Genomic DNA, 56,719 nt, shown 5'->3' on the forward strand with positions numbered 1-56,719 from the left:
CGGGGCACAAGATCTACGGGCCGACCGGGATCGGCGTCGTGTACGGCAAGCGCGCGATTCTCGACGACATGCCGCCCTGGCAGGGCGGCGGCAACATGATCGCGGACGTGACGTTCGAGCGTACGGTGTTCCAGCCGCCGCCGAACCGCTTCGAGGCCGGCACCGGCAACATCGCGGATGCGGTGGGGTTGGGGGCGGCGCTCGATTACGTGAGCCGCGTCGGCATCGAGAACATCGCGCGCTACGAACACGATCTGCTTGCGTATGCAACCAGCGTGCTCGCGCCGGTGCCGGGCGTGCGGCTCGTCGGCACCGCGCGCGACAAGGCGAGCGTGCTGTCGTTCGTGCTGAAGGGCTATGAGACCGAGGAAGTCGGGCAGGCGCTGAACGAAGAGGGCATCGCGGTGCGCTCGGGGCATCACTGCGCGCAACCGATCCTGCGGCGGTTCGGGCTCGAAGCGACGGTGCGGCCGTCGCTGGCGTTCTACAACACGTGCGATGAAGTCGATGCGCTCGTGCGTGTGGTGAGGCGGCTGGCGACGCGGCGCTGAGTCGCACTGCGAGTGACAAGGCCGCTTGCGGGCGTCGTCGATGACGCGCCGCAAGCGGCCTTTTTTTATGGCGAGCGTCCGATGCGGTTCGACGCACACGGCCATGCTCCACCACGGAGACGATTTTTTGGCGACGTGACGCGGCTCGTGGTCCGCTATCTGCTGTAAAAGGCGATACCGCCGGCTTCAACGCCCGGTCAGCATCCTTCCGCCGAGCCCCATCAGCAGCAACCCGGCCGTCGTATCGAGCACGGCCTTGCGCCGAATCAGCAGCCGGCGCACGGACGGGTGCGACGCGAGCAGCGCCATCGTGCAATACCACGCGCCCGAGATCCCGATCGACAGCACGACGACCGCGAGATCGAGCCACGCCGACGCGTGCGCCGGCACCATCAACGCGAAGATACTGCCGTAGAACGCGACGGATTTCGGGTTCGTCATGCTGACCACGTAGCCCCTTTTAGCGGCGTTCCAGTCGGAGGACGCGGCCGGCGCGGACGCGGGCAACGGCTTGCGCGCGGTCAGCACCATTTTCAGGCCGAGCCAGATCAGGTACGCGGCGCCTGCCAGCCGCAGCGCGGTGTGCACCCAGGCGACGTGGGTGACGAGCAGGCTCAGCCCGGCAATCGCGATCGCTGCCCAGGTGCCGGAGGCAGCGGAGAGGCCCAGGCCGGTCATCACGCCGGCGCGGCGCGACACGACTGCGGTCGACGTGACGATCACGAAATTCGGGCCCGGGCTGGCGACGCTCAGCAGCAGGACGCCGGCGAGCGGCAGCAAGGTGGCGATGGCGGTCGACATGGCTTTGGGGAGGCGACGAGGCGGAATGAGCGTTCATCTTACCGCGGACGCCGCGCCGCGCCGGTATGCGGGTCGATCAATAAAAAACGCGTGACGACTTTCGTCGCCACGCGTTGCCTTACCTCGGAATCGCCGGGCATGCCGGCGAACCGGCACACCGCGACGCATCGTCAGAAATCGAACCCCGGCCCGCCCGCGCCCGGGCCGCCCGGCGACGCGGCGGGTGCCGCATCCTTCGGCGCTTCGAACACGGTTGCATCGGTCGTCAGCAGCAGCCCGGCCACCGACGCCGCGTTCTGCAGTGCCGTGCGCGTGACCTTGGTCGGATCGAGCACGCCCGATTCGACGAGGTCGCCGTATTCGCCGGTCTGCGCGTTGTAGCCGAAGTTGCCCGTGCCTTCCGCGACCTTCGCGACGACCACGCTCGATTCCTCGCCCGCGTTCGCAACGATCTGGCGCAGCGGTTCCTCGAGTGCGCGCAGCACGATCTTGACGCCCGCGTCCTGATCGGCATTCGCGCCCTTCAGCTCGCGGATCGCCTGCCGCACGCGGATCAGCGCGACGCCGCCGCCCGGCACGATGCCTTCCTCGACGGCCGCGCGCGTCGCGTGCAGCGCATCGTCGACGCGATCCTTCTTCTCCTTGACCTCGATCTCGGTCGCGCCGCCGACCTTGATCACCGCGACGCCGCCCGCGAGTTTCGCGACGCGTTCCTGCAGCTTTTCACGGTCGTAGTCGGACGTCGCTTCTTCGATCTGCACGCGAATCTGCTTCACGCGTGCCTCGATGTTCTTCGCGTCGCCGGCGCCGTCGATCACGGTCGTGTTTTCCTTGCCGACCTCGATGCGCTTCGCCTGGCCGAGTTCGGCGAGCGTCGCCTTCTCGAGCGTGAGGCCCGTTTCCTCGGCGACGACTTGCCCGCCGGTCAGGATCGCGATGTCCTCGAGCAGCGCCTTGCGGCGATCGCCGAAGCCAGGCGCCTTGACCGCGACCGTCTTCAGGATGCCGCGAATGTTGTTCACGACCAGCGTCGCGAGCGCTTCGCCTTCGACGTCTTCCGCGATGATCAGCAGCGGGCGGCCCGACTTCGCAACCTGTTCGAGCACCGGCAGCAGGTCGCGGATGTTCGACACCTTCTTGTCGTGCAGCAGGATGTACGGGTTCTCGAGCTCGGCGATCTGCTTGTCGGGATTGTTGATGAAGTACGGCGACAGATAGCCGCGATCGAACTGCAGGCCTTCGACGACGTCGAGCTCGTCGGCGAGCGACTTGCCGTCCTCGACGGTGATCACGCCTTCCTTGCCGACGCGGTCGATCGCTTCGGCGATGCGCTGGCCGATCGATTCCTCGCCGTTCGCGGAGATCGTCGCGACCTGCGCGATTTCCTTGCTGGTGGTGGTCGGCTTGCTGATCTGCTTCAGCGCGTCGACGGCCGCTGCGACCGCCTTGTCGATGCCGCGCTTCAGATCAAGGGGATTAAGCCCGGCCGCGACGTATTTCTGGCCTTCGCGCACGATCGCCTGCGCCAGCACGGTGGCCGTCGTCGTGCCGTCGCCGGCGGCGTCGCTGGTGCGCGATGCGACTTCCTTCACGAGCTGCGCGCCGATGTTCTGCAGCTTGTCCGCGAGTTCGATTTCCTTCGCGACCGACACGCCGTCCTTCGTGACGACCGGTGCGCCGAAGCTGCGTTCGAGCACGACGTTGCGGCCCTTCGGCCCGAGCGTGACCTTCACTGCATTCGCGAGAATGTTGACGCCTTCGGTCAGCTTCGCGCGGGCGATGTCGCTGAAAATGATTTCCTTCGCTGCCATGATTGCACTCCGTTATTGATTGACGACCGCGACGATGTCTTCCTCGCGCAGCACCAGGAATTCGGTGCCGTCCACCTTGACGGCCTGGCCCGCGTACTTGCCGAACAGCACGCGTTCGCCGACCTGCAGGTCGGGCACGATGCGCTGGCCGTCCGTGTCCTTGCGGCCGGGGCCGACGGCGATCACTTCGCCCTGGTCGGGTTTTTCAGCGGCGCTGTCGGGGATCACGATGCCCGAGGCGGTGGTGGTTTCCTGGTCGAGTCGCTTCACGATGACCCGGTCGTGCAAGGGGCGTAGGCTCATCTTTCCGTCCTGTTCTGTTGCGTCGAAATTGGCTGGCACTCTTCATCAGAGCGTGCTGACGAGTATAAAAACGCACGGCGGCGCGATCCAATAACGGATTCGGAAAAGCATGTGCGCGAATGCGCTATGGGCGGGGGAGCGAGGCGGGGCAGTTGAACGACGCAGGGAGCAGAAGGCGGCTTGAGCCGCCTTCTTTCGTTACGAGGCGACGCGAATCACGACCTTTCCGAAATGCTGCCCCGACTGGAGGTACGCATAGGCTTGCGGCGCTTCGTCGAAGCCGAACACGCGATCGACCACCGGCTTGATCCGTTTCGCGTCGACGAGCCGAGCGACGTCGTCGAGCATCGCGCGGCTGCCGACCATGAAGCCGTGCAATTGCCGGACGCCGCCGATCAGCGACAGCAGATCGAGCGTCGGGCCGCCGAAGCTGCTGAGGCCGCCGATGATCGACACGGTGCCGCCGATTTTCGTCGAGGCGATCGAGTGCGGCAGCGTGTCGCGTCCGCCGACTTCGACGACGAGATCCGCGCCCGTACCGCCGGTGAGGCGCAGCACGTCATGTTGCCATTCGGGGGTCGTGCGATAGTTGATCGTTGCGTCCGCACCCAGTGCGCGAGCGCGTTCGAGCTTGGCATCGCTCGACGAGGTCACGATCGTGCGCAGTCCGGCCGCATGGGCGAGTTGCAGCGCAATGATCGACACGCCGCCCGTGCCGAGCAGCACGACGGTCGCGCCCGGTCCCAGCCCGCCGTCGACGAACAGCGCATTCCACGCGGTGATGCCCGCGCACGACAGCGTCGCCGCTTCGGCGTAGTCGAGATGCGCGGGAATCGCGACCAGTGCGGCTTCGTCGGAGACGAAGCGTTCGGCGAGCACGCCGTCGAAATGCGAGCCGGGCGACCCCGAGACTTTCTGCTGCGTGGGCGGCCCGTCGATCCAGTGCGGGAAATACGTGTTGATCACGCGATCGCCCGGCTTGAACCGCGTGACGTCGCGGCCGGTTTCGACGACTTCTCCGGCACCGTCGGCGACCGGGATCAGCGCGTCGGTGCCGATGCCGAGATAGTCGCCGCGCGCGAACATCAGGTCGCGATAGTTCAGCGCAGCCGCGTGGATTTTCACGACGACGTCGGTCGGGCCGACCGGACGAAGCGTCGCGTCGATGCGCCGGAGCCCGGCAACGCCGTCGCCCGGTTTGACTTGCCATGCATGCATGTCGACTCCTTTTCCCAGGTAGAGCGGACTATCATAGTGTCGCGAGGCGGGACGCATTGGCGAGAATTCGGCCAATGATTGTCGCCGCAGTGGACACAACCCTGTCATCCCACCGGAGCGGAATTGCATGGATGAGCGGCTGAGAGGCGTCGCCGAATTCGTCGACGTCGTGGAAGCGGGCAGCTTCGCGGCGGCGGCGCTGCGCCTCGGCATGACGCGCTCGGCCGTCGCGAAAATCGTCGCGCGGCTCGAACAGCGTCTCGGCGCGCGGCTTCTGCGGCGCACGACGCGCCAGCTCGGGCTGACCGACGAAGGGCTCGTCTATTACGAGCAGTGCCGGCGGCTGCTGGCCGAACTCGGCGCGACGGAGGCCGCGCTCGACGCGGGCCGGCGCGAGCCGACCGGGCGCGTGCGAATCAGCGTGCCCGTGCTGTTCGGCCGGCAATGCGTGGCGCCCGTCGTGCGGCGCCTCGTCGAGCGCTATCCGCGGCTGGAAATCGACGTGTCGTTCAGCGATCGCGTCGCCGATCTCGTCAACGACGGCTTCGACATCGCCGTGCGGATCGGCGCGCTGGCCGACACCAGCGCACTGGTCGGCCGGAAGCTCGGCGTGCAGCGCATGGGCATCAGCGCATCGCCCGCGTACCTCGATCGTCATGGCCGGCCGTCGGGGCTCGACACACTCGCGTCGCACGTCGGTATCGCGTATTCGCGCGGCGGGCAGCCGACACCTTGGCGGATCATCGGCGCGGACGGCGCGGTGCACGACCATCGCCCGGCCGGCCGCCTGCGGTTCGACGACCTGCAGGCGATCGCCGACGCGGCCGCGGCCGGCGTGGGCCTCGCGTGGCTGCCGTGCTGGTTGATGGCGCCGTACGTGCGCGACGGCCGTCTCGCGCTCGTGATGGACAGCGAGAGCACATCGGGCGCCGAAGTGTTTGTCGTGCGGCCGACGTCGCGGCATGTGCCGTCGAAGGTGCGCGTCGTCATTGATGCATTCGTCGACGAGATTCCGCGCATGCTGGCCTCGGACGATGCTGACGGCGAGCGCGTGCCGCCGCGCGCCGTGCCCGCTCCGTAGCGACGGCGCAGGATCGGTCGACGCGGCGTATGATCACCGCACAATTCCTATTCGGGGGCACGCCGTGATGAGCCGGACACTGGAGATCGTGATCGTCACCGGCACCGTGACGACCGCCGTATCCCGCCTGATCCGTCGATGATGCGCCCGTTCGCATGCAGCGCAGACAATCATCCGGCCATCCAGGACGAGCGCACATGACGACGCGCGATCCGCCGATGGCGACATCGCAACCGCGCTGGCTGCGCGTCGCGCCCGCACTGTTCCTGCTGCTGTGGGCGAGCGGCTTCGTGTTCCTGAAGCTGGGCTTGCGCGACGCCGATCCGCTCACGTTTCTTGCGCTGCGCTATGCGTGCGTCGTCGCGCTGCTCGTCGGGCCGTTCCTGTGGCTGCGCCCCGCGTTGCCGCGCACGCGCGGCGAATGGCGCAATCTCGTCGTCGTCGGCTTGCTGTTGCAGGCCGGCTATTTCTCGTTCACGTATCTGAGCCTGAAGCTCGGCATGTCGGCCGGGGCCGTCGCGCTCGTCACGTCGCAGCAGCCGATTCTCGTCGGACTGCTCGCCCCAATGATCGCCGGCGAGCGGGTTGGCGCGCTGCGTTGGGTCGGGCTCGCACTCGGCGCGGCGGGCGCCGTGATCGTCATCCTCGCGCGCTCGTCGGTCGCGGTGTCGTCGTCGTGGGCGCTGGTGTTCGCATTGCTTGCGCTCGCATCGATCACCGGCAGCACGCTGTGGGAAAAGCGCTTCGGCACCGACGTTCATCCGGTCACCGCGAACCTCGTGCAGTACACCGTGGGCCTCGCCGTGACCGCGCCACTCGCGTTCGCACTCGAACCCATGCACGTGCACTGGACTGCGGGCCTGGCAGGTTCACTCGCGTATCTCGTGATCTGCAACTCGCTGATCGCGATTTCGCTGCTGCTCGCGATGGTGCGATACGGCGAGGCGTCGCGCGTGTCGGCGCTGTTCTTTCTGATTCCGCCGGCCACCGCGTTGATCGCGCTCATCGTGCTCTGCGAGACGATCGGTGCGCTCGCATGGCCGGGGATGGCGCTTGCGGCTGCCGGGCTGTATCTGGTGATGCGGTATTGAGCGAGCGGCACGGACCACGCCGAGCCGGTAACACAATGTGAAGGTTCTGACGTGTGGGTGTGCTTTTGTCCATTCGCGCGGAATGCGTCCGCCCGTTCGTGCGCACACGCGGCCTGTAGCGCTTCTCCGGCCTGTTCCAGGGAAACCCTGCGCGCTTTCAGTCCCGCCGGGTGCCGGTTTTGTTCTGCTTCATGAAAACCGGGTGCTTGTTGCATCGCGCTTCGAAAAGTAGATTCGCCCCGACGGTAACGCCGGGGTGTCGAATGACTTCAATTGCAATCGAGCTGGGTGCAGGAAAGCGTGCGACGCTCACGCGCGCGGGAAGTGCAACGTTGCTGGCCAGTCAACGCGCTGCGGTCGCCGAGTTGATGCTGCACTGGCCGACGTACGCGGGCCTGACAACGAACGCGATGACGTACTTACGGCAGTTGGGCCTGGACGCATTCCGTGGTGTACCGCTCGATGTGCTCAGATCCGCCATCGAGGACGGGCAGGTCGCCGTTGTGATCGAGCGTCAGGCGATAGGGCGTGGCACTGCTGGTGGTCGGCCATCGACGCCACCTTTCCCGCGGGCGCATCGGCTCCCCAGTGTCGCGCCGGTGGCATCGCTTCCGGTAGACAAGCCGCTCCCGGATTGGGCGCGGCCAAGTGATGTGTCGGCAGGGGAGTTGATAAGATACCTGGAGAGCGTCGTGAGGCGCGCCGGCAGTGGTGTTACTGGTCCGGCATCCGGGCGGGTGGATACGCCGCTCGGCGACGCCACGCCGTTCTCTCCAGGGGATTCGCCTTTGGGCAGCGATTCGTTGATTCTGGCTGCACGCCGCGTGAACGAAGGGTTGGAGGCGGCCTGCATGGAGAAATACGAAGCCGCTGTCGAATTGTGCAATCGGCTAGCAAAGGTCATGGGCGGCCTTGCCGGCCTGGCAATGTGCAAGCAGAACGCGTTCCTGAATTACCAGGAATGCAGAGGATTCTAAATGGCCAAGCATTCGCCTTATGCCGTCGTTGTGATTTACGACGAGGACCAGCAAAGCCTTATCGTAAAAGCAGCTGATCCGGACAAACTCGCGCCGCAATTGCAGGGCGTTCTCGAAATGCCGATCCTGTTGGACGAGTTCGACTATCGGATCGATGATGAGTTTGCGCGTCGTCTCGGTGCCGCCATGCTGAATCTCATCGCAGCCGGGCAGCCCTGCATCGAGAAATACATGAGTGTGACGCTTGAGCCTCTTCCGAGGCAGGGTGACGGTAGCCGCTGACGCGGGTAGATGAATGCGACATGAGTAAGCCGAGACGTGCAACCATCGTGTTTTACGATGAGGAAACCGAACAGATGACGATGTGCACTGTGTTTCGCAAGGACGTGCAGGCTGTCCTGGATCGCGAAATGAATGTGGGTGTCGGCGTCACGATTCCGCCGCATGCAGAACCGAACGACAGGTGCCCGATTACCGATGAGGACGCGCGGCGATTAGGCGGCATGGCACTGCTGATGCAGGCGGGTGTGCATCCGGAATTGCGCGATCGGCTCAAATTTGCGGAGGCAGGGGCCGTCGACTGGTCCCCGGTTCGGCGCCCGGACACGGACTGAAAAATGGCCACGTATTCGCCTTATGCCGTCGTGGTGATCCGCGGGGCTCGCCGGTTCGCTCGCACGGCCGGGGATGGCGCTTGCGGCTGCCGGGCAACATCTCACGATGCGGTACTCACTCGCCGGTATTTCTCACATATCGAGACTGCATCCCGATAATTGACGCGCATTTCGCGCGACTCCTAGACTGCTTCGCATGACGCCGCGCTTCACGCGGCGCGACGATGCCGCGATCATGCGCGGCATCCGCCCGTCCCGCGAGACGATCCAGGAGACAAGCCGATGAATGCTGCCGTCCCGCAGTTGCACGCCGCGACGATGCGGCGCCTGAACCTGCGCCTCATTCCGTTTCTGATGCTGCTGTACCTCGTCGCATACATCGACCGTTCGAACATCTCGGTCGCGGCGCTGCAGATGAATGCTGATCTCGGCCTCAGCGCACAGATGTATGGCCTCGGCGCGGGGCTGTTCTACGTCACGTACATCATCTTCGAAGTACCGAGCAATCTGTTCCTCGCGCGTGTCGGCGCACGCCGCTGGATCGCACGCATCATGATCACGTGGGGCATCGTCGCGGCCGGGATGAGCGCGGTGCATACGCCGGGCCAGCTCTATGCGATGCGCCTGCTGCTGGGCGCGGCCGAAGCGGGCTTCACGCCGGGCATCATCTATTACCTGTCCGCGTGGTATCCGCAGAGCGATCGCGCGCGGGCGATGTCGTTCTTCTATATCGGCGCGACGCTCGCGTCGGTGATCGGGTTGCCGCTGTCCGGCGCGCTGCTGAACCTGAACGGCGTGCTCGGCGTCGAGGGCTGGCGCTGGCTGTTCCTGCTCGAAGGCGTGCCCGCGCTGCTGCTGGGGATCGTCGTATGGCGGAAGCTGCCCGATACGCCCGCGCATGCACGCTGGCTGCCGGCCGACGAGCGCGCGTGGCTGGAAGCGACGCTGCGCGACGGCGCGCCGCGCGAGCACCTGTCGCACGGCGCGGCATTGCGGCGCGCGTTCGGCGACGGCAAGGTGTGGGCGCTGGCGGCGTTCTGGCTGTTGCAGGCCTTCGGCACGATCGGCCTCACGCTGTTCCTGCCGCTGCTGGTGAAGAGCCTGTCGGGGCAATCGAGCTTCGCGGTCGGCAGCCTGTCCGCACTGCCGTTCCTGTTCGCGTGCATCGCGATGTATCTGAACGGCCGGCATTCGGATCTCGGCGGCGAACGCGCGCTGCATCTCGGCGTGCCGATGCTGCTGGCCGGCGCGCTGCTGATCGGTGCGATCTATACGCCCATGCTGCCCGTTGCGTATGCATTGCTCGTATTCGCAGTCGGGTTCAACTGGGCCGCGACGCCGGTGTTCTGGGCCGTGACGACCGAATACGTGTCGGGCCTCACGGCCGCCGCGTCGATCGCGCTGATCAACGCGGTCGCGAACATCGCGGGGCTTGCGCTGCCGCCGGTGATGGGGCACATCAAGGACGTCACGCATTCGTACGATCTCGCGCTGCTGCTGGTCGCCGTGGCGCTGCTCGTCGGCGGCGTGCTCGGGTTGCGGATCGCGTCGCGGCGCGCGATGCCGATGGCCGCGCGGCGTGCGGGATGAGCGTGCGGGATGCGCGGGTGAGCACGGTCCGCCGTGCTCACCAGACGTCACGCATGCTTGGCCGTCTTCGCCATCGTTCGATGCAGCAGCACGAGCTCGATCAGTTCGACCTGATAGACGTAGCGCGACTGGACCACCTTCAACGCCATCGAGCCGACGGACAGCCCGAAGACCAATGCGATGCCCCATACGATGGCGGTATTCAGGAAATTTCCGGAAACGAATCCGCTTGTCAGCGTACTCTGCAACCACGGCAATCCGCCCGCGTCCTTGATGTTCGAGAGCGTCACGGCCAGCAGCGCATAGGCGGCCGTTCCGCCGCCGAAGAACGACACGGCGCGCGCATCGAGGCGCTTCACCTTGAGTTGCAGGACATGCCGCGCATATTCGAGAGTGCCGTCGTCGTAGCCGGCCAGCAGCAGTGCATGCTTCTCGTCGGTCTCCACCTCGCACATGATGGTGTTCAGCGTTTCCGATTTCCAGCGAAACATCTGGATGATGCCGGCGACGGGTTCGACGACGAGAGAGAGCAGGCTGAACAAGACAGTCAGTAGGTAGAACACGATGGCGACGTGCTGCTGCCAGGGTGCCGGGGCCGCCTTGTGCCAGAGCGCCAATGCGCCGAGCAGCACGAAACAGACACCGCCTCCCGCGAGCAGAATTCTTGCCGCTTTACGCGCCCGTTCCATCGACAGGCCTTTTGCGGGGCGGTAGGGTTCGCACTTCGACAGCACTTTCAGTACGTCCGTGATTTTTGACATCGGGTCTCCAGGGTGCATTGGGTGATCGGGATGCTTCCGCCCGCCGTGTGTGCGACGTGCGTTTCGAGCGCGATCCGGTTGCTCGCTTTCGTCGCGGCGTGCGACGGGATTATGCGTCGGGGATTCCGTCATTCATCTTGAAATTGGCGCGCTCCGGTGCGGATGGACGCCATCGGACCCGCGTGCATATTCCCGCACCCCGTTAGCATGTGACGAATCCGACTTTGGGCGCCGCGCGGGTGACGCTAAGATCGCCGATCCCGTAGATCGAGCGATCCACAACAATGACAAAGTCCGCTTCGCCCTTGCTTGCCTTCCGTTTCCGTGTAGTGTGCGCCGCGGTCGCCGGTGCGCTGTCGCTGGCATCGTGCGGCGGCGTCGACAGCGATCCTCCGCCGCAGGCCAGCGCGACGCCCGAGGCCAAACGCCCGAACATCCTGTACATCATGGCCGACGATCTCGGCTACTCCGACATCCATGCGTTCGGCGGCGAAATCAACACGCCGAACCTCGACGCGCTCGTCGCATCAGGCCGGATCCTGTCGAACCATCACACCGGCACCGTGTGCGCAATCACGCGCGCGATGCTGATTTCCGGCACCGATCACCATCTGGTCGGCGAAGGCACGATGGGCGTGCCGACCGACGAGCGACGCGGGCTGCCGGGCTACGAGGGCTACCTGAACGACCGCGCGCTATCGTTCGCACAACTGTTGAAGGACGCCGGCTATCACACGTATATCGCGGGCAAGTGGCATATCGGCTCCGGGATCGTCGGCAGCACGACGGGCAGCGGGCAGACGCCGGACCAATGGGGCTTCGAGCACAGCTACGTGCTGCTCGGCGGCGCGGCGACGAATCACTTCGCGCACGAGCCGGCCGGCTCGTCGAACTACACGGAAGACGGCCGCTACGTGCAGCCTGGCCAGCCCGGACAGCCGGGTGGCGCGGGCGGCAGCCCGGCCGTGTTCTATTCGACGGATTTCTACACGCAGAAGCTGATCTCGTACATCGATTCGAACAAGCAGGACGGCAAGCCGTTCTTCGCATACGCGGCCTACACGTCGCCGCACTGGCCGCTGCAGGTGCCGGACCCGTGGCTGCACAAATACGCGGGCGTGTACGACGCCGGCTACGACGCGATCCGCAACGCGCGGATCGCGCGGCAGAAGGCGCTCGGCCTGATTCCCGCCGACTTCAAGCCGTTCGACGGCCTGCCCGAAACGACGGCGGCATCGCCCGCGACGGCGAACGACGGTAGCGCGAGCGCGAAGTACATCAGCGCCGTGCATTCGGCCGCCGACGGCTACAGCGACTACGGCGCCGGCAAGGTCGACAAGCTGTGGTCGAGCCTGAGCCCGGCCGAGCGCAAGGCGCAGGCGCGCTACATGGAGATCTACGCGGGAATGGTCGAGAACCTCGACTACAACATCGGCCTGCTGATCCAGCATCTGAAGGACATCGGCGAATACGACAACACGTTCATCATGTTCCAGTCGGACAACGGCGCGGAAGGCTGGCCGATCGACTCGGGCGCGGATCCGACGGCGACCGACACCGCGAACGGACAGGAGCCGGTCTATTCCACGCTTGGCACCGACAACGGCAAGCAGAACGCGCAGCGGCTGCAATACGGGCTGCGCTGGGCCGAGGTGAGCGCGACGCCGTTCCGGCTCACGAAGGGCTATTCGGCCGAGGGCGGCGTGTCGACGCCGACGATCGTGCGGCTGCCGGGCCAGACGCAACCGTTGCCGACGCTGCGCGCGTTCACGCACGTGACCGACAACACGGCGACGTTCCTCGCGGTCGCGGGCGTCACGCCGCCGTCGCAGCCGGCGCCGCCGCTGGTGAACACGCTGACGGGCGTCGACCAGAACAAGGGCAAGGTGATCTACAACAACCGCTACGTGTATCCGGTGACGGGCCAGTCGCTGCTGCCGGTGCTCACCGGCTCGGCCAGCGGCGAAGTGCATACGACGCCGTTCGGCGACGAAGCGTATGGCCGCGCGTATCTGCGCAGCGCCGACGGCCGCTGGAAGGCATTGTGGACCGAGCCGCCGCTCGGCCCGCTCGATGGTCACTGGCAGCTTTACGACCTCGCGGCGGACCGTGGCGAGACGACCGACGTGTCGGCGCAGAACCCGTCGGTGGTCAGCACGCTCGTCGACCAGTGGAAGACCTACATGAGCAACGTCGGCGGCGTCGAGCCGCTGCGTCCGCGCGGCTACTACTGAGGACGACGCGATGCGGCTCCGGTTCTGGACGCTCGGCGCGGCGCTCGCGGCCACGTTGTTCGCCGCCGCGTTCGCGGCCGGTTATGCGAACCCGCAGCGCGCGCCGGGCGGCGCGTTCGACGATGCGAATCGCGGCCGCACGCTCGTGCCGCTCGGCTCGGAGCGGCAGTGCGAGCGCTATTCGGGTTTGCCGGCAACGTGGCGCGACGACCCGAAGGCGGGGATGGTGCACCTGAGCGGCGGCGCGTTCGTGTTCGGCAGTACGCACGGCTATGCGGACGAGCGTCCGGTCGGCGATGGCAAGACGCGTGTCGGCGGTTTCTGGATCGACCAGACCGACGTGACGATCGCGCAGTTCGCGGCATTCGTGCAGGCGACCGGCTACGTGACCGAGGCCGAGCAGCAGGGCGGCGCGGCGGTGTTTCACGTACCGACGCGCGACGAGCTGAATGCACGCGACCTGGCATGGTGGACGTGGGTGAAGGGCGCGTCGTGGCGCGCACCGCGCGGCCCCGGCAGCAACGTCGACGGGCTCGGCAACCTGCCCGTCACGCTCGTCACGCAGCGCGATGCGCTGGCCTACGCACGCTGGCTCGGCCGCGACCTGCCGACCGAGGCCGAATGGGAATACGCAGGCAAGGCCGGCCGCGACGACGCATCGCTCGACGCGGCGCCGCGCGATGCGAACGGCAAGCCGGCCGCGAACTACTGGCAGGGCGCGTTTCCGGTGCTCGACACGGCCGAGGACGGTCATGCGGGGCTGGCGCCGGTCGGCTGCTACGCGGCGAACGGCTTTCGCCTCTACGACATGATCGGCAATGCATGGGAATGGACGAAGGATGCGTACACGGGGCCGCACCAGTCGCATACGAACGGCGACACGGCAGCGGTCGCCCCGCCGACGCGCCGGCACGATACGCCGATGGTGATCAAGGGCGGGTCGTTCCTGTGCTCGCGAGACTACTGCGTGCGCTATCGCGCGTCGTCGCGCGAACAGCAGGAAGCCGATCTCGGCGCATCGCACATCGGGTTCCGCACGATTCTGAGGGATGCGTCATGAATCGCGGAGGGTGGGCCATTGCCGCAGGGTTGATCATTGCGTGCGGCGTCATGCGTCCGGCGTGGGCAGAATCCGCTGCGCCCGCGGTGCGCGTCGGCGTGACGCGCGGCGTGCATGCGGACATTCTCGACGAGGTGAAACGCGTCGCCGCCGCGCGCGGCCTGGCCGTCGACGTCATCGCATTCGACGATGCATCGCGCATCGACGCCGCGCTTGCGGGCGGCAGCATCGACGCGGCGAGCTTCGAGGATGCCCAGCGGCTGAGCGCCACGCGCGCGGCGAAAGGCTATGCGCTGACCGCCGTCGCGCCGACCGTCACGCTGCCGATGGCGCTCTATTCGCGCAAGCTGAAGAACCTGAACGAACTGCAGCCCGGCGCGACGGTCGCGCTTCCCGCCGATCCGCGCGGAATGGCCCGCGCGCTCGTGCTGCTGCAGAACGACACGCTGGTGACGCTGCGCGAAAAGGCGGGCTTGCATGCGACGCTGCGCGACGTGACCGGCAACCGGCTCGCGCTGAAATTCGATGCGCTGCGCCGCGACCGGCTCCATGCGGCGCTCGATTCGGCCGCGTTCGTCGCGATCGACAGTGACGATGCCACACGCATGGGCCTGCAGCCGGCGCGCGACAGCATCAACCTCGAGGACGCGCGCTCGCCGTATGCGAACGTGCTGACCGTGCGCGAGGCCGATCGCGCGAAGCCGTGGGTCGCACAACTCGTCGCCGCGTATCACTCGGACGACGTCGCGCATTTCATCCTGACGCGCTACCAGGACTCGGTGCGGCGGCCGTGGTAGACGACTACCGCCTCGCGTGCAATGCGTGCGGACGCTGCTGCAACAGCGCGCCGACGCTGTCGCTGCGCGAGCTGTTCCGGCATCGTCACCGTTTCGTCGGCGCGCTGACGGTCCATCGCGTGGCAAGACGGCGGGTCGGCGAACGATGGCACACGGGCGGACGCGAGCACGCGTTGGATGCGGATGACGTCGCCGCCTGCGATGCGCTCGCGAACCGGTTGTTCCATCGCACGCACGGCACGGGCGACGAATGGATCGCACTGACGCTGCAAGGCTACGACTATCCATCGCTCGGCCGGTGTCCCGCACTGGCCGACGACGGCCGCTGCAGCGTGCATGCGAGCAAGCCGTCGATCTGCGGCGCCGTGCCGCTCGATCCGATGCTGCCCGACCGGTTGCAGTCGCGCGTGCTCGCCGGGCGGCGCGACGAGACCGCGTGGCTCGGCGCGAACTGCATCGTCGGCGCGGATGGCGGCACGGCTTCGGTCGATACCGCGTCGGCGATACCGCTGGTCACGGCCGGGCAGGTCGCGGACCGCGCGGCGCTCGACACATTTCGCGACGCGCTCGCGTTCGAGCGCGCGGTGTGGTGCGACGCGGTGTTCGCATCGCTGATCGACGGCGGGCCGCACGTACGCGCGGCATTGTCGCGGCTGGCGCCCGGCGGCTACCTGACGATGTCGATCGTGCCGGTGCTGCTTGCGGTCGCATCCATCTCCGCGCCGTGCCGCACGCTGTGCGTCGACTTCATCGACGCGCAGCGTGCGTTGATCGACGCACGTATCGAAGCGGCACTCGCGCGCCGGCGTCTCGACGACCGGCCGGCGACACGTGAGCTGCGCGGCTTCGCGGAGGCGCTCGAGCGCGCGCGCCACGCGCTCGCTGCGATGCCGGCAAGCACGACATCCTCGACGACCACGCATGCCGCTGCCCCGCGCATCGACGCATGGCTCGCCGATCGACACGACTCCATCAAGTTCACCGCGTGACGACAGCGGCCCGTTACGCGTGCCTTACACTTGGCGCTCTTTCAATCGTCTCCGACGGAGCGCGCATGTACGCATCGACCTTCATTTTCCGCGCCGGGCAATACGACGACGAATTTCACCGGCTCGATCGGCAGATCGCCGACATGGCACGCGCGACGCCCGGCTATCTCGGCGAGGAGACGTGGGAGAACGCCGACGCAGGACTGATCCAGAACGTCTACTACTGGGAATCGGAGGCAGCGCTGCGGCAACTGATGCAGCATCCCGCGCATCTGGAAGCGAAGGCGAAGCAGGCGCGCTGGCTCGACGGCTATCGCGTGGTGATCTCGCAGGTGCTGCACGAGTACGGCGACGGCAAGCTCACGCAACCGCATGCGGGGCAACCTGCGCCACGCGGCACACCCGCGTGATGCTGTCCGATTCATTTCTTTCGAATTACATAACAATAACGAAAGATTCGCGCGGGTAACGGCCGGCATCGGCATGCTGGTTTACACCGCATCGTTCGCAATCAATTCTTCATCAAGCATGGCTAAGGTGGCGGGGCTTCATGTCGTCCGTCTGTTCACCAACAACATCCCCACTCGATGTCGTACGGAGCCTTGTCCATGCTGAAACCCGTCCTGTCCGCGAAGCGTCGCCGCGCGCTGCGCGATCGTACCGTTCCCGCCGTCGCGCTCACGCTGATTGCCGCAAGCATCGGCGCGCAAGCCGCCCAGAACGACAACGGCGACGCCAGCCGTTTCGTGCCGGGCTTCCTGGTGCTGAGCCGCAGCGTCTACGACAACGTGTCGAGCAACGTGCAGGCCGGCGCGGTCCTGCCGCCGAACTGCGCGAAGACGACCGGGGGCTGCGGCGCGGCCACCGGCGCGACGAACGACGGCACCTATCCGTACGTGTGGAACAACGATCGCTACGACGGCAGCTTCGGCATCACGTCGCGCATCTTCCTCGACCAGATCACGCCGGCGGGCGGTGTCGTGAGCACGCTCGAAGTGCCGAACAGCCTGAACAAGGGCTTCGCGCGCGGCCAGATGGTGACGAGCTTCAGCTCGAAGTCGGAACTCGGGCTGCACCTGTCCGCCGACGGCAACTACCTGACGTTCATGGGCTACGTTGCGCCGGTCAACGCGATCGACGTGTCGAACTCGAACACGCCGGCCGCCGTCGACACGACGAATCCGGACGGGCAGAACTTCTATCGCGCGATCGCACGCGTCGATCGTCACGGGCATTTCCGTTTCACCGAGACGAACGCGTACAGCGGCAACAACGGCCGCGCGGCGATCCTGAACAACAGCAACGGGCAGGACATCTATTACACGTCGGGCAACGCCGGCAACGGCGCGAACCCGCAGCCCGACAACGTGATCCTCGGCGCGGGCGCGCAGTTCATCGACGGCGCGAAGCAGCACGAAGCGCAGCAGACGCCGGGCGTGCCGACGCCGCTCGCGAGCTTCTCGGTCACGGAACTCGGCGCGAAGGCCGACAAGATCGGCAAGGACGACAACTTCCGCGGGATCACGGTGCACGACAACGTCGTGTACTACACGAAGGGCAGCGGCAGCAACGGCGTGAACACCGTCTACTTCGTCGACACGACCGGCGCGGCATGTCCGTCGGGCGTCGGCGTGCCGTCGCCGAAGGCCGCGCTGCCGAGCGCGCCGCTCGCGTACACCGCGGCGTCGCTGCAGACGACCGGCTTGCCGAACAACATGTGCGTGCTGGCGGGCTTCCCGTCGACGCCGAACAAGACCGCGACGACGCTGTCCTATCCGTTCGGGATGTGGTTCGCCGATGCGAACACGCTGTACGTCGCGGATGAAGGCGACGGCTATACGGGCGGCCAGGACCTGTACTCGCATGCGGCCGCGCAGACGGGCGCCGGCCTGCAGAAGTGGGTGTACGACGCGTCGGCGAAACAGTGGAAGCTCGCGTACACGCTGCAGAACGGGCTGAATCTCGGCACGCCGTATTCGGTCGCGGGTTACCCGGCCGGCAGCAACACGGCGACGGGGCTGCCGTGGGCGCCGGCAGCCGACGGCCTGCGCAACCTGACGGGCCGCGTCGAACCCGACGGCACGGTGACGATCTGGGCGGTCACGTCGACGATCAGCGGCAACGGCGACGTGGGCGCCGATCCGAACCAGCTGGTCGCGGTGCGCGACGTGCTGCGCAACACGAACGCGGCCACCGCCGCGCACGAGCAGTTCGCCGTGCTGCGGACTGCGAAGTTTGCGGAAGTGCTGCGCGGCATCGAGTTCGCGCCGGGTACGCAGACGGGCCGGTCGCACTGACGCAGTCGCTTCCCGGCTGACGCCGGGCCAGGGTGGGCGCGCTCGCGCCCGCCCGCTCATCGGCGGCGCGCGCCGCCGAACCGGGCATCAAAGCGCTTCGACCAGCAACCGGTTGCTCTTCTCGCAATACTCGTGACACGCGGCGCGCGCGGCGATCGACGCGCCGTGCACGAATTTCGGCGCATCGGCGCGGCGCGACATCGACACGACGATCGACGGCGGCGACGGTTGCAGAGGCAGCTCGACGACTTCGCCGCTGGCGATCAGCGCATCGACGAACAGCACCGGAATCGCGGCGACGCCGAAGCCGTCGCGCACCAGTTGCACGATCACCGAGATCGACGGCGAGCCGGTGATGCGCGTTTCCGACAGCGGCACGCCATGCGCGTGCGCGAGCGCGCGCACGATGTCCTCGAGCGCGCGGTGGGGCGCGGTGCCGCGCCCGTAGGTCAGGATCGGCTGGCGCAGCACCTGCCGCGCGAGGCCGGTGCGCGCGTTCGGCAGCAGCCCCGTGCGGGCGACCCAGCGCACCGGATAGTTCGCGAGCGCATCGCAGACGACCGACGCCTCGTCGCTGCCTTCCACACGAATGATCAAATCCAGCTCGCCGGCCATCAGCCGGCGCTGCAGCACGACGCTGACATCGACGGTCAGGTCGATTTCCAGTTGCGGATAGTCGGCGGCGAGGCGGCGCAGGTAGTGCGGCAGCCAGCTGTGCACGACCGTCTCGATCACGCCGAGCCGCAGCTTGCCGCGCAGCGCGCTTTCGCCGGCCGCGGCGGCCTGCAGCTCCTGGGTCGCCTCGACGACGGCCTTGGCGTAGCCGAGCAGGTACTCGCCGTTCGGCGTGAGCCGGAATTCGCGGCTGTCGCGATCGACGAGCACGGTGTGCAATTCGTCCTCGAGCGCCTTCAGGCGTTGCGAGATCGCGGCCGGCGTCGCGTGCAGCGCGGCGGCCGTCGTACGGAAGTTGCGCAGCTTCGCGAGCGTGACGAAAGTTTCGAGAAAACGCGTGTTCATGGCAGTGGAACGGATGGGCGACGCGCAGCTTCGCCGGTGAGGAAAAGTGAACGGGGCCGGGGAAAACCCGGAGATTCGTTAAGAAATTCTATACACGCGGCGCAAAAAAACTCGTTGGCGACAAAATTTTTTCTTTTCTATTCTTCGCCGTATCCACTGACGCAACACCGTCATCCCGACGCCCCCTGATCTGCCGACGACTACCATGACGCCCTCCGAATTCCGCCAGTCCGTGCGCAACGGCGCATTCCGCAACCCGACCGCCGGCCAGTGCGGCCCGTTCGCGCAAGCGAATCTCGCGATCCTGCCGAATGCGTACGCGCACGATTTCCTGCGCTTCTGTCAGGCGAATCCGAAAGCGTGCCCGCTGCTGGGCGTCGGCGAACCGGGCGCGTTCCGGCTCGACGTGCTCGGCGAGGATCTCGACATCCGCACCGACGTGCCGAGCTACAACGTATACCGCGACGGCCGGCTGACCGAGCGTGTCGAATCGCTCGAAGCGCTGTGGCGCGACGATTTCGTCGTGTTCGCGATCGGCTGTTCGTTCTCGTTCGAGGACATGCTGGCGCGCGAAGGCATCGGGCTGCGCCACATCGAGGAGGGCCGCAACGTGCCGATGTACCGCACGACGATCCCGAACCGTCGCGCGGGCGTCTTCGGCGGCCAGCTGGTCGTGTCGATGCGGCCGCTGCGCGGCGCCGACGCGATCCGCGCGGTGCAGATCACGAGCCGGTTCCCGGGCGTGCACGGCGCACCGATCCATATCGGTCATCCTGAAGCGCTCGGCATCGCCGATCTCGGCGCGCCCGATTTCGGCGATGCAGTGACGGTGCGCGACGGCGAGCTGCCGGTGTTCTGGGCGTGCGGCGTGACGCCGCAAACCGCGCTGATGGAAGCGAAGCTGCCGCTCGCGATCGCGCATACGCCCGGCTACATGCTGATGACCGACATCACGAACGCGTCGCTGGCCGTGTTCTGACCCGACCGACGCCGGCAGCCCGCGCGCGCCGGTCCGGCCCCGTCGCGGCAGCGTGCCGCGACCGCAGACGATCCGCCCGGCCGGAGGGTGGCGCGCATCCGTGGCCCGCGGGCCGCGAGCCCGGCACACGGGCATGCACGACACGACTCGAACCGATTTTGACCGCGCATATCGACAGGAGCATCACCATGGAAAGCAAGACCCTCGCGGCGCCCGCCGCCGACCCCGCGGGCCCCGCGCGCAACGGGATGTTCGGCTGGTACGCTGATGCGAAGCCGCGCGAGCGCAGCGCGTTCTGGAGTTGCAAGTTCGGCTACATGCTCGACGGGATGGACACGCAGATGCTGTCGTTCGTGATCCCGACGCTCGTCGCGACCTGGGGCATCTCGCTCGCGGACGCCGGCTTCATCGGCACGATGACGCTGCTCGCATCGGCGCTCGGCGGCTGGATCGCGGGCATTCTGTCCGACCGGATCGGCCGCGTGCGCACGCTGCAGCTGACCGTGCTGTGGTTCGCCGTATTCACGGCGCTGTGCGGGCTCGCGCAGAACTATCACCAGCTGCTCGCGGCGCGTGCGCTGATGGGCTTCGGCTTCGGCGGCGAATGGACGGCCGGCGCGGTGCTGATCGGCGAAGTGATCCGCGCGCGGGATCGCGGCAAGGCGGTCGGGCTGGTGCAGTCGGGCTGGGCGATCGGCTGGGGGCTGTCGGCGGTGCTGTACGCGGTGCTGTTCTCGACGTTGCCGGCCGAACAGGCGTGGCGGGCGCTGTTCCTCGTCGGCCTGGCGCCGGCGCTGCTGGTGGTCGTGATTCGTCGCTACGTGAAGGAGCCCGACGTCTACGAGAAGGAAAAGGCCGCGCAGGCGAAAGTGGCCGACGCACCGCGCCTCACCGAGATCTTCGCGCCGAAGCTGATCACGACGACGCTGCGCGCGGCGCTGCTGACGACCGGCGCGCAAGGCGGCTACTACGCGATCACGACGTGGCTGCCGACTTTCCTGAAGACCGAACGGCACCTGACCGTGATGGGCACCGGCGGGTATCTCGCGATGATCATCTTCGGCTCGTGGGTCGGCTATCTGGTGAGTGCGTACCTGACCGACCGCCTCGGCCGCAAGCCGAACTTCATCCTGTTCGCGCTCGGCTCGATGGTGATCGCGTTTGCATACACGTCGCTGAACCTGACCAACGCGTCGATGCTGTGGCTCGGCTTCCCGCTCGGGTTTTTCGCATCGGGCATCTTCTCGGGGATGGGCGCGTTCCTGACCGAACTGTTTCCGACCCGCGTGCGCGGCTCGGGCCAGGGCTTCTGCTACAACGTGGGCCGCGCGATCGGCGCACTGTTCCCGTTCCTGATCGGCGCGCTGTCGAAGCAGTACGGGCTCGGCATGAGCATCGGGATCTTCGCCGTCGCCGCCTACGGCGTGGTGATCGTCGCCGCGCTGACGCTGCCCGAGACGCGCGGCCGCGAACTCGACGCCGCCTGAGCGGGCGCCCGCCTCTTTTACCTCCCTTTTCACCGACGCCATCACGCGGCGCGCGACGCGCGCCGTGCGGCGGCGCTCGCCCTGCATTCAACGACACCTCGACTTCATCGCCATGACTGACCGACACGCTTTCCCCGTTTCCTCCGACGCCGCACGCTGGCAATTCTGGATCGACCGCGGCGGCACGTTCACCGACATCGTCGCGCGCCGGCCCGACGGCACGCTCGTCACGCACAAGCTGCTGTCGGACAACCCCGAGCAATATCGCGATGCGGCCGTGGCCGGCATCCGCCACCTGCTCGGCCTCGCCGACGGCGAACCGATCACGCCCGCGCACGTCGACATGGTGAAGATGGGCACGACGGTCGCGACCAACGCGCTGCTCGAACGCAAGGGCGAACGCACCGCGCTCGCGACGACGCGCGGCTTTCGCGACGTGCTGCGCATCGCGTACCAGAACCGGCCGCGCCTGTTCGATCTCGACATCGTGCTGCCCGACGCGCTGTACGAGACGGTCGTCGAGATCGACGAGCGGGTCGGCGCGCACGGCGACGTGGTCGTGCCGCTCGACGTGCAGGAGGCCGAAGCGGCGCTGCGCCGCGTGTTCGACTCCGGCGTGCAGGCGCTCGCGATCGTGCTGATCCACGGCTATCGCTACACCGCGCACGAACGGATGCTGGCGGCGCTCGCGCGCCGGATCGGCTTCACGCAGGTATCCGTGTCGCACGAGGTATCGCCGCTGATGAAGATGGTGTCGCGCGGCGACACGACCGTGGTCGACGCGTACCTGTCGCCGATCCTGCGCCGCTACGTCGAGCAGGTCGCGCACGAGATGCCCGGCGTGAACCTGCAGTTCATGCAGAGCAGCGGCGGCCTCACGCGCGCCGACGCGTTCCAGGGCAAGGACGCGATCCTGTCCGGCCCGGCCGGCGGCATCGTCGGGATGGTGCGAGCCGCGCGCGCGGCCGGCTTCGACCAGGTGATCGGCTTCGACATGGGCGGCACGTCGACCGACGTGTCGCACTACAACGGCGAGTTCGAGCGTGTGTTCGAGACGCAGGTGGCCGGCGTGCGGATGCGCGCGCCGATGATGAGCATCCACACGGTCGCGGCCGGCGGCGGCTCGGTGCTCGGCTTCGACGGCGCTCGGCTGCGCGTCGGGCCCGAATCGGCCGGCGCGAACCCGGGGCCGGCCGCGTACCGGCGCGGCGGCCCGCTGACGGTAACCGACTGCAACGTGATGCTCGGCAAGATCCAGCCCGATCATTTCCCGCGCGTGTTCGGCCCGCACGCGAACGAACCGCTCGACCGCGACGGCGTGGTCGCGAAGTTCGAGGCGCTTGCCGACGAGATCCACGCGGCGACCGGGCGGCGCGACACGCCCGAGGCGCTGGCCGAAGGGTTCCTGGAAATCGCGATCGGCAGCATGGCGAACGCGATCAAGAAGATCTCGGTGCAGCGCGGCCACGACGTGTCGCGCTACGTGCTGACGACCTTCGGCGGCGCGGGCGGCCAGCACGCGTGCGGCGTGGCCGACGCGCTCGGGATGACGCAGGTGTTCGCGCATCCGCTGGCGGGCGTGTTGTCCGCGTACGGGATGGGCCTTGCCGACCAGACGGCGATGCGCGAGCGCGCGGTGGAAGCGGTGCTGTCCGACGCGTCGCTGCCGGCGCTGAACGCGGCGCTCGACCGGCTGGCCGACGAGGCGGTCGGCGCACTGCTCGAACAGCACGTGCCGCCGGAGCGGATCGTGACCGAGCGGCGCGTGCACCTGCGCTACCAGGGCACCGATTCCGCGCTCGACGTGCCGGCCGGCAGCGTCGCCGCGATGCAGCAGGCGTTCGAAACCGCGTATCGGCAGCGCTACGCATTCCTGATGCCCGACACGCCGCTGGTAGCGGAACTGGCGTCGGTCGAGGCGATCGGCCGCTCCGACGCGCCAGTGGAAATCGCACCGCTCGCGCCCCGCGGCGAAGGCGATGCCGCCGCGCCGGCCGCCGAGTCAGCCGTGCGCTTCCATTCCGGCGGCCAGTGGCACGACGCGGCGCTGTACGTGCGCGACACGCTGCTCGCCGGCGACGCGATCGACGGGCCGGCGATCGTCGCCGAGCGGAACGGCACGACGGTGGTCGAGCCCGGCTGGCGCGCGCGGATGACCGCGCAGGGCAACCTCGTGCTCACGCGCACGACGCCGCTGCCGACGCGCCGCTCGCTCGGCACCGACGCCGATCCGGTGCGGCTCGAGATCTTCAACAACCTGTTCATGTCGATCGCCGAGCAGATGGGGCTGCGGCTGCAGAACACCGCGTACTCGGTGAACATCAAGGAGCGGCTCGATTTCTCGTGCGCGATCTTCGACGGCGACGGCAACCTGATCGCGAACGCGCCGCACATGCCCGTGCATCTGGGCTCGATGGGCGAGAGCATTCGCACGGTGATCGAGCGCAATCGCGGCCGCATGCGCGACGGCGACGTGTTCATGCTGAACGACCCGTATCACGGCGGCACGCACCTGCCGGACGTGACCGTCATCACGCCGGTGTTCGCGGACGGCGCCGACGCGCCGCTCTTCTACGTCGGCTCGCGCGGCCACCACGCGGACATCGGCGGCACGACGCCGGGCTCGATGCCGCCCGATTCGACGCACATCGACGAAGAGGGCGTGCTGATCGACAACTGGCAGCTCGTATCGGCCGGCGTGCTGCGCGACGCCGACACGCGCGCGCTGCTCGCATCGGGCCGCTACCCGGCGCGCAACGTCGAGCAGAACATGGCCGACCTGCGTGCGCAGATCGCCGCGAACCAGAAGGGCGTCGACGAATTGCGGCGGATGGTCGCGCAGTTCGGCCGCGACGTCGTGCTCGCGTTCATGGGTCACGTGCAGGACAACGCGGAAGAGGCGGTGCGCCGCGTGATCGGCGCGCTGCAGGACGGTGCCTACCGCTATCCGCTCGACAACGGCGCGGAGATTCGCGTCGCGATCCGCGTCGATCGCGCGGCGCGGCGTGCGGAGATTGATTTCACCGGCACGTCCGTGCAGCTCGACAACAACTTCAACGCGCCGAAGGCCGTCTGCATGGCCGCCGTGCTGTACGTGTTCCGCACGCTGGTCGGCGACGACATCCCGCTGAACGCCGGCTGCCTGAAGCCGCTGACGGTAATCGTGCCCGCGCGCTCGATGCTCAATCCCGAGTATCCGGCCGCGGTCGTGTCGGGCAATGTGGAGACGTCGTCGGCGATCACCAATGCGCTGTATGGCGCGCTCGGCTGCGTCGCATCGAGCCAGGGCACGATGAACAACTTCACGTTCGGCAACGATCAGTACCAGTACTACGAGACGATCGCCGGCGGCAGCGGCGCGGGCAACGGCTTCGCGGGCGTCGGCGCGGTGCAGACACACATGACGAACTCGCGGCTGACCGATCCGGAAGTGCTCGAATGGCGTTACCCGGTGCGGCTCGACTCGCACCGGCTGCGCGCGGGGTCGGGCGGCGGCGGCCGCTGGCGCGGCGGCGACGGCGCGGTGCGGCGGATCCGCTTCCTCGAACCGATGACCGCGTCGATCCTGTCGAACAACCGGATCCATGCGCCGTTCGGCGCGGCGGGCGGCGACGCGGGCGCGCTCGGCCGCAACACGATCGAGCGAGCGGACGGCACGGTCGACACGCTCGAGCACATCGGCCGCGCGCAGATGGCGGCGGGTGATGTGTTCGTGGTCGAAACGCCGGGGGGCGGCGGTTACGGCGTGGCCGACTGAGCCGGGCGATCCGCACGACCCGCGCGGGAGGGCGCGACGACACGCGCGTCCCCGGCCGCGGGCGATCGTACCGGTTCTATCCGCGCTGCCGCAGCGTCGGCGCGCGGGCGATATATTCGCGTGAAAAGATCGGTGCGCCATTACAACGGGTACGGGAATAAAAACGTGGATTCCCGCACAAATGGAAAGGAAAATGCCCGGTTTTGCGATTGCTGCAATGCGATCAGACCCCGTAGACACGCAATTGCCGCCTATCGGCCCGGCGATTCATTGCGTCGCACATCCTTGTCCAGCCTGGCTGCCGGCCGGTTCAGCGGGCCGCGTCCGGGCCCGCGGCGACGGCCTGCGCGGTATCGACGATCATAAAAAATCCCGGTTGCCAATCGAGTCCCGATTCCTTGACACCCTGTTCCAGATGTGAGTGCCAATCTTCACTGTCATTTGATAAGATGGGCCTCATCATTCGTTTGGAACACCTGCGCGTCGAGCGCGAACGCCGGGTCGCCTGAGTTGGAAACAAATACGGAACGAGGACCGCTGTCGCGGCCATCACGACTGCCTTGCCGGGTACGCGCGTTGCGCGGCCAGGAATCGGGGGCGGCCGTCTCGCCTCCGTCTACACTGTACGTTTTTTCTGGATCGGGGCGTGTCCATGGATGACGAAAACGATAGCGCGGTGCTCGAGGCGCATGTCGGTACGCGCAGCCCCTGCTGGCGTCTCGGCAGCGACAGCAATGCACTCGAGCTGGCCGCGGTTCGCGGCATGACCAATATCGCGATCGCGCTCACGGCCGAGCAGGCTGCGCGGGTTCGCGAGCTGACCGGCGTCACGTCGCACCTCGTGCTCGACATCGCGCTGTTCGGCAATGCGATCAGCCTCCATCTGGTCGGCCGGAAGGTCGATACGACAAACTGGGCCGGCACGGCCTCCGCCTATTCCGATACGCAGTCCGTCGCGAGCGATCTCGCGAACGGGCTCGCGTTCGCCGAGCAGGTCGTGTCCGAAGTGAATTCGCTCGTCGTGATTCTCGACCGCAACGGGATGGTGCAGCGCTTCAACCGCCTGTGCGAGGAAGTGACGGGCAAGCGCGAGGTCGACGTGGTCGGCCGCAGCGCGTTCGAATTGTTCATGAGCCCCGAGCAGGGCGAGCAGTCGCGCCACAACATCACCGGCTTCTTCGCGAGCAACCAGTCGTTCGCGGTCGAGCGTTACATCAACACGGTCAACGGGCCGCGCCTGTTCCAGTTCCGCAACAAGTTCGTGCAGAGCGGCAGCGGCGTCGACGAGCAGTTCCTGATCTGTTCGGGCATCGACATCACCGAGGAGCGCAACGCGCAGCAGCGGCTCAGCGAACTCGCGAACACCGACGTGCTGACCGGGCTGCCGAACCGGCATGCGATCAGCGAGCGCATCCACGCCGCGCTCGCGATAGATCGCACCGACATGCGCGGGCAGGTCGGCATCCTGTTCCTCGATCTCGACAACTTCAAGCGCGTCAACGATCACTACGGCCACATCACCGGCGACCGCCTGCTGCAGGACGTCTCCGCGATCATCAGCGGCTGCCTGCCGTCCGGCGCGACGCTCGCGCGGCTCGGCGGCGACGAATTCCTGGTGCTGTTCGAGCACGGCACGCGGCCGCTGCTCGAAGCAACGGCGCAGATCATCCTCGAGCGGCTGCGCACGCCGATTCACCTCGGGTTGATGGAGGTCTACACGAGCTGCTCGATCGGCATCGCGATGTATCCGCAGCACGGCGATTCGCTCGAGACGCTGATCCGCAGCGCCGACACCGCGATGTACGTCGCGAAGGAAGAGGGCAAGCACACGTATCGCGTGTTCTCGCAGGAGATGAACCAGAAGGTCGCGAAGTACATGTGGCTCGACACGAACCTGCGCAAGGCACTGGAAGACGAGCAGTTCGTGCTGCACTACCAGCCGGTCGTCGACATCGCGACCGGCGACGTGCACGGCGTCGAGGCGCTGATCCGCTGGCAGTCGCCCGATCGCGGGCTGGTCGCGCCGATCGAGTTCATCCGCTTCGCGGAGGAGTCGGGGCTGATCGCGCCGCTCGGGCGCTGGGTGATGCGCACCGCGGCCGCGCAGGCCGCTGCATGGAAGGCGAAGGGGCTCGGCGTGCGGATCGCGGTGAACGTGTCCGCGCGGCAGTTGCAGGACATGAACATCGTCCACCAGTTCGCGTCGATTCTCGACGGCTCGGGGCTGAAGCCGAGCCTGCTCGACATCGAGCTCACCGAAAGCAGCTTCATCGAGGACGAGGAATCGGCGCATCAGCTGATGAAGGAATTCCGCCAGCTCGGCGCGGAGGTCCATCTCGACGATTTCGGCACCGGCTATTCGTCGCTGTCGCAGTTGTCGCGCCTGCCGCTCGATTCGATCAAGCTCGATCGCACCTTCATCACCGGTATCGATCGCAATCCGCGCTCGCAGGCGCTGGTGCGCTCCGTCGTGTCGCTCGCGAAGGCGCTGAGCTTCTCGGTGGTCGCCGAAGGCGTCGAGACGCGCGAGGAAGCCGAATTCCTGAAGCAGATCCACGTCGATCACGCGCAGGGCTACTACTTCGCGCGGCCGATGCCGGCCCAGGCGTTCGAGGCGTGGCTCGCGGAGACGAGAAAGCTCAGGCTGATCGCCTGAGCGTCCGGTTGCGGCGCGCCGCCGGCGAGGCGGCGCGCTTCACGCGCGTTACACCGTGCGCAGCTTCGACACGCGCCGGTTCTGCAGCATCACCAGGCGTTCCATGTACGCGAGATCCTTCGGCTCGATCGTGAACGCCGCGTGAACCCATTCCTCGGTGATGTCCATCAGCTCGGAGCGCGTGAGCTGGAACACGCGCTCGCGCGCACGCAGCATCGCGCGAATGCCGTTCAGCTTCGGCTTCGTCACGTCGATGAAGGTACGCGTCGCGAGATACGCGTCGCCCGCTTCGAACGTCTGGTCGATCAGCCCCTGATCCTCGTACCACTCGGCCACATGCGCCTCGCCGGACGAGATCAGCGATTCCGCGACGCCACGGTTCGCCTTGCGCGACACCAGCGAATAGCCGCCCATGCCCGGGAACAGGTTGAACGCGATCTCGGGAAAGCCGAGCTTCACGCCCTTCTGCGCGAGTATGTAGTGGTGCGCGAGGGCGGCCTCGAAGCCGCCGCCCAGCGCGCTGCCCTCGACCATCGCGATCGAGATCGCCCCGGTGCCGAAGCCCGTGTAGATCTCGTACACGCCGTCGATGCACGAACGCGCGTAGGCCATCAGCTGATCGCGCCGGCCGCTGCGGATCGCGTCGACGAAGAAGCTCAGGTCGCCGCCGACGTTGAACAGCTCGGGAACGAGCGAGCCCGTCACCCAGAAGTCGAACTGCAGGCCGGAGTCGCGTGCGACGCGCGCGAGATGGATGATGTCGGTGACGAGTTGCTGGTTGAAGCACGGCCGCGGCTCCGATCGAAGCATCATCCACATGACATTGCGACCTTCTTCGTAGAACGCGGTCAGTTGCGTGAGTTCGCCTGCTTCATAAAACGGGCGGCACGCCGGATGGGATTGGAGTTGCATGGTATGTCCTCGTGATGTGGTTTTTCAAAGACCGCCGCGGCCGGTGTCGCGTGGGGCAACCCGCTCCCCGCATGGCGCCGGCCGCGAGGCATCGCCATTGTTGCGCGCGCACAAAACTCGAATTGCGGGGAATGACGCACGACCGGGACGCGGTTGCGCGTGGCATCCGGCGGGTTCGGCCTCGATCGGGGCGAATGGCGGAATCGGCCAGGCGGGCCGGCGGCGGGGTGTCGCGTCGCGCGAACGACGGCCGCAGCGCGACCCGGCGCGATCCGGGCGGGCGGTTTGGGGGCGGCGCGAGGGCGCCGGTACGGCGCACCGTTCGCTTACGCGTTGAAAGCGCCGCCGGGCCGTCGGCGGCCTCTTATGGAATGTGCGGACTGGCGCCGGGCACGCGGGTGGACTAGCTTGAGAGGATGACGCTGGTGCGCCCGGCGTTCCGGGAGGGGACCATGACCGCATTCCAGAAGATGTGGCAGTTGCTCGTCGGAAGGCCGCTGGACCCGCTCGATCCGCGCACGCGCCATGCGATCGCCGTGACGCCGTTGCTGGCGTGGGTCGGGCTCGGCGCCGACGGGCTGTCGTCGTCGTGCTACGGCCCGGAAGAGGCGTTCCTCGCGCTCGCGCACCACACGCCGCTCGCGCTGTTCCTGGCACTCGCCACCGCGGCGACGGTGTTCGTCATCGCGCTCGGCTACAACCAGGTGATCGAGCTGTTCCCGACCGGCGGCGGCGGCTATCGCGTCGCGACGTCGCTGCTCGGGCCGAAGCCGGGGCTCGTGTCGGGCGCGGCGCTGCTGGTCGATTACGTGCTGACGGTCGCGACGTCGCTCGCGAGCGGCGTCGACGCGTTCTACAGCCTGCTACCGGTCGGTGCGCAGGCGTTCAAGCTCACGACCGAGATCGTGCTGATCCTGTTGATGACAGGGCTCAATTTCCGCGGGATGCGCGAGTCGATCATGGTGATGCTGCCGATCTTCATCGGCTTCGTCGTGCTGCACTTCGGGCTGATCGTGTATGGCGTCGCCATACACGGCAGCAACCTGGCGATGATCGTGCCCGACGCCGTGCACGAGGCGCACGGGATGTCGCAATCGCTCGGCACGTTCGTGATGCTCGCGTTGCTGATGCGCGCGTTCTCGCTCGGCGGCGGCACGTACACGGGCCTCGAGGCCGTGTCGAACAACGTGAACATGCTCGCCGATCCGCGCGTGCCGAACGGCAAGGTGACGATGTGGTACATGTCGACGTCGCTCGCGTTCACGGCCGGCGGCATCATCCTGCTGTACATGCTGTGGCATGCGCGGCCCGTCGAAGGCGAGACGCTCAACGCGGTCGTGTTCGGCAGCGTGATCGACCATCTCGGGCTCGGGTCCGCATTCGCGCGGCATGCGCTGCTCGCGGCCGTGCTCGCGTTCGAGGCCGGGCTGCTGCTGGTCGGCGCGCAGACGGGCTTCCTCGACGGACCGGCCGTGCTGTCGAACATGGCATCGGATTCGTGGGTGCCGCGCCATTTCCGCGACCTGTCGACGCGCCTCGTGCGGCAGAACGGCATCATCGTCGTCGGCCTGTCGAGCCTGCTGATCCTGCTGTGGACGCACGGCAACGTCGACGTGCTCGTCGTGCTGTACAGCATCAACGTGTTCCTCACGTTCAGCATGTCGCTGCTCGGCCTGTGCACGTACTGGTGGCGCCATCGCAGCGAGCGCGGCTGGGCCAAGCACTTCTGCCTGTCGGCGCTCGGCCTGAGCGTGACGGCCACCGTGCTCGTGATCACGCTGATCGAGAAGTTCACGGCCGGCGGCTGGCTCACGGTGCTCGTGACGAGCGCGGTGATCGCGCTGTGCGTCATGATCAACCGGCACTACGCGTACACGCGCACGCAGCTCGCCAAGGAGGACGCATTGTTCTCGGGCACGCCGCCGGCAGTCGACGAGGCGAGCGCGCCGGGCCGGCCCGATCCGGAGCAGCCTACCGCCGTGCTGCTCGTCGGCAAGCATCGCGGCGCGAGCATGCACGCGCTGCTGTGGGTCAACCGGCTGTTTCCGGGGCACTTTCGCAACGTGATCTTTCTCGCGGTAGGGGAGGTCGATGCGAAGGCGTACGACGGACACGAGCATCTCGAACGGCTGCGTCACACGATCACCGAATCGCTCGACTACTACGTCGCGCACTGCCGCCGCAACGGCATTGCCGCCGATTACCGGATCGCGTTCGGCACGAATCCGGTCGTCGAGTTCATGAACCTCGCGTCGTCGACGCTCGATGCGTATCCGAACGCCGTATGCTTCGCGAGCAAGCTGATTTTCCGGCGCGTGAACTTCCTGACCGCGTGGCTGCACAACCAGACGCCGGTCGAATTGCAGGCGCGGCTGCATGTCGAAGGGCGGCAGATGGTGCTGCTGCCGATGAACGTCGGGTAGCGCCGCATCGGCCGCAACGCCCGGCGCCTGTTGGTAATTTCGCCACAGAAGCCGCGCCATTCCAGGGCCGTACGCTTGAATACATCACATTGTGATATAAAATAAAAGCAGGCCTTCGTGTCATCCGGCCTCTACGCCGTAAACGAACCCGGCCGCGCAATGCGCGCATCGTGCCGGGCGAACGTCCGGTTCAGAAGAACGGGGCGGCGGCCAGGCGCAGCAGGATGGCCGACGGCCTCGCCGCGACCGGCGGCTGGCGCCGCACGGTCTCGCGGCGACCACGACAAGGGGACATGACGATGATGGTTACGTTTCGGTCATCCGCCGCGCCGGATATCGTGATGTTGCGCGATCTGGCGCAGTACCTGCTGGGGCTCGTCGGGAAGGGACTCGACGTTCGCGGCGTGATTTCCACCGACGAATTGCCGGAGGCAATCGCCCGGCTCGAACAGGCGATCAGGGATGACGCGGCGCGGGAAAACGCATACGAGCATTCGACACGCGGGCTGCGCACCGAACTGGCGTCGCACGCCGGCGGGCTCGCGCAGCGCGCGTGGCCGTTGCTGGACATGATGCGTGCGGCCCATGCACAGGGCCGGCACGTGATGTGGGGTATGTAGGCGCGCATGGCGCGCGGCTGCCCCGACAACCGGACCTCCACTGGAAGGCCGACGGTTTCGCGTCGAACGACGCCGCACCGCCGGCCGATTTTTTTGCGTGGCGCGCTTACGGGTGATGGTGCGTATGCGAGCGCGGCGAGCGCCGCGCGGCCCGGTGCAGCAGCCTGTCGCGCGTGCGGTCGCGGCTGCGCCGTTCCGCGAAGAACAGCACCGCGAACACGAGGATCACGAGCAGCACGATGGTGGGGACGATACCGTTTTCCATGTCGCCTCCTGTAGCGTCGGGACGAGGGATGCCGCGCAACGTCAGCCCGCGGGCATGAAGGTGCCGGCGAGTTTCGTATCGATGAAGCGCTTGGCCAGCGCGATCGAGATCCTGACCGCATCCGAGTCGTTACGGAACACGTGGTGTTTCGGGTCGAGCAGGTGCGTCTCGTGACGGCCGCGGGCGTCGCACCAGTACACGACGGCGAGCGGCTGGTACAGCGCGCCGAGTTCGAGGCCTTCGCCGGCCACGGCGTCGACCAGCGCGCCCGCGCGGATCTCGCATTGGCGATAGGTCATGCAGAGCGGTGATTCCATGATGATCCCCTTCGCGGGCGCCGCGCGTTCCGACCCCGTGCCGTCAACGCGCACGTTGCGGCAGGACCGGGGCCGACGAACGATTGCCGTGCCGCATTCACGTGAGCAGCGGCATCGCTTCGATCAACGCGATCCCGATCAGTGCGCCGAGCGCCGCGCCGACCAGCTTCGGATGGCACCGTTCGAGGTGCAGCGCCGTCAAGAGCGCGCCGAACAGGATCACGCCCAGCAGCGCGAACGCAATCACGAGGTAGCCGATTTCGAAATCGTTGTTGATCAGCATGATGTCTCCTTCCCTGTGTCGGCGTGCCGGATTCGCCGGATCGCCCTTCGTTTCGGCGACGGTGCGCGCACGATTTGCCTGTCTGAATTATATATCACAACATGATATAAAAAGCGATCGCGCGGGGTACGCGCGACGAAGTGGCGACAACCTGCATGGATGGCGCGCGGCGCGATTGCCTGCATGCTCCGTTCATGGCGCTGCGGGCGGCCGCTGCGCGGCTTGACGCTCGCGGGTACGTCACCCACACTGGTTTGAGCGACGGGCGAGGGCGGCGCGAGCGCGGGTGTGGTCCGTGTCGATGCCTGCCCGTCGCGTCCGACCGAACACGAACGCGCGGAGAGCTTCGACGTGGTGCGTTTCCCGTTCCTCCGATTGACCGGCCGCGTGCCGGTGCGCGCTGTTGCGCTCGCCTGCGTCGTCGCTGCGGCTGTGCTGGCGTTTGCACGGCCCGCGTTCGCGGAGACGGACGACGCCGCGCCGGTGACGCTCGTGAGCGACGTCCACGTATTCGTGCTCCAGCGCGACGGATCGCTCGACGAACACGACGATTCGACACTGCGCGCGAACGATGCGAGCGGGATTGATGCGATCGCGCAGCGCTACGTGTGGTTCGACAAGAACCTGGAAAAGGTCGACCTGCTCGCGGCCGAGACGATCGATCTCGACGGCGTCGCGCATCCGGTCGGCGCCGACGGCATCCGCGACGTGCAGGAGCCGCGTTCGGCCGGCGCGCCGACGTTCCAGGACGGGTTGTTGCGCACCGTCGTGTTTCCCGGCGTCGAGGCGGGATCGAGCACGCGCATCGTGTTTCGCAAGACGCGCACGAAGCGCGTCAACGCCGGTTACTTTGGCTATTACGTCGAGCCGTCGCGCGAGCCGGTCGAGAGCCAGCGGTTGATCTTCGACCTGCCGGCCGACCTGCCGCTGCATGCGGACGCGCGCGGCTACGTCGCGCTGCCGCCCGTGACTGAAAACGGCCGCACGCGTTACGAGTTCGATTACCGGCACGGGCCGTACGACCGGATCGAGAGCGGCTCGGTCGGCTACCCGACCTACGGCGACCGGCTCGTGGTGTCCACGCTGCCCGACTACGCGGCGTTCGCCGCGCGCTACCGCGACGCAGCCGTCGACCCGGGCGCGAACGATCCGGCCGTCGTTCAACTCGCGCGTGCTCTCACCGCCGGCGCCGCCGATCCTCACGACAAGGCGCGCATCCTGTACGACTGGGTGCAGGCGAACGTGCGTTACGTCGCGCTTTTTCTCGGCGAAACGGCCGCCGCGCCGCATCGGGTGACGGACATCCTGCGCAACCGCTACGGCGACTGCAAGGATCACGTCGCGCTGTTCGGCGCATTGCTCGCGGCCGTCGGGATCCGCAGCGAACCGGTGCTGATCAATCTCGGCTCCGTCTATGCGCTGCCGTCGGTGCCCGGTTACGGCGGCGGCGCGATCAATCACGCGATCACGTGGCTGCCCGATCTCGGGCTCTACGCGGACACGACGACGGGCGGCATCGCGTTCGGCTACCTGCCGCCGATCGTGATGGATCGTCCGGCGCTGCTCGTCGATAGCGGTGTGCTGTCGCGTACGCCGGCCACGCAGCCGCGCCGCCGGGTCGCGCGGCTGGAGATCGATGCCGCACAGCCGGGTACCGCGCGTTTCCACGCGCTCATCGAGGACGACGGCTGGACGGCGGAACTCGAACGCACGCTGTTTCGCCGCGCGCCGCCCGAGCGCATCCGGCAGCTCGCGAACGAGCGTGTGCGGCAAAGCGGGCTGCGTGGCCGCGCGCAGATCGCGACGAGCGATCGCCGCGTGACGCAGGGGCCGTTCGACGTGACGATGACCGGCACGCTCGATCATCTGGTGTGGCCGGACGGCACCACGGCGGTGCCCGCGCTGTCGAGCCTGACGGGCGGGATCGCGACGCAGGTCGAAGGCTGGCTGACGGAGCCCGCGCGCACGCAACCGTGGGTGTGCATCGGCGGCGCGTTCGACGAGACCGGCCAGATCGCGCTGCCGGCCGACGTCGCGGTGACCGACCTGCCGGCCGATACGGTCGTGCACGACCGCTTCATCGACTTCACGTCGCATTACGTGTTCGACCCGGCCGCGCGCGTCGTGCAGATCACGCGCCGGATGAGCGCGGCGTTCGGCCGCCAGGTCTGCACGCCCGATGAGTTCACGGCGCTGCGTGCGTCGCTCGAACGCATCGAACGCGACACGCAGGCGCAGATCGTCGTGCGTGCGCAGCAGCGTTGAGCGCGGCGGACGCGGCGCGCGTCACGATCGACGCACAGGAGGGAAACATGACGACACGGGAATACGAGATCGCCGACCTGTCGAAGGAATTGCTGGGCCGGATCGTGCAGGGCATGGTGATGAACGGCGCGCCGGTGGATGCGCAACAGTGTGCGGCGCTTGCCGTGCAATGTGCGACGGCGCTGATGGACGAGCTCGACGCGCGCAGCGGGTGAGCCGGGCCGTCACGGCCGGCGGCGCGTGAGCGTGCGACCCGACGCGGCCGGCGCGCGCATCGGCATGCGTCGCGCGAGCCCCGTCACGCGTCGGCGTGCGTGTCGCTTTCCGCGCGCACCGCGCCCGGCGGCCGGCCGACCACGCGCTTGAATGCACGGCTGAACGCGGCGAGCGACCCGTAGCCGAGCCGGTATGCGACCGCCTCGATCGCTTCGCGGTCGCGTGCGATCCACTGCGCGGCGAGCCGCATCCGCAGTTCGGTCAGATAGCGCACCGGCGTCATCCCGGTGGCGGCAAGAAAGCGTTCGGCGAACACCGAGCGCGACACGCCGGCTTCGGCGGCCAGTTCCGCGACGCTCCAGTTCCGCCCCGGATCGCGATGCAGTGCGACGATCGCGCGGCCGAGCTTCGGTTCGCGCAGCGCCTGCACCCAGCCCGTCGCGTCGCCGCAGCCGCATTCGACCCAGCCGCGCACGATGAACGCGGCGACCACGTCCGCGAGCCGCGCCAGGATGCCCGCGAAGCCCGCCCGCGCGGAGCACGATTCGCGCTCCATCGCATCGAGCATCGGCCGGATTTCCGGGTAGCGCGCGAGCAGCGTGCCGACGTGCATGAACGCCGGCATCGTCCCGACGAGCGGCTGCATGCCGCCGAGATCGAGCTCCATGCACGCGCTGAAGATCAGCGCGTCGCCGGCGCCCGGCTCCGTCGTCGCGCACGACGTCGCGCCTACCGACGCGACCGTGTCGCAGATCTTCGCGACCTCGAACCCGCCGATCTCGCGGCACGCGGCGTCCGGATCGGACATCAGCGCATGCGTGAGGCCGTGCGGCAGCAGGATCGCATCGCCGGCCTCCAGCTGCACCGTCGTGCCGGCCGCGTCGCGCAGCAGTACCGGCCCGCGCCCGACGAAATGGAACTGCGCGCGGCCCGGCGCATGGCCGAAGCTCAGCCCGAACGGCCGCGGCACCTGGATCCGGCGGTACTGCACGCCGCTCAGGCGCATGCCGAGCAGCAGCTCGCTGACGAGGTCATGCGCGTCGGGTACATCGGGAAGCAGAGGCTCGGACATATCAGATTCGGACGTTCGATCAATAAGAGCGGATTGTATGTCATAGACCGTCCTGACGGGGTTCCTTACGATACGCCATCACTGGAACGCTTTTTTCATACGGAACCACGCATGAATCCCGGAATGTCCTCTACCGCCGCCACGGCGGCTTCCCGCGAACCGGCCTGGGGCGCGGTGTTCGCGATGACGCTCGGCGTGTTCGGCCTCGTCACCGCCGAATTCCTGCCCGCGAGCCTGCTCACGCCGATGGCCGACAGTCTCGGCGTGACCGAAGGCGTCGCCGGTCAGGCCGTGACGGCCACCGCGACCGTCGCGCTCGTCACGAGCCTGTTGATCTCCGCGCTGACGCGCACGATCGACCGGCGGCGCGTGCTGCTCGCTTTCTCGGTGCTGCTCGTCGCATCGAACCTCGCGGTCGCGTTCGCGCCCAACCTGACGACGTTGCTGGTCGGCCGCGTCGTGCTCGGCGTCGCGCTCGGCGGCTTCTGGACGATGGCGACGGCCACCGCGATGCGGCTCGTGCCGACCGCGATGGTGCCGCGCGCGCTGTCGATCATCTTCAGCGGCGTGGCGGTCGCGACGATCGCGTCCGCGCCGATGGGCAGTTACTTCGGGCACCTGATCGGCTGGCGCAACGTGTTCCTGATCGCGGCCGGAATCGGCGGCGTCGCGCTCGTGTCGCAGGTCATGACGCTGCCGTCGATGCCGCCGAGCGGCACGACGCGGCTGCGCACGCTCGTCGACGTGCTGCGCCGGCCGACCGTCGGCCTCGGGATGTTCGCGACGATCCTCGTGTTCACCGGGCATTTCGCGTTCTTCACGTATCTGCGGCCGTTCCTCGAACAGGTGGCGGGCGTCGGCGTGAACGGGCTGTCGGCGATCCTGCTCGGCTACGGCATCGCGAACTTCGTCGGCACGTCGCTCGCGGGCCGCGTGCTCGAACACCGGCTGCGGCCGATGCTGATCGGGATGCCCGCGCTGATGGTCGTGCTCGGCGTCGCGCTCGTCGCGCTGGGCCGCGCGCCGATGCTCGACGCGGTGCTCGTCGCGTTGTGGGGGATGGCGTTCGGCGGCGTGCCGGTCGCGTGGTCGACGTGGGTCACGCGCACCGTGCCCGACGAAGCCGAGAGCGCGGGCGGGCTGATCGTCGCGGCCATCCAGCTCGCGATCGCGACGGGCGCGGCGGTGGGCGGCGTCGTGTTCGACGCGAACGGTGCGGGCGGCGTGTTCCTGGGCGCGGCCGCGGTGCTGGCCGTCGCGGTGGCGACGATCGTGACCGGCGTGCCGAGGCGGGTCGGGGTGGCGGCGGCGCTGGCGGAGTGACCGATGCGTGAGCGCCGGCGGCGCGCTGCTCAGCGCGTCGGCGCGTGTGCGTCGAGCAACTGCCGGTGACGTGTTTCGGTGGCGTCGTCCGCGGGGAACATGCACTCCATCCGCAGTTCCTGCGCGGCGGCGCTTTGCGGCGTACCGACCGTCGTGATCAACGAGAAATAGCGCAGCACGACGCCTTCGTGCACGAAGCCGACCGGAACGACCGGCATCGACGGTGCGGCGGCCGGCGCCGGCGGCGTGTTCCAGTCGCGCGGGGCATGCGGACTGGCAAGCAGGTCGTCGAGCAGTCGCCGCGTATCGTCGTCGATCACGCGACCGACCGATTCGCGGTACACACGCTGCAGCAGGCTGCGCGACACGGTGTCCCAGTCGGCGACGAACGGCTGCATGCCGGACGGATCGAACATCAGGCGCAGCAGGTTGCGCGGGCCTTCGCGTGCGGCCATGTCGATGAAACAGCCGAAAAAGCGCGGCGCCGCGTCGTTGCTCATCAGCACGTTCCAGTGCCGGTCCATGACGATCGCGGGGAACGGGTCGTGCTGGCGGACGACCCGTTCGAGTGCGCGGATCACGCCATGCATTTCCGCCGCGTCCCACGGCGCGTCCGAATACACGGGCGCGTATCCGGCGGCGAGCAGCAGCGCGTTGCGCTCGCGCAGCGGCACGTCCAGCGTTTGCGCCAGCGTCAGCAGCGTGTCGCGTCCGGGCACGCTGCGTCCGCTTTCGATGAAGCTGATCTGGCGTTGCGAGATGCCGGCGTCGAGCGACAGGTCGAGCTGGCTCACGCCGCGCAGGTCGCGCCAGTAGCGCAACAGCCGGCCCAGTTCAGGCGGCGGCGCGTTCGGATCGCGGGTGCTCGCATTCATCGCGTTGTCCTGATCGTTCCGTGAGCGATGCCGACGACTATATCGAACTCACGCGGCGTCCGCATGCCACGCGAACGCCTCGAACGGCGCTTCGAGCGCCGGCCGCGCCACGCTGCCGACGTAGTTCGTGATCGTCGATGCGGCGACCACCGCGATCACTTCGAGCAACTGTTCGGCACTGAAGCCGGCGTCGAGGAAGCGCCGCCGGCCGGCTTCCGCCACGCGGCCACGGGTTTCGATCAGTGCGCGCGCCAGCGCCGACAGCGCGGCCAGCGCTGCGTCGTCGGGCAGGCCGCCGCGCCGGATCGCATCGACGTCGGCGGCGTGCACGCCCTGTTGCAAGGCGAGCGCGGTGTGGAAGGCGACCGGCCATTCGCTGGCGTTCGTGACCGCATTGGTAAGCAGCAGCGTCTGGATCTGCGGCTCCGTGAGGCTGCTCGCGTGCACGCGCTCGAACAGGCCGATGAACCCGTTGATCAGCACCGGCGAGGTGGCCATGGCCGCCGCGATGTTCGGGACCATGCCGAAGGTTGTGCGGAGTTGCTCGAGGACAGGCTTCGACTCGGCAGGGGCCGAGTCGATCGTATGAAGCGGATAGCGGGACATGACGCCTCCTGGGCGATGAGCGCCGCCGGCATGGCGGCGCGACACCTGAAGCGTAGGGACAGCCGCGCCGCACGCCAATTACATCGGATGTAATCGGTTGGGTTATGCGCGTTGCGTGACCACCGCCGCAAGCGCCTTCATCGCCTGCAGGTAAGGGTACGGCCCGTGACTGATGCGCGCGACGCCGTATCCGGCGAGTTCGGCCAGCGTCGGCGTTTCCGACACGCGCATGATGTTCACCGGCAGCGGCGATGCGGCCGTCAGCGCGCGAATCAGCGCCGGCGAACGCAGGCCCGGCACGAACAGGCCGTCGGCGCCGGCCGCCGCATAAGCGCGTGCGCGCGTCAGGACCGCGTCGAGCAGCCGTTCGTCGTGCGTGTCGGCCGCGGCCTTGAAGAACACGTCGGTGCGCGCGTTGATGAAGTAGCCGATCTCCGCTCGGTCGGCTGCCTGCCGGGCCGCCGCGAGACGTGCGGCGGCATCGTCGACCGTGCGCAGCTCGCCCGTCGCCGGGAAACTGTCCTCGAGATTGCAGCCGATCGCGCCGGCCTCGATGCTGCTGGCGATCGTGTCGGCGACCTCCTCCAGCCGCTCGCCATAGCCGCTTTCGAGATCGACGGTGACCGGCCGATCCGTCGCCTGGGTGATCCGCGCGAGCACTTCCATCATCAGCGCCTTCGGCATCTGCTCGCCGTCGCTGAAACCGTTGGCGGCCGCGACCGACCAGCTTCCGGTCGCCAGCGCGACGCCGCCCGCATCGGCGACGGTACGCGCGCTGCCGGCGTCCCACACGTTGAACAGCACCAGCGGCTCGCCTGCGCGGTGAAGCGAACGGAAATACGCGCCTTTCTCTTTGTTATTGCTGCTCATACTCGTCTCTCCTGGTGAAAACGGGATCGGCAGTCGTGCCGAACGATACGGTCACCGTATCGAGCGCCGCGAGGAAATCACGCGCATCGAACAGTTCGCCTAGGCTGCGGACGCCACCCGACGTCAGCGTCCTGCCTGTGAGCAGGCGAACCGTCGCCTCGACGATGATCGGTGCGCTGACCGCGTAGATGTCGCGTCCCGACGCGGTTGCGCGATGCGTGATGCCGTTCTGCACGACGACGGCGTCCATCGCGAATTGCTGCGCGGAGCGGCCGAGCGCGTCGACCGGTTGCGGCGCCGGCGTGCCGGCATCGCGGACGTCGCGCAGCGCGAGCGTCGCGAGCCAGGACTCGATCGTATCGACAGGCAGATGTCGCGCAAGTGTCATGACTTCGGAAAACGGCAGCAGCGTCACGTCGACGTCACCGAGCGGCGACGGGAACGGCCACCTGCGTTCGCGGGCGGCCGACGGCACCGCGGTCGGCTTGCCGCCCTTCAGGATGAGCCGGGTCGCATGATTGCGCTCGCCGGTCACGCGCGTGCCGCGGGTCGGATGCCAGCTGTCGAGGCCGGTCGCGATGTCGACGCGATCAATCGGCTGGTTCGGGTCGACCACGGCCGTGACGAGCAGGTCCGCCAGGCCGCCGTAGAACGCGGCGGCCGGCACGAGCGTCACGCCGGCGGCGCGCGTGTGCGCGTCGCGCTGTTCGGTCAGTGCCTGGATCGACGGCTGCTCGGCCGTCAGGTCGAGATACGGGATACCGGCCCGCCATGCCGCATCGGCGACCGGCAGCGCGGTATCCAGGTACGGCCCCGCGCAGTTGATCACGGCATGCGCGCCGCGCAGCGCGGCGTCGAGCGAGGCCGGATCGTCGACCGATGCGACGCGCCACGGCGCCGCGTCGTTGCCGTCTTGCGCCAGCCGCGCGGCATCGCGCCCGATGCGGATCGCGCCGAGGCCGCGCCGCGCCAGTTCCGCGAGCACGAATCGCCCGGTGTGACCCGTGGCGCCATACACTGCAACCGTCATTTGATCGTTCATGATCAACTCCGATACAGAACGGTCTGTTTTATAGTACAGACCTGTAGCGTCGTCAACCTCCAAGTGCTATCATCGGATGCACTTTCGCGGGACAGGCGGCCTGGACGGCCGGGCTTCAATGAAAAAGGGAACGAACACGAACGGGAGCGCGCCCGATACGCGCGAGCGCATTCTGCAAACGGCCAGCGAGCTGTTCTATCGGGAGGGCACGCGGGCGGTCGGGGTGGATCTGATCGTCGCGCAGGCGGGTGTCGCGAAGACGAGCCTGTATCGGCACTTCGCGACGAAGGACGACCTGATCGAGGCGTTCCTGCTGCGCGAGGACGCGGATTTCTGGGCGCACTGGGATGCGGTGGCGGCGCAGTACCGGCGCACGCCGCGCGAGGAGCTGGATGCGCAGCTTCAATGGATCGGCGAGCGCATCGCGCGCCCCGGTTATCGCGGTTGCCCGCAGATCAATATCGCCGCCGAGTATGCGGACGGCAATCATCCGGCTCGCAAGGTCGCCGTCGCGCACAAGCAGGAACTGCGGCGCCGCCTGACCGAGCTTGCGGACGCGATGCGGATCGACGAGCCGGAAACGTACGCGCTGCGGCTCGCGACCGTCATCGACGGCGCGCTCAGCAGCGGGCAGGCGCTGCACGCGCACGGGCCCGTGCGCTTCCTGCAGGAATTCGCGCAATTGCTGATGCCGAAGAAGGGCCGCAAGTGAGCGGTGCGCGCGTCAGTCTCGCGTAGCCGGATCCTCCGACAGCGCGCGCAACTGGCCGCGCAACCGGTCGACTTCTCCCGGCGCGAACGGCCGTTCGATGTCGGCATGCGTTTGCTGCCACACCGGAAACGCGTCGGCGAGCAGCTGCTGGCCGGCCGGCGTGAGTGCCAGCAGGCGGCTGCGCTTGTCGTCCGGATCCTGCGCGATCGTGACCAGCCCGCGCCGCTCGAGCGGCTTGAGCGCCGCGGTCAGCGTGGTGCGATCCATTGCGAGCAGCGACGCGACCGATTTCATCGCGGCCGGCTGCGGCCGGTTCAGCGACATCAAGAGCGAAAACTGGCCGTTGGTCAGATCCAGCGGGCGCAGCGCATCGTCGAAGATGCGCGCGAGATTGCGCGCCGCGCGCTGCGTGTGCAGGCACAGGCAGCAATCGCGCACCATCAGCGTCGTTTCGAAGGGAAGCTTTTCTTTGCGTGCCATGTTGCAATTGTGTTGATATCAACCTATCTTGTCAAGGGCGAGGCGCGGCGTCCTGCCGTGCCCGCCATCGGACGGAGGAAGCATGAGTGCTCAACAGCAGTTGTATCTCGCGGTATTCCTCGGCAGCAAGGAGAGCCCGCGCATGAAGGCCTGGATGGCGTTGCCCGAGCAGGAGCGGCGCACGCGCGAGCGGGAAGGCATCGCCGCCTGGCATGCGTGGGTTGAACGGCATCGCGACGCGGTCGTCGAGCTCGGCGGGCCGCTTGGCAAGACCAAGACCATCGGAGAGGGCGGCGTGAAGGACAGCGCCAACGCGATGGGCGGTTTCACCGTGGTGCGCGCCGCGTCGCACGAGGCGGCGGCCGCGCTGTTCGAAGGTCATCCGCATTTCACGCTGTTCCCGGGTGAGACGATCGACGTGATGCCGGTGCTTGCCGTGCCGGGCATGTGAACGGCGGCAGGCGCGGTGCGCGTCGTCGCGGTGATGGCGGTGAGGGTTGTCGCGATCGCGGTCGATGCGCCGGTGCCTGCATACGGACATTTCACCGACATTTTCGATGGAGACACTGCGATGAAGCTTTACGGATTCGCCGGCACGCGCTCGCAACGCGCGCTCTGGGGGCTCAAGGAGCTGGATGCGGATTTCGAGTTCGTATCGGTCAACCTGCTGGCGGGCGAGCACAAGCGCCCCGAATTCCTGCGTCTCAATCCGGCGGGCAAGGTGCCCGTGCTGGTGGATGGCGATCTCGTGATTCCGGAGTCCGCCGCGATCGTGCTGTATCTCGCGGACAAGTATCCGGAGAAGGCGCTGCTGCCCGTCGATCCGGCGCTGCGTGCGCAGGCATACCGGTGGGTCATGTTCGCGGTGACGGAGCTCGAGCAGCCGCTGTGGCGCATCACGCGGCATTCGTTCATCTATCCGCCCGAGAAGCGGCTGCCGGCCGATATCGCGCTTGCGCGCGAGGATTTCGCGACGATGGCCGCGATTCTCGACCGGCATCTGGAGGGGCGCGAATTCATCGTCGGCGATACGCTGACGGTGGCCGATTGCGTGACGGTGTATCTGATCGATTGGGCCAGCGAGTGCCATCTGATCGATGCGTTTCCGCAGTTGCGTGCGTATGTCGATCGGCTGTACGCGCGGCCGAAGGCGCCGCAGCGGATCGCGGATGCGCGCAAGGCGGCGTGAGGGGGGAAGTGGTGCGAAAGGGTGGTCGGTCATGTCGGTTGGCGTGATCGACCACGCAATCTCGCCGGCCTGCGGCTACGCTCCCCCGACAGGCCCACCCAGCGCACGACACAGCGCCGACAAGTCGCGAACGGTCAGATGCGGGGACGGGGCGCGATGCGCCGCCTGCTCCGCTTCCGGGCGTTCATCGCGCACCACCCAAGCCGCCTGCAACCCCGCATTCAACGCACCGACGATATCGAGGTGAAAGTCGTCGCCGACATGCAGCAGCTCCGCCGTAGGCACACCGAGCGCCGCGGCGGCCGCATGAAAGATCTCCGGCTCCGGCTTCGCGAACCCGAACGCCCGCGCGCTGAGCGTTTCACGAAAGAACTCGCCGCCGCCGGTCAGCCGCAAATCCGCATTGCCGTTGGTCACCGCGATCAGCGGAAACCGCGCGCTCAACCACGCGAGCGCCGGCAACGCATCGTCGAAGAACTCGACCTGGTTCCGCGCGGAATAGAACACGTCGTATGCGCGGTCGGTCAGCGTGACGTCTTCGTTCGCGCGTTCCAGCGCAAGCCGGATCGACCCGATTCGCATCGCACGATAGTCGCTGGCGAGATCCGGCCGCAGGCGCTCGTATTCGTCGCGCAACGCGCTCAGCGCGTGCGGCGTCGGCAGCACGCCCGCGGTGTTGGGCGCATGTTCGGTGAGCCACGCATGCAGCGACGCTTCGGCCCGCTGGACGGAGGGTCCGAACGGCCACAGCGTGTCGTCGAGATCGAGCGAGAGGGCGGAAACGTGGTTGAGGCGCATGGCGATGGAAGATACCACGCAACCGCCGCTCACCACGGCCACGGGATCGAGCGGCCCGTCCCGTTGTCGACGGCCTGCCGATACAGGAAACGCGCAACGGTCAGATCCTGAAGCGCGAGGCCCGTCATGTCGAAGACGGTGATGTCGCGCGCCGGGCGATCGAACGGTACGGCCCCGGCGAGCACGTCGCCGATCTCGGTGCGCGGCAGATCGGGCGCCCACTGGCACTCGCCGATGCTGCGCGCCTGCTCGTGATCGTCGACGACGATGCGCGCACGCTGCAAGACGCCGTCGGGCAGTTCGCGCTTGCCCGCGGTATCGGCGCCCACGCAGGTCAGGTGGGTGCCGGGCTGAACCGCGTCGGCGTCGAACAGCGGGCCGCCGCCCGGCGTCGCCGTGATGACCACGTCGCTGTCGGCCACAGCATCGTTGCGATCCCGCGCGACGCGGATGTCGCAGCGTGCGTGGAAGGCCGATTCGAACTCCGGATCCGTTTCGCCGCTGACGTTCACGTACTGCACCGTGCACCGTTGCGGCAGCAGCCGGATCGCATAGTCGAGCTGCACGCGTGCCTGCACGCCGGTGCCGAACACGCAGATTCGCGCGCTGTCGCGGCGAGCGAGCGCCCGCAGCCCGAGGCCGCCGGCCGCGCCGGTGCGGGCGGTGGTGATCGCATTGCCGTCCATGATGCAGAGCGGGCGGCCGGTGGCCGGATCGAACAGCGCGATGGTCGCCTGATGCGGCTCGCCGCCCCGGTTCCGGTTGGCGGGCCAGAACCCGGCCGCCTTGAAGCCGAGCAGATCCTGGCTCGCGACGTCGCCCGACTTGATGCCGAACACGCCGCCGGTGTGCAGCTTCTCGCGCACGACCGGGAACACGCGGCCGGCGCGCTGACTGTGCAGCACGAAGGCTTCGCGGACTGCGGCCAGCACCTGTTCGGCTTGCAGGGCCGGCTCGACGACATCCCGGTCGAGAAGAAGGAGTTGGGCGTCTGTCGGCATGATGGGCGAGCCTGTAGCGGTGCAATACGAATTGCGATTTTTATATTTTGTCCAGATGTGGACAAATAGTCAATATCGTGCGGACACACGCGCGGCGCGGGGTTTCTCGCTGAAAATCGGCGCATTACCGGCCGCGACGCTGCTTACCACCCGTAGAAGCGTGGCCAGGTCTCGACGGCCCCGTCGCCGCTGAGCGCGTGATATTCCGGGTGCTGTGCGCCGGTCGCGCATGCGTGGTTCGGCAGGATCCGCAAACGGGTCCCGATCGGGAAGCGCTGCGCGATGCCCGTGTCCGGCGTACCGATGCGGGACACGATGCCGTGCTCCTGATTGGCCGAGCTCATGACGTACTCGCCCAGCACGTCGCCGTCCTCGGTACACACCTGCCCGTAGCCGAAATCCCGCGCCTGCCGCTGCGTGCCGCGATCGCGGCTCATTGCCATCCAGCCCGCGTCGACGATCGCCCAGCCTTTCTCCTCCTGGTGTCCGATGACGGTGGTCAGCACCGACAGCGCGATGTCGGACAGCGCGCACACGCCGATGTTGTGCATCACGAGGTCGAACATCACGTACACGCCCGCGCGGACTTCCGTGACGCCGTCGAGGTTGTCCGCCGACAGCGCGGTCGGCGTCGATCCGATGCTCACGACCGGGCACGGCAATCCGGCCGCCCTGAGGCGCCCGGCGGCGCGCACGGTGCGGCTGCGCTCCTGTTCGGCGAGCGCGACCAGCGCTTCGCGCGTGTCGTATTCGTAGCTGGAGCCGGCATGCGCGAGCACGCCGCCGAGCGTCATGCCGCCGTCGACCAGCGCACGGCCGACGGCGATCAGCAGGTCGTCGTCGGGCGCGATCCCCGATCGGTGGCCGTCGACGTCGACTTCGATCCAGACGTCGAAGCGCTCGCCGTGCTCGCGTCCGAATTCGGCGATGGCATGTGCGGTCTGCAGGCTGTCGGCGACGATCTTCAGGTCGCAACCCTGTCGGCGAAGCGCGAGCGCCTGGCCGAGCTTCGCGGGAATCATGCCGACGGCGTAGACGATGTCGCGCACGCCGCCCGCGAAGAACTGTTCGGCTTCCTTCAGCGTCGACACCGTGATGCCTTGCGCACCGGCGGCGATTTGCGCGTCGACGACGTGCTGGCACTTGGTCGTCTTCACGTGCGGACGGAACCTGACGCCGAGCGCGTCCAGATGGGCCTGCATGCGCGCGATGTTGGCACGCATGCGACCGGCGTCGATCAATGCGGCGGGGGTGTTCGGGAGAGAGATGCCCATGATGGGTTGCCTTGAGGGTTGCCGATGCGAACACTGTAGGGCGTTTGGAGGGCCGTGCGTTTAATGGATGGCAAATCGACCATTAAGCGGGATTTAATCGACGGATGCGGCTCATGCGTTGCCGCGCCACGGTGGCGGATTGAGGAACTGCGTCGCGGCTTCGAGGAAAACCCGTTGCCGCGCGGAGCGGCCGGTGCGCGACGGCAGCAGTGCGGTCACGGGCGCGGGCGGCAGATGCCAGTCGGGCAGCAGCCTGACGAGCTTGCCGTTGGCGAGCAACGGCGCGACGTCCCACTCGGAGCGCTCGACGATGCCGAGCCCGGCCAATGCCCAGTCGGTGATGACGGTGCCGTCGTTCGACGACAGCGCGCCCGTCACGCGGATCACGGCAGATCGTCTGGATTCGCCTTTGCCATCGCCGGCCTGCGAGAAGCGCCAGCGCGGAATGTCCTCGTCGTTCTCGCGCAGGCACAGGCAGTCGTAGCGGGCGAGATCGGACGGGTGGTTCAGTTCCCGGATCCGGCGCGCGTAACCGGGGCTCGCACACAGTAAGCGCTCGTTGGGTGCGAGCGGATAGCCGATCCACGACGACGACTTCAGGCTGCCGACATGGACGACCACGTCGGCGCCCGATGCGCTGGTCAAGGGGCTCTCCGACAGATGCAGCGAGATTTCGAGCTTCGGGTGCGCGCGCTGCACGTCGCGCACGATCCGCGCGACGTACTTGCGTCCGAAGCCGAACGGCGCGACCACGCGCAGCGTGCCCTGCACGTCGCCGTGGTCGCCGGCGATACTGACCGGCAGTGCCTCGACGCGCTCGAGAATCACGACGGCCTCCTGGTACAGCCGCTGCCCTTCGTCGGTCAACGCGATCCCTTTCGACTGCCGCACGGCGAGCCTGACGTTCAACCGCGTCTCCATCCGCTGCAGGCGGATCGTGACCGCGGGCGGCGTGAGGTCGAGCAAGCGTGCGGCGGATGCCAGGGAGCGCGATGCGCCGATCGCGCGAATCAGTCGGAGGTCTTCGAGGTCGAGCATTGCATGTCTCTTAATGCCGGGTATGCCGACCATTAAACCTCACATCACGCGCCGAGCCCGAAAATCAACGACCGATGCGCGCCTACCCCGGCTGCCACTCCCGACGCCGATGCGAACGTCGCATTCGTCATCAGGCTCGACGCGTCGCCGGCCGCGAACACGCCGGGCACGCTCGTCTGCTTCCACGTATCGACGCGAATCGCCTGCCCGAGCGGCCCTTCGTCGAACGCGCAGCCGAGCTGTTGCGCGAGATCGCTCGCCAGCGCCGTTCGCGCACCGATGAACAACGCATCGACCGGAACGACTTGCCCGTCCGCGAGCCGCAACGCGTCGATGCGCGGCGCATCGCCGAGGATGGCGACGACGGGCGACCGTTCGATGCGCACGCCACGCGCATCGAGCAACGCGGCTTCCGCTTCGTTCGCTTCGACGACGCCCTGCGTGAACCACGTCGTCGGCCCCCAGTCCGGAATCAGGATCGCCTGATGCACGGACAGCGGATGCGTCGCCAGCACGCCGAGTTGCCGACCGGCCACCTCGTAGCCATGGCAATACGGACAATGCAGCACGCTGACGCCCCAGCGTTCCGCAAGCCCCGGCAACGCGGGCAGTTCGTCGCGAATGCCGGTTGCGAGGATCAGCCGGTCGGCGCTCGCGCGGCTGCCGTCGGCGAGCGTCACGTGAAAGCGGCCGCTCGCGTCGCGCTCGGCGGCGCGCGCTTCGCCCGCGATCCGCTGCACGGTCGGATAGGCCGCCAGTTGCGCGGCGGCGTGCGCGACGATCTCCGCAGGCGGCTTGCCGTCCTGCCCGAAAAAACCGTGCGCATGTTCGGCGAAGCGATTGCGCGGCCGTCCCGCGTCGATCACGAGCACGCGGCGTCGCGCCCGCGCCAGCTGCATCGCGGCCGACAGCCCGGCGAAGCTGCCGCCGACCACGATCACGTCATGATGGATCTGCATGTGTCCACTCCTTGCCTGATTCCTGGGTTCATACGAGCGAAAGACGTGCTTCGATGGCGGCCAACTCATGAAACACGAGAAGTTGCATGATAGGTCGGTGATATCATTCATGCAACTTCAGAAGTTTCGAGAGTGGGAGCCGCCCGTCCGTGAGAACCGATAGCCGTTTGTCGCGCATGCTGCATGCGCTGATCCACATGGACCAGGCCGATGGCCCGCTGACGTCGGACGCGATCGCGACGATGCTGTGCACGAACCCGGTCGTCGTGCGACGCCTGCTCGGCGGGCTGCGCGATTGCGGCTACGTGCAGTCGGAGAAAGGCCATGGCGGCGGCTGGGCGCTCAGCGTCGCGCTCGACGACATCACGCTGCTCGACGTTTATCGCGCGGTGGGCGAGCCGCCGGTGTTCTCCGACCTGGTGACCGAGGACACGCCCGAATGCCTCGTCGAACAGGCGGTCAACGCGCATCTGTCGGCGGCGCTGAAGGAGGCCGAGACGGCGCTGCTCGCGCGCTTCGGCGAAGTCACGCTCGGCATGCTGTCGCGCGAATTCGAAGCGAAGGCCGCGCGCCGTCGCAAGCCGCGCTGATGCGCCGCAACATCGCCTTCGGCCCGCGATAGCGTGTAGTCCGACGCAATCCGGCGCGGCGCGAAACGCAGGCGCCGCCGCGATCTGTCCCCCAACTTCTGCCCGGTTTGCCCGCCACAGGGCAAAATACGGGTTTTCCGCACCCGCGAGGGTGCGTCCGAATCACGCGCCGGGCGGCGGCGGTGCGCAATCGCACGCCGCCGCCGGGCGCCCAGGCAAGATGCTCGCCGTGTCGCGAGCCCACAGGAGTCCAGACCCCATGCCCGAATCGAACCTGTCCTTCTTCGGCCGGCTATCGCTGGCCGTCGGCACATTCTTCTCCGTGATCGGCAACCGCGAATTCGCGGCCGGCGTGCTGCGCGTGCGCGACGGCGCCCCGGCGCCGGTTGCTCCGGCCCCGGTTGCGCCGGCTCCCGCCGCGGCCCCGGCGCCTGCGCCCGTGAAGGCGCCGGCGCCCGAGCTGCGCGAAGCGAGCCCGCAAGCGGCCCTGCAACTGCTCGGCCTGCTGCAGCGCGACGCCCGCTTCATCGACTTCGTCGAGGAAGACATCGCCGGCTACGGCGACGCCGACATCGGCGCCGCCGCCCGCCTCGTGCACGACGGCTGCCGCGCCGCGCTGCGCGAACACTTCACGATCGTGCCGGTGCGCGACGAAGCCGAAGGTAGCCGCGTGACGCTGCCGGCCGGCTTCGACGCGACGGCCGTGCGCGTGACGGGCAACGTGGTCGGCGCAGCACCCTTCACGGGCACGGTCAGCCATCGCGGCTGGCGTGTGGCCGACGTGCGCCTGCCGAAGCTGACGGGCAGCCACGACGCAGCGGTCATCGCACCGGCGGAGGTGGAACTGTGAGCGATCCGCGCTATTCGATCGGTATCGACCTCGGGACGACCCACTGCGCGCTGTCGTACGTCGACAGCGCCGCGAGCGACGGCGAAAAGATCACGCAGCAGGTGCTGCCGATCGCGCAACTGACCGCGCCCGGCGCGCTGGAGTCGCGCGACCTGCTGCCGTCGTTCCTCTATCTTCCGCATGAAAGCGAGCTGACGCAGGGCGACCTGACGCTGCCGTGGACGGCCTCGCGCGGCTTCGCGGTCGGCGAGATGGCGCGCACCCGCGGCGCGGGCACGCCGATCCGCCTCGTGTCGAGCGCGAAAAGCTGGCTGGGCCACGCGGGCGTCGACCGCCGCGCGGCGATTCTGCCGAGCGATGCGCCGCCCGAAGTGTCGCGCGTGTCGCCGCTGGAAAGCTCGATCCGCTACCTGACGCACCTGCGCGAAGCGTGGGACCACACGCATCCCGATGCGCCGTTCGCCGATCAGGACGTGACGGTCACGATCCCCGCATCGTTCGACCCGGCCGCGCGCGAACTGACGGCGGAAGCCGCCCGTGCCGCCGGCTACTCGCGGATGACGCTGCTCGAGGAGCCGCAAGCGGCGCTCTACAGCTGGATCCAGAAGAGCGAAGGCGGCTGGCGCAAGCAGGTGCAGGTCGGCGATCTGATCCTGTGCGTCGATGTCGGCGGCGGCACGACCGACCTGTCGCTGATCGCGGTGGTCGAGCGCGACGGCAATCTCGAACTGCATCGCGTGGCGGTCGGCGAGCACATCCTGCTCGGCGGCGACAACATGGATCTCGCGCTCGCGCACGTGGTCGCGCGCAAGCTCGCGCAGCAGGGCACGCAGGCCGACCCGTGGCAACTGCGCGCACTGACCTACGCATGCCGTGCGGCGAAGGAAACGCTGCTGTCCGATCCGACCGCCGACGCGGTGCCGCTCGTCGTGCCGAGCCGCGGCTCGAAGCTGATCGGCGGCTCGATCCGCACGGAACTGACGCGCGCGGAACTCACGCAGACGATCCTCGAAGGCTTCTTCCCGCAAGTCGACGCGGCGGCGCGCCCGGTGAGCCGCGCGCGTGTCGGCCTCACGCAGCTCGGCCTGCCGTATGCGCAGGACGCGGGCATCACGCGCCATCTCGCGGCGTTCCTCGGCCGTCAGGTCGCGGCGCTGGACGCGCTCGAAGGCGTGCAGCGCACGCTGCCGCAAGGCGCGACCTTCCTGCACCCGACCGCGGTGCTGTTCAACGGCGGTGTGTTCAAGTCGACGCTGCTCACGCAGCGCGTGCTCGATACGCTCAACAGCTGGCTCGCCGCCGAAGGTGCGCCGCCCGCGCGCCTGCTCGAAGGCGCGGATCTCGATCTCGCGGTCGCGCGCGGCGCGGCCTACTACGGCTTCGTGAAGCGCGGCCGTGGCGTGCGCATTCGCGGCGGCACGGCGCGGGCGTACTACGTCGCGATCGAATCTGCGATGCCGGCGGTGCCGGGGCTCGAGCCGCCGGTGCAGGCGCTGTGCGTCGCGCCGTTCGGGATGGAGGAAGGCTCGGATGCGGCGTTGCCGCCGCAGGAGTTCGGCCTCGTCGTCGGCGAACCGGTGCAGTTCCGCTTCTTCGGCTCGTCGGTGCGACGCCAGGATCAGGTCGGCACGCTGCTCGACTACTGGTCGCCGGAGGAACTGCAGGAGCTCGAGGAAATCCAGGCGACGCTGCCCGCCGAAGGGCGCACGGTCGGCGAGGTCGTGCCGGTGAAGCTGCATGCGCGCGTGACCGAAGCCGGCACGCTCGAACTCGAGGCGATCCCGAGCGGCACGGACGAGCGCTGGAAGGTCGAGTTCGACGTGCGCGGCGCCGCCTGAGCACGATGAAGCGCTATACGGTCGGCATCGACCTCGGCACGAGCAACACGGTCGTCGCATACGTCGAGGCCGGCTCCGACGCGATCCGCGTGTTCGACGTCGAGCAGTTGGTCGGCCCCGGCGCGGTGGCGGCGCAGCCGCTGCTGCCGTCGGTACGTTATCACCCGGCGGCGGGCGAACTGCCGCCGGACGCGCTGCGCCTGCCGTGGGCGGCCGATCCGAAGGCCGGCACGAAGGCGGGCGCCGCCGAGGCGCCGCCGGCCGTGATCGGCCGCTATGCGCGCACGCTCGGCGCGCAGGTGCCGGGCCGGCTCGTGACCAGCGCGAAGAGCTGGTTGTCGCACGCATCGGTCGACCGGCTCGCGGCGATTCTGCCGTGGGGTGCGGCCGACGGCGTCGACAAGGTGTCGCCGGTCGATGCGAGCGCGAGCTATCTCGCGCACGTGCGTGCCGCCTGGGACGCACGCTTTCCCGATGCGCCGCTCGCGAAGCAGGACGTGATCCTCACGGTGCCTGCGTCGTTCGACGACGGCGCGCGTGCGTTGACGGTCGAGGCCGCCAGGCGCGCGAAACTGCCGGCGCTGCGGCTTCTGGAAGAGCCGCAGGCCGCGTTCTACGACTGGTTGTACGGCCAGCGCGCAACGTTGCGCGACACGTTCGCCGCGGCGCGGCGCGTGCTGATCTGCGACGTCGGCGGCGGTACGACCGACCTCACGCTCGTCGACGTCGCGCCGGGCGACGATGGCGCGCCGACTTTCACGCGCGTCGGCGTCGGCAATCACCTGATGCTCGGCGGCGACAACATGGACCTCGCGCTCGCGCGCCTGGTCGAGACGCGGCTGACCGAGCCCGGCGCGCGGCTGTCGGCCGCGAGCCTGTCGCAGCTCGTCGAACGCTGCCGCGCGGCGAAGGAGCGGTTGCTCGGCGACGACGCGCCCGCGTCCGTCACCGTGACGCTGCTCGGCGCGGGCAGCAAGCTTGTCGGCGGTGCGCGCTCGGCCGAGCTCACGCGGCAGGAAGTCGAGCAGATCGTCGTCGACGGTTTCTTTCCGCAGGTCGAGGCCGGCGAGCTGCCGCGCCGCGCGCGGGCCGCGATCGTCGAATTCGGCTTGCCGTATGCGAGCGATGCGGCCGTCACGCGGCACGTCGCCGCGTTCCTGAACCGTCATGCGGAAGGCCCGCTGCCCGACACGCTGCTGCTCAACGGCGGCGTGTTCCGCGCGGGCGCGCTCGCCGGCCGTCTCGCGCAGACGCTCGGCGCGTGGCGCGGCGCGCCGCTCGACGTGCTGCACAACGCGCATCCGGACGTCGCGGTCGCCCGCGGCGCGGTGGCCTACGGGCTCGCGCGGGCAGGGCACGCGCCGCGCATCGGCGGCGGCTCGGCGCGCAGCTATTTCCTGGTTCTCGACGATGGCGCCGGCGACACGGCCGCGCGCGGCGTCTGCCTGCTGCCGCGCGGTTCGGAAGAAGGCCGCGAGATCCGGCTCGAGGATCGCACGTTCGCGCTGCAGCTCGGGCAGCCGGTGCGTTTCCACCTCGTGTCGACGGTCGCCGATACCGTGTACCAGCCCGGCGATCTCGTTGACCTGGACGGCGGCGATTTCGTGCGGCTGCCGCCGATCGCGACGGTCGTCGACCGCCAGGCCGGCAGCGACGCGCGCGAAACGCCGGTGAAACTCACCGCGTCGCTGACCGAGGTCGGCACGCTTGAAATGCACTGCATCGCGACCGACGATGCGTCACGCCGCTGGCGGCTCGAATTCCAGTTGCGCGGCGATGCGCCCGCGCAGGGCGACGACGCCGCGCTCGCGCGCCATCCGCGTGTCGACCACGCGATCGAGTTGATCGATCGTTCGTTCGGCGGCAAGGCCGCGGACGTTACGCCGAAGGACACGCGACGGTTGCGCGCGCAACTTGAGCAGGTGCTCGGCCCGCGCGACGAGTGGGACGTCGCGCTCGCGCGCGAACTGTTCGACGCATTGCTCGCGCGTGCGCGTCGGCGCCGGCGTTCGGCCGATCACGAACGCGCGTGGCTGAATCTCGCCGGCTATTGCCTGCGTCCGGGTTTCGGTCATCCGCTCGACGCGTGGCGCATCGAGCAGCTCTGGCCGCTGTTCGACGACGGGATCCAGTACGTGAACGACGCGCAGGTGTGGTCCGAATGGTGGACGCTGTGGCGGCGCGCGGCCGGTGGCCTCGACGACGATGCGCAGACGCAGGTGCGCGATGCGATCGCGTTCCTCGAACCGTCCGACGACAAGCGCCGCAAGCTGCCGTTCGATCCGGCGAAGGTCGGCCCCGCCGACATGACGCGCTTGTCGGCGTCGCTCGAACGGCTGCCGGTCGAGCGCAAGGTGGAACTGGCCGAGCGGTTGATCGGGCAATTGCAGAAGCCGGCCGAGCGCACGCTGTGCGCATGGGCGCTCGGGCGGATCGGTGCGCGCCGGCCGTTCTACGGCAGCGCGCACAGTGTCGTGCCGGCCGACGTGGCGAACCGCTGGCTCGACGCGCTGTTCGCGCTCGACTGGAAACAGGTCGAACCCGCGGCGTTCGCGGCGGCGCAAATCGCGCGCATGACCGGCGACCGCGAACGCGATTTGCCGGACGATACGCGTGAAGCGGTGATCAGGCGTTTGTCGGCGGCCAATGCATCGGCGACGTGGATCGACATGGTGCGCGAAGCGATCGCGTTCGACGAAGCCGACACGGCGCGCGTGTTCGGCGAAACGCTGCCGGCCGGGCTGAAGCTGTTGGCCGGTTGAATGAAGAACGGATGCATTGATCCCGTTCGGCGATCGATGCATCCGGTTGTGTCGGACAGTCCGCTGCAATGGCGGACCGGTGTTCTCTCAGGCGGCCGCTACCGCTTCGCGCGGCTGCGCCACCGATTCGCTTTCCTTCACGTCATGCAGCGACGTGCGCCGCGCGAGATGAATGCCCGCGAGCATGCAGCGCACCGAGCCGCCGGCCAGCTCGATCGTCGGCACGTCGAGCGGCAGCAGCCGCGCCGAGCGCTCGATCGTCGCGCGTTGCTCGCCGGTCAGGCAGTCGAATGCGCGCCGCGACAGCGCGAGCACGCGCCCGTCCTTGCCCGACAGTTCCAGCGTATTGCCCGCGAAATTCGCGATTTGCGCGTAGTCGAGCGCGATCACCGTGCGGCCCGTTTCGGTCAGGCGTTGGGCGATTTCGTCGCGGCGTCGGCGATCGGCGATCAGGTCGAGGCCCACCATCGCGAACTCGGTCGCGACGCTCATCATCACGTTCGTGTGATAGATCGGCCGCCCGTTCGCGTCGGCCGTGTCGAAGCAGATCGGCTCGAAGTTGAAGTTCGTGCAGAAGCGTTCGAGCGCGACCGGATCGGCGCGGCGCGAGCGCGCGGTGTAGGCGATGCGTGCGACGTGATCGAGCACCATCGCGCCGGTGCCTTCGAGAAACACGTCGTCGTATTCGAGCCCCGAGTAGTCGATCACGTCCTGCACGCGGTAGTCGGCCTTCAGCATTTCGATCACGTCGGCGCGCCGCTCGCGGCGACGGTTCGGGCTGGCCATCGGAAACAGCGCGACGTGCCCGCCCGGATGCGTGGAGAACCAGTTGTTCGGGAACACGGAGTCGGGCGTGTCGCGCTCGCCGTGGTCGTCGAACACGTGCACGCGCACGCCGGCGTCGGCGAGCGTTTGCGCGGCGGCCGTGACTTCGTCGCGCGCGGCGTCGGATACCGACGTCGTGTCGCGTGCGCCGCCGGCGGCCGTGCGCTGGAACGCGTTGTCGGCGGCGGTCTGCGGGTTCGGCAGGAAGCGGTGCGGCCGGATCATCACGACGGCGGCCGGCGCCTGGATCGATACGAGATTCATGAACGGTAGTGGCAAGAGGCGAGAGGCGAGAGGCGAGAAACGGGGCGGCGCGCACGCCGCCCGTGACGGTCAGCGCGCGAAGGCGGCGACGGCTTCGGCGACGAACGTCGCGTGACCCTGGGCGATCGCGTCCGGATCGTCGATCAGCGCGAACAGGTTCTTCGGATCGACGGCCGGCGGAATCAGCGCGATCTCGATGCCGGCGTTGTGCTGCTGCGCGAGCGCGTACAGGTAGCGCAGCGCCGAATAGTCTTCGAGCGCGAAGCCGACCGAGTCGAACACGGTGACTTCGTCGGCGCGTTCGCGGCCGCTCGTCTCGCCTTGCAGCACGCGCCACAGTTCGGTGACGGGGAAGTCGGCCGGCATCTGCTGGATCTCGCCCTCGATGCGCGACTGCGGCTCGAATTCGACGAACACGCGGCCCGCGTGCAGCACGCCCGCGTCGAGTTCGGTCTTGCCAGGGCAATCGCCGCCGACCGCGTTCAGGTGCATGCCGGGCTCGATCATGTCGGCCGTGACGATCGTCGCGTAGGCCTTGTCGGCGGTGACGGTCGTGACGATGTCGGCGCCGCGCACGGCATCGGCGGTCGATGCGGCGCGCACGACGCGCAGGGCCGGATACGCGGCGAGGTTCTTCACGAGCTTGTCGGTGGCGAGCGGATCGACGTCGAACACGCGGATCTCTTCGATGCCGAGCAGCGTGTGGAACGCGATCGCCTGGAATTCGCTTTGCGCGCCGTTGCCGATCAGCGCCATCGTGCGCGAGTCGGGGCGGGCGAGCGCCTGCGCGGCGAGCACGGAGGTGGCGGCGGTGCGCAGCGCGGTGGTCAGCGTGAGTTCGGCGAGCAGCAGCGGGTAGCCGGTGTCGACTTCGGCGAGTGCGCCGAACGCCATCACGGTGTGCATGCCGCGCGCGGCGTTCACGGGGTGGCCGTTCACGTACTTGAATGCGAACAGCGAGTCGTTCGCGACGGGC

At 68.1% G+C, this 56,719-nt stretch carries 52 protein-coding genes (2 of these 52 only partly in view); 29 read left to right on the plus strand and 23 right to left on the minus strand.

Features of this window, described 5'->3' with window-relative positions:
- A protein-coding gene (locus BX604_RS31845) for a family 2A encapsulin nanocompartment cargo protein cysteine desulfurase (RefSeq protein ID WP_098554763.1) crosses the window boundary here: on the plus strand, positions 1-551 show its final stretch. 1,462 nt of this gene lie to the left of the window's left edge; only the last 551 of its 2,013 coding nucleotides appear in the window; the start codon falls outside the window, past its left edge; the stop codon is at positions 549-551.
- Positions 552-737: 186 nt separating this feature from the next.
- On the opposite strand, the gene BX604_RS31850 is transcribed toward BX604_RS31845, so the two are convergent.
- From BX604_RS31850 to BX604_RS31865, 4 genes are all read right to left on the minus strand, one after another.
- Positions 738-1,352, minus strand: a complete 615-nt coding sequence (locus tag BX604_RS31850) for a LysE family translocator (protein WP_098554764.1) — start codon at positions 1,350-1,352, stop codon at positions 738-740.
- Between the two features lie 170 nt (positions 1,353-1,522).
- The gene (groL, locus tag BX604_RS31855; RefSeq protein ID WP_098554765.1) at positions 1,523-3,163 is read right to left on the minus strand and encodes a chaperonin GroEL; all 1,641 of its coding nucleotides are present in this window, start codon (positions 3,161-3,163) and stop codon (positions 1,523-1,525) included.
- A 12-nt stretch (positions 3,164-3,175) separates the two neighbouring features.
- On the minus strand, positions 3,176-3,466 hold the full coding sequence (gene groES / locus BX604_RS31860) for a co-chaperone GroES (protein ID WP_098554766.1): 291 nt from the start codon (positions 3,464-3,466) through the stop codon (positions 3,176-3,178).
- Between the two features lie 198 nt (positions 3,467-3,664).
- Positions 3,665-4,684 carry a zinc-dependent alcohol dehydrogenase family protein gene (locus BX604_RS31865; RefSeq protein ID WP_098554767.1) on the minus strand — a complete coding sequence of 340 codons (1,020 nt, stop codon included), beginning with the start codon at positions 4,682-4,684 and terminating at the stop codon, positions 3,665-3,667.
- A 127-nt stretch (positions 4,685-4,811) separates the two neighbouring features.
- Here BX604_RS31865 and BX604_RS31870 point away from each other — a divergent pair, with 127 nt between their 5' ends.
- The 6 genes from BX604_RS31870 (at position 4,812) to BX604_RS31895 (ending at position 10,037) form a co-directional block, all read left to right on the plus strand.
- Complete coding sequence (locus BX604_RS31870; RefSeq protein ID WP_098554768.1) at positions 4,812-5,765, plus strand: LysR family transcriptional regulator; 954 nt, start codon at positions 4,812-4,814, stop codon at positions 5,763-5,765.
- 197 nt (positions 5,766-5,962) lie between these two features.
- A complete protein-coding gene (locus tag BX604_RS31875) occupies positions 5,963-6,856 on the plus strand; it encodes a DMT family transporter (protein WP_098554769.1) in 894 nt (297 codons plus the stop codon).
- Between the two features lie 263 nt (positions 6,857-7,119).
- Positions 7,120-7,833 (plus strand): hypothetical protein, encoded by a 714-nt coding sequence (locus tag BX604_RS31880; protein WP_098554770.1) that lies wholly within the window; start codon positions 7,120-7,122, stop codon positions 7,831-7,833.
- Entirely contained in the window at positions 7,834-8,115 is a 282-nt protein-coding gene (locus BX604_RS31885; RefSeq protein WP_098554771.1) for a hypothetical protein, read from the plus strand.
- 20 nt (positions 8,116-8,135) lie between these two features.
- Positions 8,136-8,447, plus strand: coding sequence for a hypothetical protein (locus BX604_RS31890; protein ID WP_098554772.1), 312 nt, complete (start codon positions 8,136-8,138; stop codon positions 8,445-8,447).
- A 282-nt stretch (positions 8,448-8,729) separates the two neighbouring features.
- Positions 8,730-10,037, plus strand: coding sequence for an MFS transporter (locus BX604_RS31895; RefSeq protein ID WP_098554773.1), 1,308 nt, complete (start codon positions 8,730-8,732; stop codon positions 10,035-10,037).
- A gap of 47 nt (positions 10,038-10,084) precedes the next feature.
- On the opposite strand, the gene BX604_RS31900 is transcribed toward BX604_RS31895, so the two are convergent.
- Entirely contained in the window at positions 10,085-10,798 is a 714-nt protein-coding gene (locus BX604_RS31900) for a hypothetical protein (protein WP_143748160.1), read from the minus strand.
- 284 nt (positions 10,799-11,082) lie between these two features.
- On the opposite strand from BX604_RS31900, the gene BX604_RS31905 reads away from it, so the two are divergent.
- The 6 genes from BX604_RS31905 to BX604_RS31930 all read left to right on the plus strand — a co-directional run bounded on the left by BX604_RS31905 (position 11,083) and on the right by BX604_RS31930 (position 18,175).
- Entirely contained in the window at positions 11,083-13,032 is a 1,950-nt protein-coding gene (locus BX604_RS31905) for an arylsulfatase (protein ID WP_098554775.1), read from the plus strand.
- Between the two features lie 10 nt (positions 13,033-13,042).
- Positions 13,043-14,092 carry a formylglycine-generating enzyme family protein gene (locus tag BX604_RS31910; protein ID WP_098554776.1) on the plus strand — a complete coding sequence of 350 codons (1,050 nt, stop codon included), beginning with the start codon at positions 13,043-13,045 and terminating at the stop codon, positions 14,090-14,092.
- Positions 14,093-14,142: 50 nt separating this feature from the next.
- Positions 14,143-14,889: a MetQ/NlpA family lipoprotein gene (locus BX604_RS31915; RefSeq protein ID WP_257146493.1), complete on the plus strand. Its 747-nt coding sequence runs from the start codon at positions 14,143-14,145 to the stop codon at positions 14,887-14,889.
- Positions 14,883-15,878 (plus strand): YkgJ family cysteine cluster protein, encoded by a 996-nt coding sequence (locus BX604_RS31920; RefSeq protein ID WP_098554778.1) that lies wholly within the window; start codon positions 14,883-14,885, stop codon positions 15,876-15,878. The genes BX604_RS31915 and BX604_RS31920 overlap by 7 nt, the downstream gene beginning before the upstream one ends.
- Positions 15,879-15,943: 65 nt before the next feature.
- Positions 15,944-16,288, plus strand: coding sequence for an antibiotic biosynthesis monooxygenase family protein (locus tag BX604_RS31925; RefSeq protein WP_098554779.1), 345 nt, complete (start codon positions 15,944-15,946; stop codon positions 16,286-16,288).
- 198 nt (positions 16,289-16,486) lie between these two features.
- Positions 16,487-18,175 carry a hypothetical protein gene (locus BX604_RS31930; RefSeq protein WP_098554780.1) on the plus strand — a complete coding sequence of 563 codons (1,689 nt, stop codon included), beginning with the start codon at positions 16,487-16,489 and terminating at the stop codon, positions 18,173-18,175.
- Positions 18,176-18,262: 87 nt separating this feature from the next.
- Here BX604_RS31930 and BX604_RS31935 read toward each other — a convergent pair whose 3' ends face one another.
- Positions 18,263-19,195 (minus strand): LysR family transcriptional regulator, encoded by a 933-nt coding sequence (locus tag BX604_RS31935; RefSeq protein WP_098554781.1) that lies wholly within the window; start codon positions 19,193-19,195, stop codon positions 18,263-18,265.
- A gap of 205 nt (positions 19,196-19,400) precedes the next feature.
- Here BX604_RS31935 and BX604_RS31940 point away from each other — a divergent pair, with 205 nt between their 5' ends.
- From BX604_RS31940 to pdeR, 4 genes are all read left to right on the plus strand, one after another.
- A complete protein-coding gene (locus BX604_RS31940) occupies positions 19,401-20,174 on the plus strand; it encodes a putative hydro-lyase (RefSeq protein ID WP_098554782.1) in 774 nt (257 codons plus the stop codon).
- 188 nt (positions 20,175-20,362) lie between these two features.
- On the plus strand, positions 20,363-21,661 hold the full coding sequence (locus BX604_RS31945; RefSeq protein ID WP_098554783.1) for an MFS transporter: 1,299 nt from the start codon (positions 20,363-20,365) through the stop codon (positions 21,659-21,661).
- A gap of 112 nt (positions 21,662-21,773) precedes the next feature.
- A complete protein-coding gene (locus tag BX604_RS31950) occupies positions 21,774-25,418 on the plus strand; it encodes a hydantoinase B/oxoprolinase family protein (protein ID WP_098554784.1) in 3,645 nt (1,214 codons plus the stop codon).
- Positions 25,419-26,070: 652 nt separating this feature from the next.
- On the plus strand, positions 26,071-28,074 hold the full coding sequence (pdeR, locus tag BX604_RS31955) for a cyclic di-GMP phosphodiesterase (RefSeq protein WP_098554785.1): 2,004 nt from the start codon (positions 26,071-26,073) through the stop codon (positions 28,072-28,074).
- A gap of 48 nt (positions 28,075-28,122) precedes the next feature.
- Here the strand turns inward: pdeR and BX604_RS31960 are convergent, their stop codons facing one another.
- Positions 28,123-28,986 carry a crotonase/enoyl-CoA hydratase family protein gene (locus BX604_RS31960; protein ID WP_098554786.1) on the minus strand — a complete coding sequence of 288 codons (864 nt, stop codon included), beginning with the start codon at positions 28,984-28,986 and terminating at the stop codon, positions 28,123-28,125.
- A 452-nt stretch (positions 28,987-29,438) separates the two neighbouring features.
- On the opposite strand from BX604_RS31960, the gene BX604_RS31965 reads away from it, so the two are divergent.
- Complete coding sequence (locus tag BX604_RS31965) at positions 29,439-31,409, plus strand: APC family permease (protein ID WP_098554787.1); 1,971 nt, start codon at positions 29,439-29,441, stop codon at positions 31,407-31,409.
- A 299-nt stretch (positions 31,410-31,708) separates the two neighbouring features.
- On the plus strand, positions 31,709-32,029 hold the full coding sequence (locus BX604_RS31970; RefSeq protein WP_098555197.1) for a DUF1840 domain-containing protein: 321 nt from the start codon (positions 31,709-31,711) through the stop codon (positions 32,027-32,029).
- Between the two features lie 106 nt (positions 32,030-32,135).
- Here BX604_RS31970 and BX604_RS39215 read toward each other — a convergent pair whose 3' ends face one another.
- From BX604_RS39215 to BX604_RS31980, 3 genes are all read right to left on the minus strand, one after another.
- On the minus strand, positions 32,136-32,294 hold the full coding sequence (locus BX604_RS39215) for a hypothetical protein (protein WP_175800696.1): 159 nt from the start codon (positions 32,292-32,294) through the stop codon (positions 32,136-32,138).
- Between the two features lie 41 nt (positions 32,295-32,335).
- Positions 32,336-32,611, minus strand: coding sequence for a hypothetical protein (locus tag BX604_RS31975; protein WP_098555200.1), 276 nt, complete (start codon positions 32,609-32,611; stop codon positions 32,336-32,338).
- A 97-nt stretch (positions 32,612-32,708) separates the two neighbouring features.
- Positions 32,709-32,894, minus strand: coding sequence for a hypothetical protein (locus tag BX604_RS31980; protein WP_096500306.1), 186 nt, complete (start codon positions 32,892-32,894; stop codon positions 32,709-32,711).
- A gap of 351 nt (positions 32,895-33,245) precedes the next feature.
- Here BX604_RS31980 and BX604_RS31985 point away from each other — a divergent pair, with 351 nt between their 5' ends.
- Positions 33,246-35,159, plus strand: coding sequence for a DUF3857 domain-containing transglutaminase family protein (locus BX604_RS31985; protein WP_098555202.1), 1,914 nt, complete (start codon positions 33,246-33,248; stop codon positions 35,157-35,159).
- A gap of 47 nt (positions 35,160-35,206) precedes the next feature.
- The gene (locus tag BX604_RS39220; protein ID WP_175800695.1) at positions 35,207-35,374 is read left to right on the plus strand and encodes a hypothetical protein; all 168 of its coding nucleotides are present in this window, start codon (positions 35,207-35,209) and stop codon (positions 35,372-35,374) included.
- A gap of 83 nt (positions 35,375-35,457) precedes the next feature.
- Here BX604_RS39220 and BX604_RS31995 read toward each other — a convergent pair whose 3' ends face one another.
- A complete protein-coding gene (locus BX604_RS31995; protein WP_098554789.1) occupies positions 35,458-36,447 on the minus strand; it encodes an AraC family transcriptional regulator in 990 nt (329 codons plus the stop codon).
- Between the two features lie 111 nt (positions 36,448-36,558).
- On the opposite strand from BX604_RS31995, the gene BX604_RS32000 reads away from it, so the two are divergent.
- Positions 36,559-37,770, plus strand: a complete 1,212-nt coding sequence (locus BX604_RS32000; protein ID WP_098554790.1) for an MFS transporter — start codon at positions 36,559-36,561, stop codon at positions 37,768-37,770.
- Between the two features lie 29 nt (positions 37,771-37,799).
- Here BX604_RS32000 and BX604_RS32005 read toward each other — a convergent pair whose 3' ends face one another.
- The 4 genes from BX604_RS32005 to BX604_RS32020 all read right to left on the minus strand — a co-directional run bounded on the left by BX604_RS32005 (position 37,800) and on the right by BX604_RS32020 (position 41,163).
- Positions 37,800-38,645, minus strand: coding sequence for a helix-turn-helix domain-containing protein (locus BX604_RS32005; protein WP_098554791.1), 846 nt, complete (start codon positions 38,643-38,645; stop codon positions 37,800-37,802).
- A gap of 48 nt (positions 38,646-38,693) precedes the next feature.
- Positions 38,694-39,251: a carboxymuconolactone decarboxylase family protein gene (locus BX604_RS32010; protein WP_098554792.1), complete on the minus strand. Its 558-nt coding sequence runs from the start codon at positions 39,249-39,251 to the stop codon at positions 38,694-38,696.
- Between the two features lie 102 nt (positions 39,252-39,353).
- Entirely contained in the window at positions 39,354-40,121 is a 768-nt protein-coding gene (locus BX604_RS32015; protein WP_098554793.1) for an isocitrate lyase/PEP mutase family protein, read from the minus strand.
- A complete protein-coding gene (locus BX604_RS32020) occupies positions 40,108-41,163 on the minus strand; it encodes a saccharopine dehydrogenase family protein (protein WP_098554794.1) in 1,056 nt (351 codons plus the stop codon). The genes BX604_RS32015 and BX604_RS32020 overlap by 14 nt, the downstream gene beginning before the upstream one ends.
- A 118-nt stretch (positions 41,164-41,281) precedes the next feature.
- Here BX604_RS32020 and BX604_RS32025 point away from each other — a divergent pair, with 118 nt between their 5' ends.
- Positions 41,282-41,875: a TetR/AcrR family transcriptional regulator gene (locus tag BX604_RS32025; protein ID WP_098554795.1), complete on the plus strand. Its 594-nt coding sequence runs from the start codon at positions 41,282-41,284 to the stop codon at positions 41,873-41,875.
- 12 nt (positions 41,876-41,887) lie between these two features.
- On the opposite strand, the gene BX604_RS32030 is transcribed toward BX604_RS32025, so the two are convergent.
- Positions 41,888-42,355, minus strand: a complete 468-nt coding sequence (locus tag BX604_RS32030) for a MarR family winged helix-turn-helix transcriptional regulator (RefSeq protein WP_098554796.1) — start codon at positions 42,353-42,355, stop codon at positions 41,888-41,890.
- An 82-nt stretch (positions 42,356-42,437) separates the two neighbouring features.
- Here BX604_RS32030 and BX604_RS32035 point away from each other — a divergent pair, with 82 nt between their 5' ends.
- Both BX604_RS32035 and BX604_RS32040 read left to right on the plus strand, forming a co-directional pair.
- The gene (locus tag BX604_RS32035) at positions 42,438-42,806 is read left to right on the plus strand and encodes a YciI family protein (RefSeq protein WP_098554797.1); all 369 of its coding nucleotides are present in this window, start codon (positions 42,438-42,440) and stop codon (positions 42,804-42,806) included.
- 120 nt (positions 42,807-42,926) lie between these two features.
- A complete protein-coding gene (locus tag BX604_RS32040; protein ID WP_098555204.1) occupies positions 42,927-43,544 on the plus strand; it encodes a glutathione S-transferase family protein in 618 nt (205 codons plus the stop codon).
- A gap of 75 nt (positions 43,545-43,619) precedes the next feature.
- Here the strand turns inward: BX604_RS32040 and BX604_RS32045 are convergent, their stop codons facing one another.
- The 5 genes from BX604_RS32045 to BX604_RS32065 all read right to left on the minus strand — a co-directional run bounded on the left by BX604_RS32045 (position 43,620) and on the right by BX604_RS32065 (position 48,614).
- The gene (locus BX604_RS32045) at positions 43,620-44,342 is read right to left on the minus strand and encodes an HAD family hydrolase (protein WP_098554798.1); all 723 of its coding nucleotides are present in this window, start codon (positions 44,340-44,342) and stop codon (positions 43,620-43,622) included.
- A gap of 29 nt (positions 44,343-44,371) precedes the next feature.
- Positions 44,372-45,343 carry an ornithine cyclodeaminase family protein gene (locus BX604_RS32050; RefSeq protein WP_098554799.1) on the minus strand — a complete coding sequence of 324 codons (972 nt, stop codon included), beginning with the start codon at positions 45,341-45,343 and terminating at the stop codon, positions 44,372-44,374.
- A gap of 143 nt (positions 45,344-45,486) precedes the next feature.
- Positions 45,487-46,617 (minus strand): DSD1 family PLP-dependent enzyme, encoded by a 1,131-nt coding sequence (locus tag BX604_RS32055; RefSeq protein WP_098554800.1) that lies wholly within the window; start codon positions 46,615-46,617, stop codon positions 45,487-45,489.
- Between the two features lie 111 nt (positions 46,618-46,728).
- The gene (locus tag BX604_RS32060) at positions 46,729-47,688 is read right to left on the minus strand and encodes a LysR family transcriptional regulator (RefSeq protein WP_098554801.1); all 960 of its coding nucleotides are present in this window, start codon (positions 47,686-47,688) and stop codon (positions 46,729-46,731) included.
- Between the two features lie 11 nt (positions 47,689-47,699).
- Complete coding sequence (locus tag BX604_RS32065) at positions 47,700-48,614, minus strand: NAD(P)/FAD-dependent oxidoreductase (protein WP_098554802.1); 915 nt, start codon at positions 48,612-48,614, stop codon at positions 47,700-47,702.
- Between the two features lie 149 nt (positions 48,615-48,763).
- Here BX604_RS32065 and BX604_RS32070 point away from each other — a divergent pair, with 149 nt between their 5' ends.
- From BX604_RS32070 to BX604_RS32085, 4 genes are all read left to right on the plus strand, one after another.
- Positions 48,764-49,204, plus strand: a complete 441-nt coding sequence (locus BX604_RS32070) for an RrF2 family transcriptional regulator (protein WP_098554803.1) — start codon at positions 48,764-48,766, stop codon at positions 49,202-49,204.
- A gap of 259 nt (positions 49,205-49,463) precedes the next feature.
- Positions 49,464-50,054, plus strand: coding sequence for a DUF2760 domain-containing protein (locus BX604_RS32075; protein WP_098554804.1), 591 nt, complete (start codon positions 49,464-49,466; stop codon positions 50,052-50,054).
- A complete protein-coding gene (locus tag BX604_RS32080; protein ID WP_098554805.1) occupies positions 50,051-51,892 on the plus strand; it encodes an Hsp70 family protein in 1,842 nt (613 codons plus the stop codon). The genes BX604_RS32075 and BX604_RS32080 overlap by 4 nt, the downstream gene beginning before the upstream one ends.
- 5 nt (positions 51,893-51,897) lie before the next feature.
- Positions 51,898-54,654 carry an Hsp70 family protein gene (locus BX604_RS32085; RefSeq protein WP_098554806.1) on the plus strand — a complete coding sequence of 919 codons (2,757 nt, stop codon included), beginning with the start codon at positions 51,898-51,900 and terminating at the stop codon, positions 54,652-54,654.
- Positions 54,655-54,741: 87 nt separating this feature from the next.
- Here the strand turns inward: BX604_RS32085 and ctlX are convergent, their stop codons facing one another.
- Together ctlX and BX604_RS32095 are read right to left on the minus strand one after the other, a co-directional pair.
- A complete protein-coding gene (ctlX, locus tag BX604_RS32090; protein ID WP_098554807.1) occupies positions 54,742-55,743 on the minus strand; it encodes a citrulline utilization hydrolase CtlX in 1,002 nt (333 codons plus the stop codon).
- 69 nt (positions 55,744-55,812) lie between these two features.
- Positions 55,813-56,719, minus strand: partial view of an ornithine cyclodeaminase gene (locus BX604_RS32095; RefSeq protein ID WP_098554808.1) — the 3' portion only. 173 nt of this gene lie beyond the right edge of the window; only the last 907 of its 1,080 coding nucleotides appear in the window; its start codon lies beyond the right edge, outside the window; it ends in the stop codon at positions 55,813-55,815.

The sequence above is a fragment of the Burkholderia sp. JKS000303 genome (genome assembly GCF_002563755.1).
Classification (GTDB): Bacteria; Pseudomonadota; Gammaproteobacteria; order Burkholderiales; family Burkholderiaceae; genus Burkholderia; species Burkholderia anthina_B.

Excerpts from the sequence above, each read along its gene's own strand:
- BX604_RS31850 (WP_098554764.1), bottom strand. The coding sequence starts at position 1,352 with ATGTCGACCGCCATCGCCACCTTGCTGCCGCTCGCCGGCGTCCTGCTG.
- groL (WP_098554765.1), bottom strand. The coding sequence starts at position 3,163 with ATGGCAGCGAAGGAAATCATTTTCAGCGACATCGCCCGCGCGAAGCTG.
- groES (WP_098554766.1), bottom strand. The coding sequence starts at position 3,466 with ATGAGCCTACGCCCCTTGCACGACCGGGTCATCGTGAAGCGACTCGAC.
- BX604_RS31865 (WP_098554767.1), bottom strand. The coding sequence starts at position 4,684 with ATGCATGCATGGCAAGTCAAACCGGGCGACGGCGTTGCCGGGCTCCGG.
- BX604_RS31870 (WP_098554768.1), top strand. The coding sequence starts at position 4,812 with ATGGATGAGCGGCTGAGAGGCGTCGCCGAATTCGTCGACGTCGTGGAA.
- BX604_RS31875 (WP_098554769.1), top strand. The coding sequence starts at position 5,963 with ATGACGACGCGCGATCCGCCGATGGCGACATCGCAACCGCGCTGGCTG.
- BX604_RS31880 (WP_098554770.1), top strand. The coding sequence starts at position 7,120 with ATGACTTCAATTGCAATCGAGCTGGGTGCAGGAAAGCGTGCGACGCTC.
- BX604_RS31885 (WP_098554771.1), top strand. The coding sequence starts at position 7,834 with ATGGCCAAGCATTCGCCTTATGCCGTCGTTGTGATTTACGACGAGGAC.
- BX604_RS31890 (WP_098554772.1), top strand. The coding sequence starts at position 8,136 with ATGAGTAAGCCGAGACGTGCAACCATCGTGTTTTACGATGAGGAAACC.
- BX604_RS31895 (WP_098554773.1), top strand. The coding sequence starts at position 8,730 with ATGAATGCTGCCGTCCCGCAGTTGCACGCCGCGACGATGCGGCGCCTG.
- BX604_RS31900 (WP_143748160.1), bottom strand. The coding sequence starts at position 10,798 with ATGTCAAAAATCACGGACGTACTGAAAGTGCTGTCGAAGTGCGAACCC.
- BX604_RS31905 (WP_098554775.1), top strand. The coding sequence starts at position 11,083 with ATGACAAAGTCCGCTTCGCCCTTGCTTGCCTTCCGTTTCCGTGTAGTG.
- BX604_RS31910 (WP_098554776.1), top strand. The coding sequence starts at position 13,043 with ATGCGGCTCCGGTTCTGGACGCTCGGCGCGGCGCTCGCGGCCACGTTG.
- BX604_RS31915 (WP_257146493.1), top strand. The coding sequence starts at position 14,143 with ATGCGTCCGGCGTGGGCAGAATCCGCTGCGCCCGCGGTGCGCGTCGGC.
- BX604_RS31925 (WP_098554779.1), top strand. The coding sequence starts at position 15,944 with ATGTACGCATCGACCTTCATTTTCCGCGCCGGGCAATACGACGACGAA.
- BX604_RS31930 (WP_098554780.1), top strand. The coding sequence starts at position 16,487 with ATGCTGAAACCCGTCCTGTCCGCGAAGCGTCGCCGCGCGCTGCGCGAT.
- BX604_RS31935 (WP_098554781.1), bottom strand. The coding sequence starts at position 19,195 with ATGAACACGCGTTTTCTCGAAACTTTCGTCACGCTCGCGAAGCTGCGC.
- BX604_RS31940 (WP_098554782.1), top strand. The coding sequence starts at position 19,401 with ATGACGCCCTCCGAATTCCGCCAGTCCGTGCGCAACGGCGCATTCCGC.
- BX604_RS31945 (WP_098554783.1), top strand. The coding sequence starts at position 20,363 with ATGGAAAGCAAGACCCTCGCGGCGCCCGCCGCCGACCCCGCGGGCCCC.
- BX604_RS31950 (WP_098554784.1), top strand. The coding sequence starts at position 21,774 with ATGACTGACCGACACGCTTTCCCCGTTTCCTCCGACGCCGCACGCTGG.
- pdeR (WP_098554785.1), top strand. The coding sequence starts at position 26,071 with ATGGATGACGAAAACGATAGCGCGGTGCTCGAGGCGCATGTCGGTACG.
- BX604_RS31960 (WP_098554786.1), bottom strand. The coding sequence starts at position 28,986 with ATGCAACTCCAATCCCATCCGGCGTGCCGCCCGTTTTATGAAGCAGGC.
- BX604_RS31965 (WP_098554787.1), top strand. The coding sequence starts at position 29,439 with ATGACCGCATTCCAGAAGATGTGGCAGTTGCTCGTCGGAAGGCCGCTG.
- BX604_RS31970 (WP_098555197.1), top strand. The coding sequence starts at position 31,709 with ATGATGGTTACGTTTCGGTCATCCGCCGCGCCGGATATCGTGATGTTG.
- BX604_RS39215 (WP_175800696.1), bottom strand. The coding sequence starts at position 32,294 with ATGGAAAACGGTATCGTCCCCACCATCGTGCTGCTCGTGATCCTCGTG.
- BX604_RS31975 (WP_098555200.1), bottom strand. The coding sequence starts at position 32,611 with ATGGAATCACCGCTCTGCATGACCTATCGCCAATGCGAGATCCGCGCG.
- BX604_RS31980 (WP_096500306.1), bottom strand. The coding sequence starts at position 32,894 with ATGCTGATCAACAACGATTTCGAAATCGGCTACCTCGTGATTGCGTTC.
- BX604_RS39220 (WP_175800695.1), top strand. The coding sequence starts at position 35,207 with ATGACGACACGGGAATACGAGATCGCCGACCTGTCGAAGGAATTGCTG.
- BX604_RS31995 (WP_098554789.1), bottom strand. The coding sequence starts at position 36,447 with ATGTCCGAGCCTCTGCTTCCCGATGTACCCGACGCGCATGACCTCGTC.
- BX604_RS32000 (WP_098554790.1), top strand. The coding sequence starts at position 36,559 with ATGAATCCCGGAATGTCCTCTACCGCCGCCACGGCGGCTTCCCGCGAA.
- BX604_RS32005 (WP_098554791.1), bottom strand. The coding sequence starts at position 38,645 with ATGAATGCGAGCACCCGCGATCCGAACGCGCCGCCGCCTGAACTGGGC.
- BX604_RS32010 (WP_098554792.1), bottom strand. The coding sequence starts at position 39,251 with ATGTCCCGCTATCCGCTTCATACGATCGACTCGGCCCCTGCCGAGTCG.
- BX604_RS32015 (WP_098554793.1), bottom strand. The coding sequence starts at position 40,121 with ATGAGCAGCAATAACAAAGAGAAAGGCGCGTATTTCCGTTCGCTTCAC.
- BX604_RS32020 (WP_098554794.1), bottom strand. The coding sequence starts at position 41,163 with ATGAACGATCAAATGACGGTTGCAGTGTATGGCGCCACGGGTCACACC.
- BX604_RS32025 (WP_098554795.1), top strand. The coding sequence starts at position 41,282 with ATGAAAAAGGGAACGAACACGAACGGGAGCGCGCCCGATACGCGCGAG.
- BX604_RS32030 (WP_098554796.1), bottom strand. The coding sequence starts at position 42,355 with ATGGCACGCAAAGAAAAGCTTCCCTTCGAAACGACGCTGATGGTGCGC.
- BX604_RS32035 (WP_098554797.1), top strand. The coding sequence starts at position 42,438 with ATGAGTGCTCAACAGCAGTTGTATCTCGCGGTATTCCTCGGCAGCAAG.
- BX604_RS32040 (WP_098555204.1), top strand. The coding sequence starts at position 42,927 with ATGAAGCTTTACGGATTCGCCGGCACGCGCTCGCAACGCGCGCTCTGG.
- BX604_RS32045 (WP_098554798.1), bottom strand. The coding sequence starts at position 44,342 with ATGCGCCTCAACCACGTTTCCGCCCTCTCGCTCGATCTCGACGACACG.
- BX604_RS32050 (WP_098554799.1), bottom strand. The coding sequence starts at position 45,343 with ATGCCGACAGACGCCCAACTCCTTCTTCTCGACCGGGATGTCGTCGAG.
- BX604_RS32055 (WP_098554800.1), bottom strand. The coding sequence starts at position 46,617 with ATGGGCATCTCTCTCCCGAACACCCCCGCCGCATTGATCGACGCCGGT.
- BX604_RS32060 (WP_098554801.1), bottom strand. The coding sequence starts at position 47,688 with ATGGTCGGCATACCCGGCATTAAGAGACATGCAATGCTCGACCTCGAA.
- BX604_RS32065 (WP_098554802.1), bottom strand. The coding sequence starts at position 48,614 with ATGCAGATCCATCATGACGTGATCGTGGTCGGCGGCAGCTTCGCCGGG.
- BX604_RS32075 (WP_098554804.1), top strand. The coding sequence starts at position 49,464 with ATGCCCGAATCGAACCTGTCCTTCTTCGGCCGGCTATCGCTGGCCGTC.
- BX604_RS32085 (WP_098554806.1), top strand. The coding sequence starts at position 51,898 with ATGAAGCGCTATACGGTCGGCATCGACCTCGGCACGAGCAACACGGTC.
- ctlX (WP_098554807.1), bottom strand. The coding sequence starts at position 55,743 with ATGAATCTCGTATCGATCCAGGCGCCGGCCGCCGTCGTGATGATCCGG.